Origin of the sequence: Halomonas sp. KM072 (genome assembly GCF_050710315.1) — a bacterium.
Classification (GTDB): Bacteria; Pseudomonadota; Gammaproteobacteria; order Pseudomonadales; family Halomonadaceae; genus Vreelandella; species Vreelandella hamiltonii.
In genome coordinates, this window is record NZ_CP136132.1 from 3,807,241 (window position 1) to 3,864,031 (window position 56,791).

Sequence of the window (56,791 nt, forward strand, 5' to 3'; positions counted from 1 at the left end):
CGATGGCGCACCCAGCTTCAAACTGGAGCATCTGACGGCGGCCAATGGCATTGCCCACGAAGGGGCCCACGATGCGGTGGCCGATGTGCGTGCCACCATTGCCTTGGCCAGGTTGCTCAAGACGCGCAATCCCAAGCTGTTCGACTACTTGCTGGGCCTGCGCGGCAAACGGGCGGTGGCCCAGCAGTTGGATTTGCCGAATGCCAAGCCGCTGCTGCATATCTCGCGCCGCTACCCGGCCAGTCGTGGCTGTAGCGCCCTGGTCATGCCCTTGGCCGAGCATCCCACCAACCCCAACGGGGTGATCGTTTATGACCTGAGCGTGGCACCGGACGACCTGCTCTCATTGAGTGCCGAGCAGATTCGTGAGCGGGTGTTCGTCAGCCAGCAGGATCTTTCTGAAGGCGAGGCGCGTATTCCCCTCAAGGTGATTCATATCAACCGCTGCCCGGTGGTCTTTCCAGCCACGGTGCTCAAGGATATCGAGGGTGAGCACAAGGGAGAGTACGGGGCGATTGCTGCCCGGCTGGGCGTCGATATTGCGGCCTGTCGAGGGCACTGGAAAACCCTGCGCGCTGCCGCCGGGGTGGCCCAGAAGGTCAGAGAGGTGTTTGATGCCAAGCATGACGCCTCTCCCCAGGACCCTGACCTGATGCTGTACGCCGGCAGCTTTTTCTCGGCGGCAGACCGCCAGCAGATGGAAAGCGTGCTGGCCATGGAGCCATGGGATCTGGTGGGCCAGCGCTTTGCCTTTCAGGACCCGCGTCTGGAAGAGATGCTGTTCCGTTTCCGCGCCCGTAGCTATCCGGAAACGCTGGAAGGCGATGAGCGTGAGCAGTGGGAAGCTTTTCGCTGGATGCGCATGAACGATCCGGCGTTATCCGGGTTTACCTTGAAAGCGTTTGCCCGAGAAATCGAGCGGTACAATCAGCAGTCGCTGAGTGACCATGAGCGGCAGATACTGGAAGAGCTGGTGATGTACGTGGAGGCCATGATGCCCGCCCAGGCGTTCGACGCCTGAGCGGGGTGGCAGGCTAGCGCTCGTTGAAGGAGGCGCGTGCGTTGCGGTAGGCAGTGATGTCGCTGGGCGCGTCACCTGGGTCGAAGCGGATGTCCAGACGATGGCCGAGCAGCTCGGGCCACAGTGTCTGCAGCGCTTCCGGGGTAACGTCCAGAGCCAGCTCGGCCAGCCGCTCGCGGCGGTCAAACCGAATCTCTTCCAGCGCCGTGGCCTGCCAGTAGCGGTTGGCCATGCCCTGCAGGCTGGTGTCCCGCTGGCGCAGCCGGTCGTGCACGGCCTGACGGTGCGCGGCCAGCTCCTCATCGCTCAGCGCTTCGAGGCGCGCTTGCGCCTGGTGCAAGAAGTCATCCATGCGCTCGGCGATCGTGGCGCTATCCACATCGGGCGACTGAACGATCAGCGCAACCCCCGGTGCTTCCAGTAGCGGCGAGTAGCCTGCATTGACGATATAGCCCAGCTGCTCTTCGGTACGCAGCTGCTGGTAGAACGGCGTATCCAGCCACTGCGCCAGAACGCTGAGTCGTGCCTGCTCTTCGAGGCTCTGATCGCGCCCTTGCAGGTAGCGGAGTACCAGCGACTCTTCACGGGTGCTGTGAGGCTGTAGCGTGGTGGCGTCATTGGCCACCCGCAGCGGCTGCAGGGTGGGAATGTCGTCACGGCTCAGACGTGGCGTCAGGGCGCCGCGGATCAGACTGGCCTGCTCCCGTGCCTGGTCGGCGGTCAGGTTACCCACGGCCATGGCATCGATGTACAGATTGCCCAGGAAGCGGCGCCGGAAGTTGTCCAGGTGCTGTTTCTCCAGGCGCTGGCTTGCTTCCAGCAGCTCGGCACTGGACCACTGCGGGGTCAGCAGGGCTTCGCCCAGCGCGCGGCTGGCCTGCCCGGTGAGCGATCCCTGCGGTGCATTACGCCACTCGCGTTGCAGCTGATAACGCACGCGCTCGAAGGCGCTTGCCGAAATGTCGGCCTGTTTGAGTTGCGCAATGGCCTGCTCGATCAGCGGCGTTTGCCCATCCCGCCAACCCGAAAACGACAGCGTGATGCCGCGTGCATGGGGGTAGGCGCTGAAGGCTTGCCCTGCCAGCCAGGCGGGGTAGAGCGATTCGTTGAGGCTGTCGTTCAGCCAGCTGGCCAGCAGGCGTGTCAGCACCGCTTCTTCGGCTGAGTAGCTGGCGCTGGGGTGCTGCAGGCTGACCCGCCATTCGACGCTGGGCGTGTTGAATCGACTATCCTGCATGTGCCAGGCGGCAAAGGTCTCTGTGTCGATGAGCGAGGAGGGGCGCTCGTCCTGGCCGGGCTGCAGCGTCAGGTCTTCGGCAATGAAGGGGTTGGGTTCTGCCAGCGCCAGGCCCTCCAGGGCCCGGCCCGGCTGTGCAGGCTTCTGCTCGCGCCACTGGGTATTGAACCAGGGCGAGACCTGTTCGCTTTCGATATCCGGGGCGGAGTAGAAACGCAGCATGTTCTGAGGTGTCAGCGCATCCAGATACTCCTGCTGACGCTCGCTATCCATGCCATCCATGCGATACGGCGCGTACTGCACGTCTTCCACGGGGTAGCGCGAAAGGCTCATGGCCAGGCGCGTGGCTTCCTGTTGGGGCGCGCCGTGCTGCTGGAAGCGGAAGGCCTGCTCGCTCAACCGCTGCTGTTCCTCATAGCGCCATTCGGCCAGGCCCTCTTCACGAATTTGCTCGATGGCGGCGAAGAGGGTGGCTTCGATGTCGTCCAGCCGCTCGGCCCCGGCGGGGGTCAGGCTGATGGAGACGGTGAACAGGGCGTCGTTGCCGTCACCGCGGCCCACGCCGGCTGACAGCCCATCGGCCAATCCTGCCTGGCGGAGCACGGCCAGTAAGCTGCCGTCGCTCTCGTCACCCAGCAGATGAGACATGAGCTGGGTAGGCTTGGTGCGGTATTCGTCCGTGGGGTCTGGGATCGGAAAATAAAAGCGCAGCTGGCGGCGATCCTGCAGTGACTGACGCTCGATATAGCGGGGGAGCGTGTCCGAATCCACCAGCGGTGCATCGATTACCGGCACGCTGAGACCGTGATCCGGGATCTCGGCAAAGCGCTCGACCACCAGGCTTTCCAGCTCGTCCAGCGGCTGGGGAGCGACCACGGCCAGGTTCATCACATTGGCATCGTAGTAGCGATGATAGAAGTCGATCACCCTTTCGCGCAGCGTGGCCTCGCCCTCTGGCGGATTGGCCAGGGTGTCACGGCTGCCCACGGCAAAGCCGGTGGTGGCGTTCGCTGGGTTGAGCAACTGGTTCAGGACGTCGTTCTCGCGCCGCGATTCATCACGTATGCGCGCCATGTACTCGGAGTGGACGATATTGCGTTCGCTCTCCAGCTGGTCGGCATTGAACAGCGGTGAGAGGAAGAATTCGCTGAAACGATCCAAGGCGCCGGGCAGTGCCGAGGGCGCGACATCGAAGAAGTAGTTGGTGTCCTGCTGGGCAGTGAAGGCGTTGTGGGAGCCCGCATTATCGGAAATGAAACGCTGGTAGGCATCCGACTGGGGGTAGGGTTCGGTGCCCAGAAACAGCATGTGTTCCAGGAAGTGCGCCAGCCCCTGCAGATCTTCCGGGTCTTGTGCACTGCCGACCCGCACGTTCATGGAGGCCGCCGCCTTGTCGGCGCTGGGGTCGCTGACCAGCAGCGCCTGCAGGCCATTTTCCAGCGTCAGTACCCGGTAGTCACGCTCGTCGAAGGGGCTGACGGTGGGGGTCACGATGTCGGCAATGGGGCTCTCTTCGGCCCAGGTGGCGGGCAGTGCCCCCCCAAGTAGCCCTGTAGACAGGCCAAGGACGATATGCCGCGTCGCAACGCGCGGCGGGTAAGCAGGGATGAGTCGCAGCATTACAGCTCCTGTGGCACGGTCCAGCGCAGCATGGGCCCAACGGGATGCGCGCAGGAGGGTGACTGAAAGGCAGGGTTGTTCACATGCCTTGATACCGGAAAAGCGCCCAACAGTTCCAGAGGGGCCGGCATCAATAGCGGTGTCAGTTGGCCGGGGTCGGTGTTCGGGTCCAGCCATGTCGTGACGTCTTCAGGTGCGATCACCACCGGCAGGCGGTCAGTCAGCGGTGACAGGCAGGCATTGGCCGGCACGCTGATCAAGGCCGTCGAGTCGGTAAAGGTTGTCAAGGTGGTGTGGTAGCGGCACCAGAGGGCGCCCAGCAGAAGGGGGGCGCGCTGCACGTGGGTCACCAGATAAGGCTGCTTGTTGCGCGCCTGGGGCTTCCAGACATAAAAGCCGCTCACCGGGATCACGCAGCGCCGGGCGTTGAACGCCTCCTGAAACATGGCGCGTTTGCTCAAGGTTTCGGCCCTGGCACAGTGAGGGGCGTGGTCGAGCACTTTCAGCCAAGGGGGGGTAAGGCCCCAGAACAGCGGTGCCAGCGTCATGCGACCCTGTGCCATGCGAATGGCAGAGACGGGCTGGCGCGGGGCCATGTTCGGCGACTCGATCAGCGGCGCCGCCGAGGCCAGCTCCGGCAATAGACGAGCGAGCGGTAAGCGCTGTACGTGTAGGCGTCCCGTCATGCGGTCTCCTCGAGTGCAACGCGGTCGCTTGATTGCCACTGGGCAAGTCAAAACGGGGGAAGCGGCGTGAATACGTTAAATGCCGTGTTTTAGTGTCGAAAACAGTGTTCGATGTAAGGTATCCTATCGTAGTCCTTGCTCTCGCTAAAGCGCGATGAGGCAATCTTTCCTGTTTGCCGTTGACCCTAAGAGATCGCCATGGCCCGTCCCAGACAGCATGCGCCCGACGCCCTCCATACGCAGGTCATGCACGCTTGTGATGAGTGGTTGGCTCAGCAGCCAGTTCATGGCCTATCACTGCGTGCCCTGGCCCGAGAAGTGGGCTGTGCGCCCAGTACCCTGCTCAAGTTATATGGCAGCTTCAATAACCTGTTGCAGCATGTCAACGTTGAAACCCTGGCCCGGTTGCAGCAGACCATTACCGGCTTGGCGGCCGATGACCCTGAACCCTGGCTGCGTGCCCTGGCGCATGCCTATTGGCGCTTTGCCGAGCAGGATTGTTACCGCTGGCAGCTGTTGTTCGACTATCCGCTGGCCCAGGAGGGTGAGCTGGATCAGCGCCAAAGCGATCTCATCGAGGCGCTGTTTACTCAGGTGGAAACCTCACTGAAACAGTACCAGCCCGCGCTGGACGATCTCGAAGCGCGCCGCCTGGGGCGCACGCTGTGGGGGAGTGTACATGGCCTGGTGCAGTTGGGGTTGAATGAACGGCTGGGCTACTGGCAGGGGCAGCAGCTGAAGGTCGATGAGTTGCTGGACCAGTTGATGAGCACGGTTCTGGCCGGATTGCGGCACCGGGAGGCGGTGACGTGACAGGAGGGGTGAAGGCGCTGCGCCGCCTGCTACGTCGATTGATCTATCTCGCCATGCGTGGCTGCTATCGGCTGACGGTGCATGGGCAAGGGCATGTGCCGAAACAAGGTGCTGCGCTGGTGGTGTGCAACCATGTCAGTTTCATGGACGCTCTGGTACTGGGAGGCGCCAGCCCCCGACCGCTGCGGTTCGTGATGGATCAGCCCATCTTCGAGTCCCGCTGGCTCAAGTGGTGGTTTCAACTGGTAGGTGCCATTCCCATCGAGTCGGAGCGCCATAGCCCCGGCGCGCTGCGGCGCACGCTGGACGAGGTCAGCAAGGCGCTGCGCGACGGTGACGTGGTCATGGTGTTTCCGGAAGGGCGCTTGACCCCCGATGGCGAGATTCACACCTTTCGCCGTGGGCTGGAGACCATTCTGGCTCGTGACAACGTGCCGGTGATCCCTGCCGGGCTGGCCGGGCTGTGGGGTTCCTGGACGTCACATCACGGCGGAAAAGCCTTGAAGAAGTGGCCGTCGCGGTTCAGAGCGCCGGTCAGCCTGCACTTTGGCCCGCCCATTGCCGTACAAGAGGTGGAGGGCGTTGCCCTGCGGCGCTACCTGGAGACCCGGGTAAGGGCGCTCAAGGCGGCGGCCGATAGCGACATCGCGCACCGTTAGCCGCATCAACGACGCGGCAGGCGGAGCTTCTGCCAACAGCGGGCGGAAGTGATCAGGTTGTCGCGAATCTCGAGAATTTCCATCCGCGTATTGCCTATCTGCAGGCAGGCCGGGCCGTCCGGGAAAGATTCCAGATGTTCGAGAATCAGCCCGTTGAGGGTTTTCGGGCCGTCAGTGGGCAGTTGCCAGCCCAGCATCTTGTTGATCTCGCGGATATTGGCCGTGCCTTCTATGACGTGGCTGCCATCGTCCTGCTGATGAATCTCTTCGTCTTCGGACACGTCGGTGGTGAACTCGCCGACGATCTCTTCCAGAATGTCTTCCAGAGTGACCAGTCCTTCCACATCGCCATACTCGTCGACGACGATGCCGATGCGCCGTTTCTGTTTCTGGAAGTTCAGCAGTTGGGTATGCAGCGGTGTCGACTCGGGAATGAAATAGGGCTCGCGTGCTTCCTGAACGATGGCGGCCTTGGTGACTTCATCGCGGGATAAAAAGCGCGCTGCGTTCCGCAGGTGCAGCATGCCGATGATATTGTTGATATCACCTTTGTAGACCGGCAAGCGAGTATGCTGGCTGGTGCGGATCTGGGTCAGGATCTCTTCCAGGGAATCATCCAGATCGATGCCCAGCACTTCATGCCGCGGCACCATGATGTCGTTCACCGTGACGTTTTCGAGATCCAGAATCGACAGCAGCATGGCCCGGTGGCGGTAAGGGATCAGGGTGCCCGCTTCATGTACCACGGTACGCAGCTCGTCACGAGTTAGGCTATCGCCGCCACTATCCACGCTTTTCACGCCAATCAGCCTTAGCAGACCGTTCGACATCACATTGACCAGCCATACCAAGGGGTAGAGTAGCTTTAGCAGCGGCTCCAGGGCGTAGGAGGTGGGGTAAGCAATGCGCTCAGGCTTGATGGCCGCGTAGGTTTTGGGTGTAACTTCCGCGAAAATCAGAATGGTGATGGTGAGCAACGCGGTGGAAATAGCCGGGCCGGACACATCGCCAAAAAAGTGGATAGCAATAATCGTGGCAATGGAGGCTGCCAAGTTATTGACGAAGTTATTGCCAATCAGAATAACGCCAATGAGTCGATCAGGGCGGGTGAGCAAGCGCATCACGCGCTTGGCGCTACGGTCGCCGCTGTTGGCTTGGTGGCTGAGTCGATAGCGGTTGATCGACATCATGCCCGTTTCGGAGCTGGAGAAGAAGGCAGACAGTAAAATCAGCAAGGCTAGCAGGCCGAACAGTAACCCCAGGGGGAAGTCGTCGCTCAAGTCGAATGTTCCTTTATGGCGTATCAGGCTCGATTTGTAGAGTCATGCGGGTAGCGTGTCAAGGAGCGCTTAGCGATTCAGCAGGATTTCCAGCACGAACTTGCTGCCGAAATACGCCAGCAGCAGCAGAGCGCAGCCCCCGAGGGTCCAGCGCACCGCGCGCATGCCACGCCAGCCGAAACGGTAGCGGCCCACCAGCAGCGTCGTGAAGATGATCCAGGCCCCCAGCGACAGCACGGTCTTGTGGGCCAGGTGTTGTGCAAACAGGTTGTCCAGGAAGATCAGGCCGCTGGCGATGGATACCGTGAGCAGCAGAATGCCCGCCCACACCAGCTCGAACAGCACCCGCTCCATGGTGGTCAGCGGTGGCAGTGACTGCACGATGCCGCGAATGTGGTGATGGCGCAGGGCCTGATTTTGCAGCCCCACCAGTACCGCCTGCACGGCAGCGATGGCCAGCACGGCGAAGGCCAGGGCCGAGCTGACCGCGTGCAGCAGAATGCCGGGGGTCAAGCCGCTGTCGCTACCCTGGCTGGGCAGCCAGGTGGCGACGATGAGCGCGATGCCCGCCAGCGGAAACAGCACGATACCGGCGTTCAAGACGGGCTTGAACAGGCTGGCCACCAGCACCACGTTGACCGCCACGGCCATCAGTAGCGTGGCGCTGGTGGTGAAGCCCGGCAGCAGGCCGGGGGCGGCGCCCACCAGTTTGACCACCACGGGGATATGCAGCAGCAAGCCAAGGGTGCCCAGCAGGCGCACCATGCCTTGGCGTGGCGGCACGCGGCGAAACAGCGTCATGCCCTGCCAGATGGCAGCAGCAACATAGAGTACAAAGGCAATCGTGGCGAAAGGTAGCGCCTGCATGATGCTATCCGTGCGCCTGGCAGCGCGTCATGGGGTAAACGTGGCGACCGGCCAAACGTTTCTGCAAAAACGCCGCAGGGCCCGGTCACTGCCGCTCTTTCCAGAGCAGTACTGCTACTATAACGAATCATGGCAGCGTCGCACAGTCATGGCTAGCCAACGCTTGCGGCCATGGAGACTCGCGGCGTGAGCGCGTATAATCGATGCCACATTCGTCCGGTGAAGACACCCGGCGACAGCGACGGAGGCAGAGGCCCCATGTTTCAGAATTTGAGTGAGCGTCTATCCCAGACGCTGAAGTCTATCAAGGGTCAGGCGCGTCTGACCGACGACAACATCAAGGACACGCTGCGAGAAGTGCGCAAGGCATTGCTCGAAGCCGACGTGGCGCTGCCCGTGGTCAAGGCGTTCATCGAGCGGGTGCGTGAACGTGCGGTAGGCCAGGAGGTCTCCAAGAGCCTGTCGCCGGGTCAGCAGTTCGTCAAGATCGTCCAGCAGGAGCTGGAAGCCATCATGGGCGAGGCCAATGAAGGTCTCTCCCTGAAAGGCTCTCCTGCCGTGGTGCTGATGGCTGGTTTGCAGGGCGCGGGCAAGACCACCTCGGTGGCCAAGCTGGCCCGTTACCTGCGCGAGCGCGAAAAGAAGAAAGTGCTGGTGGTTTCGGCAGACGTCTACCGCCCTGCGGCCATCGACCAGCTGGAAACCCTCGCCAAAGAGGTGCAGGTCGACTTCTATCCATCGCGCTCCGACGAGAAGCCGGTCGATATCGCCACGGCAGCCATCAAGCATGCCAAAATCCAGTTCCATGACGTCGTACTGGTAGATACCGCTGGCCGCCTGGCCATCGACGACGCCATGATGGCCGAAATTCAGGCGCTGCATAAAGCCATTGCTCCTCAGGAAACGCTGTTCGTCGTCGACGCCATGACCGGCCAGGATGCGGTGAATACCGCCAAGGCCTTCCATGAAGCGCTGCCGCTGACCGGCGTCATTCTGACCAAGGCCGACGGTGACGCCCGTGGCGGTGCCGCGCTGTCGGTGCGCCACGTGACCGGCAAGCCGATCAAGTTCATGGGGGTGGGTGAAAAGGTTGATGCCCTGGAGCCCTTCCATCCTGACCGGGTAGCCTCGCGCATTCTGGGCATGGGCGACATGCTGTCGCTGATCGAAGAAGCCGAACGCACCGTCGACAAGAACAAGGCCGCGAAGCTGGCCAGCAAGGTCAAGAAAGGCGATGGCTTCGACCTGGAGGACTTCCGCGACCAGCTCCAGCAGCTCAAGAAAATGGGCGGCATGGGCGGCCTGTTGGGCAAGCTGCCGGGCATGGGTCAGATGGCAGAGATGGCCCAGGGCCCCGGGCCAGAAAAGGAGCTGGGCAAGCTGGAGGCGCTGATCAACTCCATGACGCCCAAGGAGCGCCGCAAGCCCGATATCATCAACGGTTCGCGCAAGCGCCGTATCGCGGCAGGTGCCGGACTGCAGGTGCCGGACCTGAACCGGCTGCTGAAGCAGCACAAGCAGATGCAGAAAATGATGAAGAAAGCCGGGCAGAAGGGCGGCATGCAGAAGATGATGCGTGGCATGTCTGGCCTGATGGGCGGTAAAGGCCCAGGTGGCCCCGGCGGTATGGGAGGCATGGGCGGAATGGGTGGCCCGGGTGGGTTGCCCTGGCGCTGAGCCCGCCTGATGCTCCTTTGCAAGGTTGACGGCCTGTGAGTTTTCTGGCTGTCAGGCTTTCCAAGCAGGTCGCATTTGCGTAGAATGCGGCCTCTTCATGTTTGGGTGTTGCTGAAAAGTGCTCTGGCACTGGGCGATATTCCATGGATGAAGGTCCTGAAGGTGCCCTCTGCTGGGCCAGGCAAGCGTTTCGCAAGCCCTGGTGAGGCAGGAGCACCAAGAAAACAGTATGACGAGTGTTCTGATAGCGCATTGGCGCTATGCCCCACTCGCGTAACCTCAACCGAAGGATAGTTATCGTATGGTTACCATTCGTTTGGCACGTGGTGGCGCCAAGAAGCGTCCCTTTTATCACCTGACCGTGACCGACTCTCGCAACGCCCGTGACGGCCGTTTCATTGAGCGTATCGGTTTCTTCAACCCGGTTGCCCGTGGTCAGGAAGAGCGTCTGCGCGTTGATCTGGACCGTGTGACTCACTGGCAGAGCCAAGGCGCCCAGCTGTCTGGTCGCGTTGCCGAGCTGGTCAAGGAAGCACGCAAGCAGGCGTAAGCCTGAGCGTTGTGTGAGATATCGCCGTTCATCAATGCTGTTGTGGAGTGGTCGTCAATGACGCGTTTTGAAACCAGCCCGACTGACGACACGCACGTTGTGCTTGGTAAGCTGACCAGCCCTCACGGGATCAAAGGTTGGCTGAAGGTCTACTCCTATACCAATCCCATGGACAGCATTCTGGAATACCCTGAGTGGTGGGTGCGTCAAGGTAATACGTTGACCCCCATGCGCGTCGTTCAGGGCAGTCGGCAAGGCAAGGGACTGGTTGTGCAACTGAAAGGGGTCGATGACCGTACGGCGGCCGAAGCGCTGGCCCAGGCGGACATTCTGATGCCCAAGGACGCACTGCCCGAGCTTTCCGACGATGAGTATTACTGGCATGAGCTCGAGGGCCTCGCGGTCTTTACTCAGTCAGGCGAGCGGCTGGGACGGGTCAGCTACCTGTTCGAGACCGGCGCAAACGATGTCATGGTGGTACGTGGAGACGACGACGCAATCGACAAGCGAGAGCGATTGTTGCCTTTCCTGCCCGATGACGTGATCGTTGAGATCCACCTGGAAGAGGGCCGTATGGTCGTCGACTGGGACCCCGAGTTTTGATGAGCCAGAACGCTTTGACGGAACGAACGGAAACGGATGCGACGATGACTTCACCGGCACCCGTGGAAAGTGCGACAGACGCGCCCGCCATGTGGATTGGCGTGGTATCACTGTTCCCTGACATGTTCGATGCGATTACCCAGCAGGGTGTGATCGGTCGAGCCGTCGAGAAGCAGCAGATTGCCCTGGAGTTCTGGAATCCACGCGACTACGCCACCGACCGCCATCGCAGTGTCGATGATCGCCCTTACGGGGGTGGCCCCGGCATGCTGATGAAGGTCGATACCCTCAGGGCTGCGATTGCCGATGCCCGCCAGCGCGCGGAGCAGGCAACCGGTTTGACGCCCACCGTGATCTACTTGTCGCCCCAGGGGCGCAAGCTCGATCAGCAGGGAGTTCAGGCGCTGGCCGCCGCAGGACCCCTAGTGGTGGTTGCCGGGCGCTATGAAGGTATCGATGAGCGTGTGGTGGAGAGTGACATCGATGAAGAGTGGTCGATCGGTGACTATGTGCTCAGTGGCGGCGAACTGCCGGCCATGGTACTGATCGACGCAGCGGCAAGGCTGATACCCGGTGTACTGGGTCATCAGGACTCCGCTATCGAGGACTCGTTTAACGACGGCCTGCTGGACTGCCCGCACTATACTCGCCCGGAAGTGATCGACGGGCGCAAAGTGCCGGATGTGCTGTTGAGCGGTAACCATGCCGCCATCAAGCGCTGGCGGTTGAAGCAGTCTCTGGGACGTACCTGGCAGCGTCGACCCGACCTGCTGAGCGGACGTACCCTGGATGCCGAGCAGCAACGGCTGCTGGATGAGTTCATCGAGGAACACGCCTCGTCTGTGGTGTCGACAACGACACCCTAGAGGATGGCGGCGGTGCAGGGCGAAGGCGTTGGCCAGCGCACCTGTGTCACCCATAACGACTCCCGCGTGGCTCGCTTCGAGCGCCGGGATCACGGTTTGCCCCTTTCACAACTGCGCGGCAAGCCACTACGTTATTTAGGAGCATGAAGATGAGCAGCAAGAACAAGGTGATCCAGGCGATCGAAGCCGAGCAAATGAGCAAAGAGATTCCTGCTTTTGCACCGGGCGACACCGTTGTCGTTCAGGTTAAAGTAAAAGAAGGTACTCGCGAGCGTCTGCAGGCGTTTGAAGGTGTGGTCATCGGCAAGCGTAACCGTGGCCTGAACTCCGCTTTCACCGTGCGCAAGATTTCTCACGGTGTTGGCGTTGAGCGTACTTTCCAGACCTACAGCCCGCTGGTTGACTCCATCGAAGTCAAGCGTCGCGGTGACGTTCGTCAAGCCAAGCTTTACTACCTGCGTGAGCGTAGCGGTAAATCTGCACGTATCAAGGAAAAGCTGGTTTAATCACCACGCTTTCACGGGCGCCTGGCGCTCGGATACGGAAAACCCCGTTACCGCTTTGCGGAGCGGGGTTTTTGCTTATCGTTCTAGCATGAGACCGTTTGCGTATGAGTATGATCGATGCCTATCTGGATGCCCTTTGGCTGGAACAGGGTGCCAGTGACCATACGCTAGCGGCCTACCGGCGAGACTTGACGGCCTGGCAGCAGTGGCTGGCGGAAGAGGGCGAGACGCTGTTGACGGCCTCGCCGGACCGCCTGGGCGTGTGGCTCGACCAGCGCCGTGAGCAGGGGTATCAGCTGCGCAGCAATGCGCGCCTGGTGTCGTCGCTGCGCAGCTTCTATCGCTGGGCGCGGCTGTACGGGCATATCGATGCCGACCCGTTGGCCCGCGTGGCGCTGCCACGGGTGCGCCCCAGCCTGCCCAACACGCTGGAAGAGGACGAAGTGGAGCGGCTGCTGCTGGCGCCGGACATCGAAACGCCGCTGGGCGTGCGTGACCGCGCCATGCTGGAGTTGCTGTACGCCTGTGGGCTGCGGGTTTCCGAGCTGGTGGGTTTGACCGGCGATGCGGTGAACCTGCGCCAAGGGGTGGTGCGAGTGCGAGGCAAGGGCGACAAGGATCGCCTGGTGCCCATGGGAGAAGAGGCTGCCGAGTGGCTGGAGCGCTACCTGCGCACGGCGCGTCCTGCCTTGATGCAGGACCCGACGCGGCCTACACTGTTTCCCGGCCGGGGTGACCGTGCCATGACTCGCCAGACCTTTTGGCACCGTATCAAGGCCCACGCCATCACGGCCGGTATCTCGAGGCCACTGTCGCCGCATACGCTGCGTCATGCGTTTGCCACCCACTTATTGAATCATGGTGCCAATTTACGTGTCGTACAGCTGCTGCTGGGTCATAGCGATCTATCGACCACGCAAATTTATACGCACGTCGCCCAGGCGCGCCTGGAGCAACTGCATGCCGACCACCATCCAAGAGGTTGAGAAAACAATGCGTCAACGTATGCCTGAATGTGTAGCGTCCCGTGCCCCCTGGTGGGTGTTGGCAATCAGCCTGCTGCCCTCGCTGGCCCTGGCGGACGCCACGGCCGACCGCCTGGCCGAAAGCCTGAGCGTCAATGGCCAGCCGATGCCGGTAGAGCAGGTCAGTGTCACGCCGATGGAGGGCATCTACCATGTGCGCCTGGAGAGTGGTGAGTCGTTCTACTCCAATGCCGATGGCAGCCACTTTCTGGTGGGGGATCTGTTTGAAAACGCCGATAATGGGCTGGTCAACCTGACCGAGCAGTCGCGCAATCAGCAGCGGGCCGAAGCGCTGGCCGCCATCCCCGAGGACGAGCGTGTCATTTTTCGCGGCGTCGGTGAGCCCAAGGCAACGGTCATCGTGTTTACCGACCCTACCTGCCCCTACTGCGAGCGTCTTCACGAGACGATTCCAGAGCTCAACGAGCGCGGGATTGCGGTACACTATCTGGCCTTCCCGCGCGCGGGCATGAGCAGCGCTGCTGCAGAAACGCTTCAGCAGGTATGGTGCTCCGACAATCGCAGCGAAGCGATGAATCAGGCCAAGGAGCGGCTGGCCATTGGCGCCAGTGCGCGGTGCGACAACCCGGTGGCCGAGCAGTATGCGCTGGGCCAGGCGCTCGGGGTTCAAGGCACCCCTGCCATCGTGCTGCCCAGCGGTCAGATGGTGCCGGGTTTTGTGCCTGCCGAGCGGCTGGTGGCCATGTTAGGCTTGGAAGATGAATAACGTCACCCGAGTGACGAACATAGCGCTGAGACACTGAATCACGAGGCGGTGCCCAAGGGCGCCCAACACGAAAGGGGAAGTATTTTGAAACCGGTAAGAGTAGGCATTTGTGGGCTAGGTACGGTCGGTGGTGGCACGTTCAACGTGCTGACGCGTAATGCGGACGATATCAGTCGCCGCGCGGGCCGTCCCATCGTCATCGAACAGGTCGCTCACCGCAGTATTCATGCTGACTGCGATATTACCGGCATCAACGCCACTACCGACGTGTTTGAAGTGGCCAACAACCCCAACGTGGACGTGCTCGTCGAGCTGATCGGTGGCTACGACATCGCCCGTGAGCTGGTGCTGGCGGCCATTGCCAATGGCAAGCACGTGGTGACGGCCAACAAGGCGCTGATCGCGGTGCACGGCAACGAGATCTTCCGCGCGGCCCACGAAAAGGGCGTAATCGTGGCGTTCGAGGCGGCGGTGGCTGGCGGTATTCCCGTCATCAAGTCCCTGCGTGAGGGGCTGGGTGCCAACCGTATCGAGTGGGTGGCCGGTATCATCAACGGCACCGGCAACTTCATCCTGACCCACATGCGGGACGATGGCCGTGCCTTTGAAGACGTGTTGGCCGAAGCCCAGGCGCTGGGCTACGCGGAAGCCGACCCCACCTTCGACGTGGAAGGCATCGATGCGGCGCACAAGCTGACCATTCTGGCCTCCATTGCCTACGGCGTGCCGCTGCAGTTTGAAAAAGCCTTTACCGAAGGCATCTCGCGGATCACCGCCGAAGACGTGGAGCAAGCCGACAACCTTGGCTATGTGATCAAGCACCTGGGCATTTCCAAGCGTACCGATCAAGGGCTGGAGCTGCGGGTGCATCCCACGCTGATTCCAAAAGAGCGTTTGCTGGCCAATGTCCATGGGGTGAAAAACGCCATCGCGGTCATGGGCGATGCCGTGGGCCCGACGCTCTATTACGGCGCCGGTGCCGGTGCCGAGCCAACGGCTTCCGCCGTGGTGGCCGACCTGCTGGACGTGGCGCGTGATATCGCCACCGACCACCACTATCGAGTGCCTTACCTGGCGTTCAGCGGCATCGACGAAGACGTCAGCCAGCTGCCGATCATGCCCATGGAAGAGATCACCACGGCCTACTACCTGCGCTTGCTGGCAGTGGACCGTCCTGGTGTGCTGGCGCGGGTGGCGACGATTCTTGCCGAGCAGGGCATCTCCATCGAAGCGCTGATCCAGAAAGAGGCCACCGAAGGTGAGCTGGTACCGATCATTCTGCTGACCCATCGCACCAAAGAGCGCCAGATGAACGCAGCGATCCGCGAAATCGAGGCCATGGCCGATATCGCAGGCCCCGTCACCCGCATTCGTGTGGAAGCCCTGGACGAAGGAGAGTGAGCATGCGCTACGTCAGTACTCGCGGTCAGGCCCCCGCGCTTTCGTTCGAGGAAGTCGTGCTCACCGGCATGGCCAGCGACGGCGGCCTCTACGTGCCGGAAAGCGTCCCGACCTTCAGCCGTGAAGAGCTGGCCAGCATGGCCGGGCTCTCCTATGCCGAGATCGCCTTTCGGGTCATGAAGCCCTTCGTCAACGGCGAGATCGACGACGAGACGTTCCACGGCCTGGTCACCGATGCCTACGCCACGTTCAATCACGACGCGGTGCTGCCGCTGAAGCAGCTCGACGCCAACCACTTCCTGCTGGAGCAGTTCCACGGGCCCACGCTGGCGTTCAAGGACGTGGCACTGCAACTGCTGGGGCGGCTGTTGGATCACTTCCTGAAAAAGCGTGACGAGCGTGCGGTGATCATGGGCGCCACGTCCGGGGATACCGGCTCGGCGGCCATCGAAGGCTGCCGCCATTGCGACAACCTGGATATCTTCATTCTGCACCCCCACAACCGCGTGTCGGAAGTGCAGCGTCGTCAGATGACCACGGTACTGGCAGACAACGTGTTCAACGTGGCCATCGAGGGCAACTTCGACGATGCCCAGGCCATGGTCAAGGCCAGCTTTGCCAACCAGGGCTTCCTGAACGGCACCCGGCTGGTGGCGGTGAATTCGATCAACTGGGCGCGCATCATGGCCCAGATCGTCTACTACGTGGCCGCCGGGGTCGCACTGGGCGCACCGCAGCGGGAAGTGAGCTTCTGTGTGCCATCGGCCAACTTCGGCAACGTCTTTGCGGGCTACATGGCCTACAAGATGGGGCTGCCAGTGAAGCAGTTCATCATTGCCACCAATGCCAACGACATTCTGCATCGTACCCTGGCGGCCAACGACTTCTCCAAAAAGGAGCTGGCTGCCACGCTAGCGCCCTCCATGGATATCGTCGTGTCGTCCAACTTCGAACGTCTGCTGTTCGATGCCTACGAGCGTGATGGCGACGCCGTGGCCGCCCTGCTGGAGCGCTTCCAGCAGGAGCCCACGGCGCTGGCCGATGCGCCGCTGGCCAAGCTGCGGGAAAAATTCGCCAGCTACAGCGTGGATGACGCCACGATTCTGGAAGTCATTCGCGAAGCCCATCGTCGCACGGGTGAGATTCTCGACCCCCATACCGCCACCGGTTATCGCGCGGCGGAGCGGGCGCGTCAGGATACCACCACGCCAATGATCACCCTGGCCACGGCTCACCCGGCGAAATTTGCCGAAGCCGTGGTCAAGGCGGGCTTCCAGGGCGTGCCGCTACCCACGCACATGAACGACCTGCTGGAGCGTGAAGAGCGCTACACCGTGCTGCCGGCAGAGCTGGGTGCGGTGCAGCAGTTCGTTGCCGACAACCGTCGCTGAGGTGGCATGACGACAGTGTCACCCCTCTCAGCCAGTCACCCTCGCCTCGAGCCTCGTCCTCTGGACGAGGCTGTTTACATGCGCGCCCAGGCGCAAGGGCTAAGCGAGCTGCAGGCGCGCCTGTTGGCGTCGCGGCTGCCCGGCTATACCGGCGAACTGACACCGCTGGTGTCGCCCAGCCTGCGCTATCTGGTGCACCCTGAAAAGCTGGCCGATGGTCGGCGCGCCGCGGAGCGGATTGCCCAGGCGGTCGCCGAGGGCGAGTCCATTGGCATTCTGACCGACTACGATGTGGACGGCATCACCTCTCACGTGGTCATTCGGCGTGCGCTGGTCGAGCTATTTGGCGTGCCCGAGCACAAGCTACACAGCTTAATTGGTCACCGCATTCACGACGGCTACGGCATCAGCCTGCCGCTGGTGGAGCGAACGCTCGGCTTGAAGCCGCTGCCCACGCTGGTGATCACCGCCGACTGTGGCAGCTCCGACGAGCCGCGGATCGCGCGCTTGAAAGCGGCGGGGATCGACGTGGTGGTCAGCGACCACCATGCGCTGCCCTTGGAAGGCCCGCCGCCCTCGGCTTACGCCTGCGTCAACCCCACCCGCAGCGACTGTCGCTATCCGGATAAAACCATCGCAGGCTGCATGGTGGCGTGGCTACTGATGTCACTGGCCCGTAGCGTGCTGGTGGAGTGGGGCGCGCTGCCGGATGCCACCCCCAAGCTCTCGCCCTGGCTCTCCTACGTGGCCCTGGGCACGGTGGCCGACTGCGTCTCGTTGGGGGGCAGCCCTGCCAACCGAGCGGTGGTCAGCCATGGGTTGACCCTGATCAACCGTATGGATGCCGCCTGCTGGCGCGCCATGGCCGCGCGGTTAGGGGCCGACAGTGTCCCGTTCAACGCTGAAACCCTGGCGTTTCAGATGGGCCCGCGCATCAATGCCCGCTCGCGGCTGGACGACCCCTATGCGGCGCTGCACTTTATGCTGGCCGAGAGCGACGGTGTCGCCAATCGGCAGTTGGAGGTGCTGGATCAGGATAATCAGTCGCGCAAGGCCATCGAAGCCGACATGACCGAGGAAGCCAAGGCGCTGGCGGTCGCGGCTCTGGAGGCCAATGAGCCCGCTATCGTGGTGCTGCTGGAAGACGGCCACCCCGGCGTGCAAGGGATCGTCGCTTCCCGCCTGGTACAGGCCTATGGCCGTCCGGCGCTGATACTGACGCGGGCCGCTGCACCCAACATGCTGACCGGTTCTGGCCGCTCCATCGACGGCCTGCATCTGCGCGACGCGCTGCAAAGAACCTTCGAGCTGGCACCCGAGGCGCTGCCGCGCTTTGGTGGGCACCGCGGTGCCGCAGGGGTCGGTGTACCCAGGGAGCAGCTGGTGGCCTTCAAGGCGGCCTTTCTGCAGGCCGTTGGCGAGCAACTGGGCAACATGCCGCTCTACCCTCGCCTATGGACCGATGGCGAGCTGTCAACGGCCCAGCTTAGCCTGGCCACGCTGGAAGAGATCGAGACCCTGGGCCCCTATGGCCGGGAGTTCGAACCTCCGCTGTTCGAAGGACGCTTCATCGTGGAGGCGCTGCGCCCGGTGGGAGCCGAAGGCTCGCATCTGATGATGGAGCTTTCCATGGGAGCGGTGACCAGCAAGGCGATCTGGTTTCGCGCCCTGACGCCGGGCGAGCTGCCTTCGTTTGGGGTGGGCGACACCCTGCACTGTGCCTACAAGCTCAACCGCAACCGCTGGCGCGGTCGCGAGGCACTGCAGTTGATGGTGGAGCACGCTAGCCCCGTTTGACGCGCTCCGCTATCCTCGCGTCCTTGGCCGATGCCCCGGCCGCTCCAACAATCCTAAAAAGGACGCATCGATGCGTATGGAAGATCTTCCCAAGGACCCCCACAAGCCCTACGAGGACGTGATGGCGATGCTGCTGGGCACGCTGTTCGTGGCGCTGGGAGTCACCCTGTATACCCACGCGGTGCTGCTGACAGGCAGCACCGCCGGGATGGCGCTGCTGCTGAATTACCTGAGCGGATGGGGGTTCGGTGTGTGGTTCTTTGCCATCAACCTGCCGTTTTACTATCTGGCCATCAAGCGCATGGGCTGGAGCTTTACGCTACGTACCTTTGCCGCCATTGGCCTGGTCTCGCTATTTTCCGAGTTGACCCAGCGCTGGGTCAGTTTTGAAAGCGTCCCTTCGCTGTACGCCGCCGTGATGGGCGGCGCGCTGATGGGCATTGGCATGCTGATGCTGTTTCGCCACCGCACCAGCCTTGGCGGCATCAACATTCTTGCCCTCTACCTGCAAGACAAGCATGGCCTGCGGGCAGGCTATGTGCAGCTCGGCATCGACGCCGTGATCCTGCTGGTGGCACTCACCCAGCTACCCCTAGACCGCGTAGGCTACTCGGTGTTGGGGGCGCTGATGCTCAACTTGATTATCGCCCTGAACCACAAGCCAGGGCGTTATATCGGGGTTAGCTAAGCGGTTGCTAGTTAAGCCAAAACCACCAGACGATCAAGCCAATGACGGCGATACCCGCAAGATTGATCAGTAAACTCATACGGCCTCCTGCTGGGTGGGCTTCCATAACCGCAGGCGGTTGGCGTTGCTGACCACGGTGATGGAGGAGAGCGACATGGCCGCGCCCGCAATAATGGGTGACAGCAGCATGCCGGTCATGGGGTAGAGCACGCCAGCGGCAATCGGGATGCACAGCACGTTATAGCCAAACGCGCCGATCAGGTTCTGCTTGATGTTAGAGAGCGTGGCACGGCTCAGTTCAATCGCCGTGGCCACGCCGTGTAGTGAACCGCGCATCAGCGTAATACCGGCGCTCTCCATGGCGATATCGGTACCCTGGCCAATGGCAAAACCCACGTTGGCTCGGGCCAGCGCGGGGGCGTCGTTAATACCGTCGCCCACCATGCCGACCACTTCGCCCGCCGCTTGGCGGCGCTCAATTTCTGCGTGCTTGTCGTCAGGCGTCATACCTGCCTTGAACTCGCTAATGCCGACCTCGCGGGCCACCGCAGCAGCGGTATGCTCGTTATCGCCCGTCAACATCACCACGGTTAACCCATCATCCTGCAAGCGCTTCACGGCGGCGGCGGCATCTTTGCGCAGCGGGTCGCTAACGCCGAAGAGGGCGGCCAGCTTGCCATTCACCGCTAAATAAACCAGCGAGCGCGCCTTGGCTTCCAACTGGCGAATGCTCTCGTCTGCTGGGGAAAGATCAACGCCAGCCTCATCCAGTAGCCGCGCATTGCCTAGCAGCAGCGTGTCATTAGCTTGGCTGGTGCCTTTAACACCGCCGCCGGTCACGCTATCAAAGCTAGCCAGCGTATCGGGTCGGGCGCCTTGCTCTTCGGCGTAGGCCGTCAGCGCTTTGGCAAGGGGGTGCTCGGAGCGGCTCTCTAAGGCGGCCACCCAGGCCAGTACTTGGGTGCTATCATCGTGCAGCACCGTTGCCTCGGTGACGCGCGGTTTGCCTTCGGTCAGCGTTCCCGTTTTATCGACGACCAGCGTGTTCAGGCGGCTAGCGGTTTGCAGCGCTTCGCCGCTGCGCACCAGCACGCCATGCTCGGCGGCTTTGCCCACGCCAATCATGGTAGAGATCGGGGTGGCCAAGCCCAGCGCGCAGGGGCAGGCGATAATTAGCACGGTAGTAGCAGTAACCAGCATATGAATAGCCACCGGAGCGGGTCCGAGGTTGTACCAGGCAAGGGCCGTTAGCACCGCAATAATCATCACGGCGGGTACAAATATGCCTGAGATCGTATCGGCCAGCTCGCCAATCGGTGGGCGGGAGTTTTGTGCGCTGGCCACCTGCTCGGTAATGCGCCCCAAACGGGTATCGCGGCCGATGCGCGTGGCGCGGTACACCAAGCTACCGTTACCGTTCACCGTGCCCGCGCTTACGTCATCGTCCGCTGTTTTATGCACGGGCACCGGTTCGCCGGTAAGCATGGATTCATCGATATAGCTCTGGCCGTCGAGCACTACGCCATCCACCGGCAGCCGCTCACCGGGGCGCACGCGAATATGGTCATCCAGCGCTACATCGTCCACCGCGATTTCTTGTTCAACGCCGTCGCGTATCACCCGGGCGGTTTTCTCCTGCAGGTCGAGCAGCCGTTTAAGGGCGCTGCTGGTGCGACCGCGGGCTTTGAGCTCCAGTGCATTGCCCAACAAAATCAGGCCGATCACCATGGCAGAGGCTTCAAAATAGATGCCGTGAGCCACCTCAGGCAACCAGGGGGCAAAGAGCACCACCATCATGGAGTAGAGCCAGGCGGTGCCGGTACCCATGGCCACCAGGGTGTCCATGTTGGCTTGATGATGCTTGAGGTTCTTCCATGCATTCACAAAGAAGTGGCGGCCAGGAAAGACCAGAATGGCCAGGGTGAGCAGGCCAATCACCAGCCAGAACAAGCGCCCCATCCCCACCGGGTGTGGGTGATAGAAAAACATACTGAGCATGAGCGGTAGCGCCAAGGCGAGCGAGTAGGCACTACCCTTCAGGCGGATTTTATAGAGCCGCGCTTCTTGTTCTGCACGCGTCTCTTCGGCGGCGCGCATATCGACAATCGGTTCGGCGCGGTAGCCTGCGGCATCGACGGCGGCCAGCAGCGTTGCTACATCGACGTGGCCAAACACCTGGGCGGTATGGGTCGCGAAATTGACGCTGGCCGTATCCACGCCTTGTGCGCGTTCCAAGGCTTTCTGGACACTTTTGACACAGCTGGCGCAGGTCATGCCGGTGATGGCCAGGCGTATTCGCTGGCTGCCCTGGTGGGAGCGTGGCGTGTCAGCCGTGTGGGCCGCTGCCGTTGAGTCGTTACCTTCGGCCTCGGTTTTGGTGTCGTCAACAGCTGGCGGGGCCAGCTCGCTGGGAGGGTAGCCTGCCTTTGCCAGGGCGTCATCCAGAGCCGTCATGCTCAGGGTGGTGGTGACCTCCAGGCGTTTGTCGGCTGGGAAGCCGGTCACCTCGGCAGTGGCGTCCTCGGCGAGAATTGCTTCCCGCATGCGCTTGACGCAGCCCTGGCAGTTCATGCCGGGCACGGTGCGGGTCAGCGTTGTGGGCGGTGCGGGCGGTGCGGGGCGTTGGGGCATGCTGCCTCCTCGGGAAAACTTTCGATCAAGCGGCACAGGCTGTGGCCATCGGGGGTGCCGTCGGGCATGGCCTGCCAGCTCTCCAGCGCCTGCTCCATGCGGTGCGCCAGCGCTTCCAGCTCGGCAATGCGCGCCCTGATTTGCGGCAGGCGATGGGCCAGCAGGTCGCGTACCAGCGGGCAGGGCGAGTCGCCCTGGTCGGCATGGGCCAGAATGTCGCGTATTTCGGCCACGCTAAAACCCAGTTTGCGGGCGCGCTGAATGAAGTGCAGGCGCTCTAGGTCCCCAGCGGTGTAGAGCTGATAGCCGTTGTCTGGATGCCTGCTCGGCGTCAAGAGGCCTTCACGGGTGTAGTGACGCACCGTTTCCGCCGTGACGCCACCGCGTTTGGCCAGTTCACCGACTTTGATGGCGCTCACGAAGCCTCCTTTTTGACATCGCTTTCGAAAAAGATAGTGTAAAACCCTTGGGTAACCCATAGGTCAAGGGCCGCCCTCATCTCCATCGAAATGACTAAAACACTGATTTCAAACGACCGTGCGACTAATGTATAAGTAAAAAACAAAATAAAACGCTCGTTTGCCCTTGAACCAAACCCTACATTGGGCGAAAACTTAGGTGTCAGAACAATGCGGATGGAACGCACCGTCCGACGGATCATCGGGAGAGAGGCCCACCATGAATAATAACTTCAAGAAGCTGACCCTTGCGGCTGCCATCGCAGCGGTGGCCTTCACTGGCCAGGCGCAGGCGGGCGGGTACCAGATCAACGAACAGAGCGTCAGTGGCCAGGGCTATGGCCATGCTGGGCGTAGCTCGAACGTCAACGACGCCACCATCGTGTTCGGTAACCCTGCGGGTATGTCGTTCCTGGACCGTGCCCAGGTGACGGCGGGCGGCACTTACCTTAATGTAAATACTGATATAAATAATGCAGAGGCAACACGCTCTAGTGCTTTGACGGGTGGAATTGAACAACCTGTGGCTGGCTCATCAGAAGGTGATATTGTTCCGGGCACTTTGGTTCCGTTTGCATTCTATGCTCAGCCGGTCAATGAGCGCTTGGCATTTGGCTTCGGTGTTTATGCTCCCTTTGGTTCCAAAACTGATTATGAAAGTACCTTCCTCGGGCGTAACCAGGGGAATTACACGGAGGTTACCGTGGTAAGTGCTCAGCCTACGGTGTCGTACCGCTTTAACGACCAGTGGTCGGTGGGGGCAGGGTTAACTTACAACCGAGTAGAGGGCGAGCTGCATCGGCAGGTGCCCCATGCTCTAGGTGGTGAACTTGATTCTCGCGTGGAAGGTGATGATGACGCATGGGGCTATAATCTTGGCGTGATTTATCAGCCTGTGCCTGAGACCACTCTTGGTCTGACCTATCGATCGAAGGTTAGTTATACTTTGACTGGTGATTTCCGGGCCACGGCGAGTGACGGTAGTCTAGCTGTTGCTGGTGTGAGCGAGGGAGATGTGGTTAGCCGAGATAGCGCCAGTCTCGAACTGACGACGCCGGAAACAGTTAACTTCTCTGTGACACAGCAGATGTCTGATCGTCTGAAACTCATGGCGGGTGCGTCCTGGACTCGCTGGAGTCGTTTCGATGAAATTCGGGTGATTGGTAGCGATGGTCGTGCAGATGATCCAATTACCTTAGAAGAGCAAAACTATTCCAATGCTTGGGCATTTGCTACGGGTGGCGAGTACCAACTGACGCCTCAGTTGGCGCTGCGTGCTGGGGTAACTCTGGATTTTACGCCTACCAATGATGCGACACGTAGCGTACGTATTCCTTCCGATGACCGTCGTATTTTCTCCATTGGTGCCGGTTGGACACCCTCAGAAAATCTGACGTTAGATTTCGCGTATTCATATTTGACAGAGCGCGGTACTCATGTCCATCAAGAGAAAGAGGATCCATTAGAGGATTTGCCTCTTCCTCCGGTGACATCAACATATACTGCTGATTACAAAAACGAAGCCCACGGCTTTGGTGCGCAGTTGACCTATCGTTTCTAATGCTCGCGCATGAAGCGACCCTGAACCCGGCTTCGGCCGGGTTTCTTGCGTCTTGGCACTCTGTTTAAGCCCGCGCGGATGCGCCTGCTGCGCAAGTTGGCTATAATATCGCTCTTTTCCCCAAGCGATTCAGGCGAGTGAGCCCATGCTGGAAACCAACCCGATTCACAACCAGATCAAGGACCTGTCTGAGCGGACAGACGTTCTTAGGGGGTATCTTTGACTATGCCGAGCGTAAAGATCGGCTAGAAGAAGTCTCCCGCGAGCTCGAAGACCCCAACGTCTGGAACGACCCGGAATACGCCCAGAAACTGGGTAAGGAACGGGCCTCCCTGGAAGCCATCGTGGCCACCATCGACGAGCTGGAACAGGGCCTGGCGGATAGCCGCGACCTGTTGGAACTGGCCGAGATGGAAGAGGACGAGGCCACGGTAGAGGAAGTCCGCAAGGAGCTGTCCGGGCTGCAAGACGCGTTGGAAAAACTCGAGTTTCGCCGCATGTTCTCGGGAGAAATGGACGAGAACAACGCTTATCTGGATATTCAGTCAGGATCGGGCGGCACTGAAGCTCAGGATTGGGCCAACATTCTGCTGCGCATGTACCTGCGTTGGGCCGAAAGCCACGGCTTCAAGACCGAGATCATCGAAATCTCTGCCGGTGAAGTCGCGGGTATCAAGTCGGCGTCGCTGCATATTCAGGGTGACTATGCCTTTGGCTGGCTGCGTACCGAAACCGGCGTCCATCGTCTGGTGCGCAAGAGCCCCTTCGACTCGGGTGGCCGTCGCCACACCTCGTTTGCCTCCGTCTTTCTGTCGCCAGAAATCGACGACAGCTTCGAGGTCGAGATCAACCCGTCGGACCTGCGCGTGGACACTTACCGCTCCAGTGGTGCGGGTGGCCAGCACGTCAACACCACCGACTCGGCGGTGCGGATCACCCACGAGCCCACCGGCATCGTGGTGGCCTGTCAAAACCAGCGTAGCCAGCATGCCAACCGCGACTTCGCCATGAAGCAGTTGAAAGCGAAGCTGTGGGAATTCGAAATGCAAAAGCGCAACGCTGCCAAGCAGGAAGCGGAAGACTCCAAAGCCGATATCGGTTGGGGCAGCCAGATTCGCTCTTACGTACTGGATGATCAGCGCATTAAAGATCTGCGTACCGGCGTTCAGTCCAGCAACTGCGACAAGGTGCTCGACGGGGATTTAGATCAGTTTATCGTCGCCAGCCTGAAGCAGGGTTTGTAATCTTTTTAGCGTTTGAACATGAATAGGGTGCCCGATGGCCAACCAAGACGCGTCTTCTTTCGACAATGAAAATCACCTGATCGCCGAGCGCCGTGCCAAGCTCGCCGCCCGCCGTGAGCGGGCGGCCGAGCAGGGCAAAAGCGCTTTCCCGAACGATTTCCGCCGCGACAGCCTCACCGTTGAGCTACATAACCTGCTGGGCGAGAAAGACAAAGCCGAGCTGGAAGCGCTGGACCACCAAGCGTCGGTGGCCGGGCGCGTGATGCGCAAGCGCGGCCCTTTTATCGTGATTCAGGACGTGGCGGGCCAGATTCAGCTCTACGTGGACAAGAAAGGGCTGCCGGAAGACGTGCTGGAGGACATCAAGGGCTGGGACATCGGCGATATCGTCGCGGCCCGCGGCCCGGTGCACAAATCCGGCAAGGGCGACCTTTACGTCATGATGGTGGAAGCGCAGCTGCTCACCAAGAGCCTGCGCCCCCTGCCGGACAAGTTCCATGGCCTGACCGACCAGGAAGCGCGCTATCGTCAGCGTTATGTCGACCTGATCATGAACCCGCAGTCGCGCAAGGTATTCGAAACCCGTGCGGCGGTGATCAGCTCCATGCGGCGCTTCTTCGAAGCGCGCGGCTTCATGGAAGTGGAAACGCCCATGCTGCAGCCGATCCCCGGTGGAGCCGCGGCGCGCCCTTTCATTACTCACCACAATGCGCTGGACATCGACATGTACCTGCGCATCGCGCCCGAGCTGTACCTCAAGCGTCTGGTGGTCGGCGGTTTCGAGAAGGTCTTCGAGATCAACCGTAACTTCCGCAACGAAGGGCTCTCCACGCGCCACAACCCCGAGTTCACCATGGTGGAGTTCTACTGGGCCTACGCGGATTACCGCGACCTGCTGGACATGACCGAAGCCATGCTGCGCACGGCGGCTCAGGAAGTGCTGGGCACCACCACGCTTACCTACCAAGGGGCCAGCTACGACTTCGGCCAGCCCTTCAAACGCCTGACCCTGCGCCAGGCGATTCTGGATCACGGCGACGGCATTACCGAGGCCGACCTGGCGACGCTGGAAGCGGCCCGTGCGGCTGCCGAGAAGCTCGGTATCAAGGTGAAAGAGAGCTGGGGCCTGGGTAAGCTGCAGACCGAGATCTTCGAGGAAGTGGCCGAGCACAAGCTCGACCAGCCCACGTTCATTACCGAATACCCCGCCGAGGTGAGCCCCTTGGCGCGCCGCAACGACGCCGACCCGTTCGTCACCGACCGCTTTGAGTTCTTTGTCGGTGGGCGTGAAATCGCCAATGGTTTCTCGGAGCTGAACGACGCCGAAGACCAGGCGGAGCGTTTCCGTGAGCAGGCAGCCGAAAAAGACGCCGGGGACCTGGAAGCCATGTACTACGATGCCGACTACGTTCGCGCCCTGGAGTACGGCATGCCGCCCACGGCAGGCGAAGGCATCGGGATCGACCGGCTGGTGATGCTGTTTACCGACAGTCCCTCCATTCGAGACGTGTTGTTGTTCCCGGCGATGCGCCCCGAGGTTGATTAACGTTAAACGTCGCAGGGGCGGACGAAAAGTTGGTAAGGGCGCGTTTTAGCGCCCATAATGGTCAACGTTTCGACGGCGAGGAGAATCCCATGAAACTGCTAAATCGCTCTGCCTTGAGCGTCAGGCCGACCCAGACCTTCGTGGACTGGATCAATGCGCTCGAACCCACCATGGGAGACGACGACCTGACCCTGGCCGACGTCGAGCGTGAAAGCACGGTGTATCTGATTCCCGAAATGGATACCCCGGAGGCGCTGGAGACGTTTGTCCGCGACCGGCACGTGGAGATTCTGGAAACCGAGCTGCGCGCCTGGGAAGAGGATGAGCGCCAGTGGCCCGAAAAACTCGACTGGGCGCTGTTCGAAGATTTCCTGCGCGTCGAGCACAGCTATCTGGCCATCGACCTGGATGACGAGACGGCCCTCGAGATCTCTGACGTTGACGATGCCCTGCTGCTCGACAACGAACAAGATTAGCGTGCTATTATTTTTAGCGTAAGCGCACTGTGAAACCGGCTTCGGCCGGTTTCGCCGTTTCAGAGGGGGTTGTTCAGGAAGTGATGACCATGCGACTGTTCGAAACTCGCCCCGGTGACGACGGCCTGCCCGGGCCAGAGCGACGGCTGGCCGTGCTGGCCTTGGTGACCGGTACCTTGATGGCGGTCATGGATACCACCATGATCAATCTGGCGTTACCGACGATTTCCGCCGACCTGGATATCCCGGCGTCTCGGGCCGTCTGGATCACCAACCTGTTTCAAGTGGTATGCGCCGCCTTTTTGCTGGTGTTTGCCGGTATCAGCGAGCTGGTCACACGGCGGCGACTGTATCTGTTCGGCATTGGCCTGTTCATGGCCGCCTCGCTGGGGGCAGCGTTATCCCGCCAGTGGGAGTCATTGCTGGTGTTTCGCGCCTTGCAAGGGCTGGGCGCTGCCGCCACTCTCTCCATAGGGCCATCGCTCTATCGAGCCATCTTCCCGTCGCGGCTGTTGGGCAGCGCGCTCGGTTTGAGTGCGCTGGTGGTGGCCGGGGGCTACGCGGCAGGCCCGACCTTGAGTGGCGTCATCCTGTCGTTCGCCGATTGGCCTTGGCTGTTTGCACTGAACGTGCCCCTGGGGCTCTGCTCGCTCTGGCTGGCGGGCCGGGCTTTGCCACGCGACATTCCCCGGCAGGGTGCCTTCGATACCCTGGGTGCGCTCTACTCCATGCTGATGCTGGCCAGCTTCTTCGTGGCCATGGACGCCGTCGGGCATGCTGCGCCCCTGTGGCAAAGTGGGGGCTGGGCATTGCTGGCCGTACTGGCTTGCGGGCTGTTTATCCGCCGTCAGCGGCACGCTCCTTACCCGCTGCTGCCGCTGAGCGTCTTTGCCGAAAAGCGTTTTACCCTGGCCGTGTCGGCTTCTGGACTGGCGTTTATCGGCCAAGGGCTGACCTTCGTGGCGCTGTCGTTTTTCTATCAGGAGCAGATGGGCTTTTCACCGCTGGAAACGGCCTGGCTGTTCACCCCGTGGCCGCTGGCCATCATGCTGGTGGGGCCGCTGGCGGGCAGGTTGGCAGACCGTATCAATCCTAGCCTGCTGTCGAGCACGGGCCTGGTGCTGCTGATCATCGGGCTGGTGGCGCTGGCGCAGGTCGATGAAGGCACTGGCGTGGCGGGAAGCCTGTGGCGCACGGCGCTGTGCGGCATCGGTTTTGGCCTGTTTCAGCCCCCCAACAACCGTGAAATGATGGGCAGCCTGCCGCCGGAGCGTAGCGCCAATGTGTCGGGGGTCATGAGCACCATGCGCACGGTCGGGCAGTCTTTCGGGGTGGCCCTGGTGGGGGCTGCCCTGGCGCTAGGGGCGCCCGTTCAGCTGACCCTTTGGCTGGGAGCGGCCACCACGCTTCTGGCGCTGCTGGCCAGCCTGTCGCGTATTCGCGTGGCGCAGCAGGCGTTATTGGCGCGGCGGGCATCGTCGGCTGGCAAGTAAGGGCGTACAATGGTGGCGTTGCGGACAGAAGGAGAACGCCCCATGGCGATACAGACACAGATCGAGCAGAAGTTGGCGGCGCTGACCCCTGAACTGCTCCAGGTCGAAAACGAAAGCCACATGCACAACGTGCCGGCCAACTCTGAAACGCATTTCAAGGTCACGCTGGTCAGCGACAGCTTCGAAGCCATGATGCCGGTGAAACGCCACCAGCAGATCTATGCGCTGCTGGCCGATGAGCTGTCGGGGCCGGTGCACGCCCTGGCGCTGCACCTCTACACGCCCACCGAGTGGCAGGCACGGGGCGGTGCGCGCCCCGATTCGCCCAACTGTCGTGGCGGCGAAAAGTGACACCGGAGGCCGCGCGAAGGCACTATCTGGAGGCCATGGGCATTACCGCCTGGGCCTCCCGCTATCAACTGCCCAACGCACTCCCCACGCAAGCCTGTGAATGGGAAGACGCCCCTGCCAAGGCGCCGCCGCGCGAGCGCCTGCACGCCCTGCTGGACGATGCTCCGCCCCCGCGCCCACGGCCCGCTGCGGCAGAGGCCAGCGCTCCCGCGCCTGCCAGTTCCCATGCCGCCCCCCAGGCGGTGCGCGCGCTGCTGGGTGGCCAACCGGTCGAAGCGCCCGCGCCTCAAGCGTCAGACGATGCCGTACCCGAGACCCCCAAGGCAGTGGCCAAACCGCTGGAGTTCAGCCTGTCCTGCGTCTGTCTCGGTGGCCGCTGGCTCAGCCTGTGCGAAGGCGACATGTCGCCTCCCGAGCAGCAGCTGTTGGCCAATATGCTGCGTGCGGCGGGCCTTTTGAAAGGCGAGCTGCCATCGGTGGTCACTTTCAAATGGCCGCCGATGGCCACCGCATTTACCCCAGAGGACCCGTTGGAAGAAGCCCAGGAGGGGCTGGCTGCCTTCGTCTCCGGCGCGGCCAGCCGTCAGGGCTGGGCGTTGGAAAACGTGCTCTGGTGGGGCGCGAGCGATGCCGCCGAGGCATCGGCCATGGCGCAGGTGATGGCCCTGACCGCTGGGCGTAGCCGCAGCTTGTCCTTGCCGGTATGGGAGGCGCCAGGGTTGTCGGCACTGATGCAGCAGGCCGGGGCCAAACGTGCCCTGTGGCCACGGTTGGTGGCATTGGGGCAGCAGTGGAGCCCGCATGATCACTCGGCTTGACGGCCAGCACGCCGAAGGAGTGTGCTCGCTCGAAGCGCAGGCGCGCAGCGGAGCAAGTCGCGCTCAGTTGCTGGCAGCGCTGCAGGGCGAGCAAGCCTGGGTAGCAGGGTATTGGCAAGAGGACGTTCTGCTGGGCTATGCGCTGCTGGTCAGGCTGCCCTTCGATGCCGAGTTGCAGGCCATTGGCGTAAGCCCTGAGGCACAGGGGCAAGGAGTGGGGAGGCAGCTGCTGGACGCCTGCGTGGCCGTTGCCAGGCAGTGGTCATCCGAGCGGCTATTGCTGGAAGTGCGCGCTGGCAACCAGCGGGCCATCGCGCTTTATCGTCGGGCGGGGTTCGCACAGGATGGGTGCCGTAAAGGCTACTACCCGGCCGCTGAAGGGGCGACCGGGCGAGAAGATGCGCTGCTGATGTCGCGGTCGTTGCTTTAAGAGGCGCTGCCCCCTTCGATACCGTCGAACTTGCTGAGGACACCCTGCAGGCGACGTTCCCACTCTTCGCGCTCCTGCTTCAGCTGGCTGTTTTCATTGCGAAGCTCTTCGTTTTCCAACTTCATCATCTCCAACGCCTCGACGGTGTCGGTGACTTTCTGCTCCAACTGATTGAAAAGCTCCAGGCTCATGCCTACCTCCGGTGACGATCGGCAGGCAGCGGCCTGCCGACATGGGAATGAAGAACGATGTCGATGCACCGAGCGTAACGCTGCAGCGAGTCGTCGGCAAGCGCTTTACGCAGGCCCGCGACGATAGAGTCGGGCAACGCTTTCACCCGCTCGGGTTTCTCTATGCAACTGCCAGTTGGCCGGGACTTCCGGGGTCAGCGTGTGCTCGGTTTCGAGATAGATCATGGCGTCGTCGGCCAGCCAGCCGCCTGCCTCCAGTTGGGCGCAGCAAGGTGCTGCCAGCCCCTGGTGGAAGGGGGGGTCGAGAAACACCAACGCCATGGGGTCGCCGGGCTGGGCGAGAAATGCCTGCGCCTCCTGGGTCACCACGTGGCCCTTGAGGGTGCCCAGAGTGGCCAGATTGTTGCCGATGAGTGACGCCACCGCCGGGGTGCGCTCGACGAAGGTCACGGCAGCCGCCCCCCTGGAGAGCGCTTCGATACCCAGCGCACCGGTGCCTGCGAACAGGTCGAGGACGCGCTGGCCGTAAAGCGCCTGGCCCAGCCAGTTGAACAGGGTTTCACGCACCCGGTCCGGCGTGGGGCGCAGCCCCGGCTGGTCGAGTACCGGCAGCAAACGGCGGCGGTAGTCACCACCAATGATGCGCAATTTTCCCGGTGGCCGAGTCGTGCCACGGGATGCAGAGGCGCCGCGAGGCGTTGAGCGAGAGGAGCGTTGTCGTTTCATGACGCGGATTGTAGCGGGCAACTTATCCAAAGTCTTGGCCTGCGGTGGTAGGATAATCGCAATGTTCACCTATTCAGTCGGATGACCCTTATGTTCGGTTTTTTCAAACGCAAGAAAAAGCACGACTCCCAGCAGGAGCCGCAGGAAAGTCAGGATCCGTCGCTAGGCGCTGAGCCCCCCGTCAGCGCGCGTGACACACCGGCTCCCGCGGCGGAAGAGGCCGCGCCAGAGGTGCCGCCTGCCAGTGCCAAGGCGCTGAATGAGCCGCTATCTCCGCCAGCCACCGAAGAAGAGGCGCCGCTGCCCCAGGACGAAGAGCCGGTGCACAGTGAGCTTGTGGAACATACTCTGCCAGAGCCAGAGCCAGAGCCAGAGCCAGAGCCAGAGCCAGAGCCAGAGCCAGAGCCAGAGCCAGAGCCAGAGCCAGAGCCAGAGCCAGAGCCAGAGCCAGAGCCAGAGCCAGAGCCAGTCAAGCCCGCGCTACAAGAGAAGCCGGTGGCCGAGCAGGGCGAGAAAAAGGGCTGGTTTGCACGCATCAAGTCGGGGCTGGGCAAGACCCGCGCCAACCTGACCGATGGCTTGGCCGATCTGTTTCTGGGCAAGAAGCATATCGATGACGAGCTGCTGGAAGACCTGGAAACCCAGCTGTTGATGGCCGATGTGGGCATCGAAGCCACCAGCGAGATCATCGAGCGCCTGGAAGCGCGGGTGTCCCGCAAGGAGCTGAACAACCCGGAGGCGTTGTATCGCGGCTTGCAGGAAGAGCTGGCAGCGCTGCTGGGGCCGGTCTCCACGCCGCTGGATGTCCAGAGCGCCAATGGAGGTCCCTTCGTCATTCTGGTGGTGGGGGTCAACGGCGTGGGTAAAACCACCACCATCGGCAAGCTCACCCAGCGTTTTCAGCGCGAAGGCAAGAGCGTCATGCTGGCGGCGGGGGATACCTTCCGAGCGGCCGCCGTGGAGCAGTTGAAGGTCTGGGGCGAGCGCAACAGCGTTCCGGTGATTGCTCAACACACTGGCGCGGACAGCGCATCGGTGATTTACGATGCGGTGGCGGCGGCCAAGGCCCGAGGGGTGGACGTGCTGATTGCCGACACGGCCGGGCGGCTGCATAACAAGAGCCACCTGATGGAAGAGCTCAAGAAGGTGCACCGTGTCATGCAGAAGCTGGATGACACTGCACCCCACGAGGTCATGCTGGTGCTGGATGCGGGCACGGGCCAGAACGCCATCTCCCAGGCCAGCACGTTCAATGAAGCGGTGCCGATCAGTGGCATCACGCTGACCAAGCTGGACGGTACCGCCAAGGGCGGCATCATCTTCGCGCTGGCCAAACAGCTGGAGACGCCCATCCGGTTCATTGGCGTGGGTGAAGGTCTGGATGACCTGCGCCCCTTCGATGCCCACGATTTCGTCAACGCACTGTTTGACCGCCAGGGAGACGATGGCCGCGCATGATTGCCTTCGAGCATGTGGGTAAGCGCTATGGAGGGCGCTTTGATGCGCTGGCGCACCTGAACTTCCGCGTGGCCAGAGGCGAAATGGTCTTTTTGACCGGCCACTCGGGGGCGGGCAAAAGTTCGCTGCTGCGGCTCATCATGCGTCTTGAAACTCCTAGCCGGGGCCGGGTGGTGGTGGCGGGGCACGATATTGCCCAGCTGCACCCCAGTCAGGTGCCGTTCTACCGCCGCCAGATTGGCGTGGTGTTTCAGGACCACCAGCTGCTGTTCGACCGCAGCGTGTTCCACAACGTGTCGCTGCCGCTGGAAATCCAGGGCGTCGAGCCACGAGAGGCCGCCCGGCGGGTGCGTGCCGCCCTCGACAAGGTAGGCCTCTTGCATCGCGAAAAAGCGCTGCCCATCGAACTTTCTGGTGGTGAGCAGCAGCGGGTGGGCATTGCGCGGGCTGTGGTCAACAAGCCAGCCTTGCTGCTGGCGGATGAGCCCACCGGTAACCTCGACCCACAGCTGTCGGCGGATATCATGGGGCTCTTCGAGGATTTCAATCGGATTGGCACGACCATCATGATCGCCAGCCACGACCTGGCATTGATTGACCGGTTGCGTCACCGCATTCTGCGTTTGCAGGATGGTCGTCTGGTGGGTGACGAGGGAGCCTTATGAAGCGTTCGACACCTCGCCATCCTGCCACGCCGCGCCAAGGTGGCGCTGCCCCGCGAGCCAAACGCGCTGCACCCACCCCGCCTTCACCGAGCGAAGCGCCAGCACGCAAGGGCGCGCGTTCGCAGCAGACGCGTTTCAGCAGTCGCCTGCGCGCCTGGGGCAGGCACCATCGTGCCATGGCCATCGACAGCCTTTACCGGCTGGTGCGCCAGCCGCTGGGCAACCTGCTGACCATGCTGGCCATTGCGATTGCGCTGGTACTCCCGGCCGCGCTCTGGCTGACGCTGGATAGCGCTCGCCTGCTGAATACCGAGCTGGATGAAAGCGCGACGCTGACGGTCTACCTCGACGTTGCCGTGGACGAAGCGCAGGCGGCGCGCATAGAAGAGGCGGTCGTGGCAGACGAAGGCGTGGCGCAGACACGCATGATCAGCCCGGAAGAGGGCATGGCCGAATTCCAGCAGTCGCTGGGTATCGATGACACTTTGGCGGGGCTGGATGACAACCCGTTGCCCACCAGCATCGTGATCGCACCGCAAAGCGTCGACCCCGATGCCATGGCGGAGCTGGCCCATCGGCTCGAAACCCTCACTGGCGTAGACGAAGTTCGTGTCGATCTGGCCTGGGTGGAGCGGCTGCGCCATTTGGCCGAGCTGGGGCGCCGGGTGGCGCTGGCGCTGGGCGTTCTGTTCGGCTTTGGCGTCTTGCTGGTGGTGGGCAACACCATACGCCTGGCGGTGGAAAGTCGTCGCCGCGAGATCGAGGTGGTGATGCTCATGGGGGCCACCCATGCCTTTGTCAGGCGGCCATTTCTCTACAGTGGTGCCTGGTACGGCATTGGGGGAGGCGTGATTGCACTCGGGTTGCTGGGGTTGGGAAATCACTGGCTATCGCTGCCAGTGGCGGCCCTGGCAGCCAGCTATGGCGCCAGCTTCACTTTGCCGCAGCTGGATGTGACGGGCTCTACAATTCTGCTATCTTGCAGTACACTATTGGGCTGGTTAGGAGCATGGCTGGCAGTGACCCGCCACCTTTCCAGTATCCGCCCGCGCTAGGTTCGCAGCGCAGGACATCGGGCAGTCACGGTCATGTCATCTCAGGTTAATGGACCAGTGACAAGCTTGAAAGAGGTGCTACCGCTGATGAACTGGCCTAGTGAACCTTGACGGTTGGCCAGGGTCTTATCAGTCAATTCCAGACGCGCTGGCCGAGTATCGCTTGCGCGTCGACCACGAAAGGTTTTAAGGGAGGCCATCTGCACATGAGCACTAGTCTTCTACCGGTGGGACAGCTGTCGCCAGGCAACGACCTGGGCGGCTACATTCAAGCGGTGAATGGCATCGCGGTGCTGAGCGTCGAAGAGGAGCGCGAGCTGGCGTTTCGCCTTTATGACGAAGGCGACCTGGAAGCGGCGCGTCGTCTGGTGTTGTCGCATCTGCGCTTCGTTGTCCACATCGCTCGCAGTTATTCGGGGTACGGCCTGCCCCAGGCCGACCTGATCCAGGAAGGCAACGTTGGCCTGATGAAGGCCGTCAAGCGCTTCGATCCTAACCAGGGCGTGCGCCTCGTATCCTTTGCGGTGCATTGGATCAAGGCAGAAATCCACGAGTTCGTGCTGCGCAACTGGCGTATCGTCAAGATTGCCACCACCAAGGCACAGCGCAAACTGTTCTTCAATCTGCGCAGCGCCAAGAAGCGTCTGGCCTGGTTGAACAACGACGAAGTCAACGCCATCGCCAAGGACCTGGACGTCAAGCCGGAAATTGTGCGTGACATGGAAGGCCGCTTGTCGGCGTTCGACGCTGGCTACGACGCAGCGCCCGGCGATGACGACGAGAGCGCTTATCAGGCACCTGCCTACTTCCTCGACGACGCTTCGGCAGACCCGGCGACGCAGCTGGAAGATAGCGACTTCGAAGAGGATTCGACGCGCCGCCTTCAGCTGGCCTTGCAGGCACTGGATGACCGCTCTCGGGATATCCTCCAGCGCCGCTGGCTGACCGATGACAAAGCCACGTTACATGACCTGGCCGATGTCTACGGGGTGAGCGCCGAGCGTATTCGCCAGCTCGAAAAGAACGCCATGAAAAAGCTTCGTCAGAAAATGGGTGATACCGCTATCGCTGCATGATGAAAGGTGCTCGGGTGGCGCTGCTGCCTAATGTCACTGTCCTATGCTGAAAAGCCCATGCTGAAAAGCCCGAGCCCGAAAGGGGTCGGGCTTTTTTGCTTGGTGCAGGTTGCCTGATACGGCAACGCCCGCGACTATTTCTGCACCTTTGCTGTTTTTCTGTCGGGTTTTCCTGCTAGATTCCCCTTTGGGCATCGGGCCCCGAAGGCGGAGAGACAAGGATGGGCAAGGTTCATTTCATTGGTGGTGAAAAGGGCGGTGTAGGCAAGTCAATGACGGCGCGGGTATTGGCGCAGTACTACATCGATCATCAGTGGCCCTTTCTGGGCTTTGACTGTGATGCCTCCCACGGGACGTTTTCACGCTTTTATCAGGACTACGCCTCTGCCGTCGTGGTGGGTGACGATGACAGCCTGGACGGCATGCTCTCTGCCGTGGAAGAGCACCCCGAGCGTGACCTGATCATCGACCTGGCGGCTCAGTCGGCGCAGTCGATCAATCGCTGGGTCGAGGAGACCGATGTCTTTGGTCTGCTCAATGAGCTCGGCATGCAAGTGGTCTGGTGGCATGTGATGGACGATGGCGCAGACTCGGTGACACTGCTGGAGCAGGTGCTGGACCGCTATCAGGGGCAGCCGGTCAGTATCGTCGTGGTGCAGAACCTGGGACGCGGCGACAGCTTCGAGCGCTTCCAGCAGTCCAAGGTGTATCAGCAGGCCGTGGCACAAGAAGCTGCGGTGATCGAATTGCCACGGCTGCATACCAAGCTGACCCAAAAGATCGACTTCAACAACAGCAGCTTTTGGGCGGTGGCCAATGACCGCAGCCTGATGAACATCGCCGAACGCCAGCGCATGAAGGTGTGGTTGCGCAAGTCCTACGAGCAGCTCGAGAAGCTGAAGTCGCAGCTTGAAACCATTGACAACGGCTAGCAAGCACGCTTGACGCGTGATAGACTACGCCATCCTCTCAGACAAGACCCGTGAACGGGCAGCGAAATGACTGCTCGTTACACTATTTGGCAGAATTGAAAGTGCTGCCAAATCAATCGGTTGTTGTGGAAAGATCCGTACGGAAATGTCGTGCCGAGGCAATTGCCAGCCGACAGACACATAGTTAATCCGTTGCCGTTGATGGGCAACCTTTATTCTCCAAGGAGATACCTGTGGCGAACAGCAAGCAAGCACGCAAGCGCGCCCGCCAGGCCGAGACTCGTCGCGTCCTGAAATCCAGCCAGCGCAGCATGGTCCGCACTTACATCAAGCGCGTGATCAAGGCGATCAACACTGGCGATCATGGCAAGGCCATGGAAGAGTTCAAGGTCATGCAGCCGGTCGTCGACCGCATTGCTGACAAGGACGTGCTTTCCAAGAAGAAAGCAGCGCGCCTGAAAAGCCGCTTGAACAAGCGCATCAAGGCTCTGGCGGCGTAAGCCGGCAGTCGCCCTAAAAACCGGCTGCGGCCGGTTTTTTTGTGTCCAAACGTTGCCCGTGCTGCTTGAGTCCCCCCCTTTTCTCAGTATGGAACCAGTGATGAGTGCGAAGACACCGCCGCAAGCCAATATGTCACCGCCGCGCCGAGGGCTGATGCGCTCTGGGTTGGTGGTGAGCGCCATGACCATGATCTCGCGGGTCATGGGGCTGGTGCGCGATGTGGTGGTTGCCACCTTTCTGGGGGCGGGCAACGGGTCCGACGCCTTCTTCGTGGCGTTCAAGATTCCCAATTTCATGCGCCGACTGTTCGCCGAAGGGGCCTTCAATCAGGCCTTCGTGCCGGTGTTGTCGGAGTACTCGACCCAGCGCAGCAAGCAGGAAATTCGTGAGCTGCTCAATGCGGTGGCGGGCAGCCTGACCGCCATCCTGGCGCTGATCACGGCGTTTGCCATGCTCGGTGCGCCCTGGCTGGTATGGCTGTTTGCGCCAGGCTTTGGGCGTGACCCCGACAAGCTGGCCATGACCGCCGACATGCTGCGCTTGACCTTTCCCTACCTGCTGCTGATTTCCTTGACGGCCTTTTCCGGCAGTGTTCTGAACACCTGGAACCGTTTTGCCGTTCCTGCGTTTACGCCAGTGTTGCTCAATCTTTCGTTGATCGGGGCGGCGCTGTTTTTAATGCCCCTGATGGAAGAGCCAGCCATGGCGCTGGCCTGGGGGGTGCTGATTGCCGGTGCTGCCCAGCTCGCCTTTCAGGTGCCGTTTTTGCTGCGCCTGGGGCTATTGCCAACGCCATGGCCCAACTTCGCCCATGATGGCGTCAAGCGTATTCTCAAGCTGATGGCCCCGGCGCTGTTTGGTGTATCGGTGTCGCAGATCAACCTGTTGCTGGATACGATATTGGCGTCGCTGCTGGTGGCCGGTAGTGTCTCCTGGCTCTATTACTCGGACCGTTTGGTGGAGCTGCCGCTGGGCGTGTTTGGGGTGGCGATTGGTACCATCATCCTGCCCGCACTTTCCAAGCGCCACGCTGAGCAGTCCAGCGAGCATTTCGCTGCCATGCTGGACTGGGCCATTCGCGTGGTGCTGTTGCTGGGTGTGCCTGCTGCGCTGGCGCTGGCGGTGCTGGCCGAGCCTTTCCTGATCACGCTGTTCCACTATGGAGCGATGACCGAGGTAGACATTCAGATGGCGGCCATGAGTCTGCGCGCCTATGCGTTCGGTCTGGTAGCCTTCATGCTGATCAAGGTGCTGGCCCCGGGCTTCTTTGCCCGCCAGGACACCAAAACCCCCGTGAAGGTCGGGATTGTCGCCATGGTCGCCAACATGCTGCTCAATTTGCTGCTGATCTGGCCGCTGGCGCACGCAGGGCTGGCGCTGGCCACGGCGCTGTCGGCGTTCCTGAACGCGGGGTTGCTGGGCTATCTGTTGTATCGTCAGGGCGTGCTGGTGTTTCAGCACGGCTGGGGTCGTTACGCGGTGCAGCTGGGAGGGGGCAGCCTGCTGATGGGGGCGGCGCTCTATTTTGTGTCGCCCCACTGGCAGGTGTGGCTGGAGTTCGACATGTGGCAGCGGATTCGCTGGGTGTCCGGACTGGTCGTGCTTGGCGGTGGACTCTACTTCCTGTGGCTGACGGCGCTGGGGCTGCGCCCACGGCATTTCAGGATGAATAGCTAACGGCTGCGGCAGGGCGCTTTTGGCAGGGGCGTTGGGCAAGATGGCCCGATGGCAATCTTGACCTGCACCAGGCCAGCACGTTCGTTATAATCAAACGCTTTCAAGACGGCAGAGGTGCCATGCACGTCATTCGAGGTCTGCACAATCTGACACCCTCTCAGCGTGGCTGCGTGGCGACCATCGGTAATTTTGATGGCGTGCATCGCGGCCATCAGGCGATCCTGCAGCAGTGCCGAGAGCACGCGGCCCGCCTGGGAGTGCCCTTGACCGTGGTGGTCTTCGAACCGCAGCCACGGGAGTTCTTTGCGGGTGATCAGGCGCCGCCTCGGCTGACGCGGCTGCGGGAAAAAGTGCGCTTGCTGCGCGACCACGGCGCGGAACAGGTGCTTTGCCTGCCGTTCAACGACGCCTTGCGCAGCCTGACCGGCCGCCAGTTCATCGACCAGGTGTTGATCCAGGGGTTGAACGTCCGCCATCTGGTGGTGGGGGATGATTTCCGGTTTGGCTGTGATCGCCAGGGCGATTTCGAGCTGCTGGAAGCCGTGGGCAGTCACCATGGGTTTGGCGTCGAAAATACCCACACCTTCACGGTGGCAGGGGAGCGTGTGTCGAGCACCCGGGTGCGTACCTTGCTGGCCAGCGGCAATTTCGAGGTGGCGGCGCGCCTGCTGGGCAGGGCCTATTCGCTGCATGGCCGCGTGGTGCGCGATCAGCAGTTGGGGCGCACCATCGGTGTGCCCACGGCCAATTTGCCGCTGCTGCCCCAGCCGCTGACGCTGCGTGGCGTGTTTGCCGTGGTGGCCGAGCTGCCGAACGGTGCTCGCCTGCCCGCCGTGGCCAACGTCGGTTTTCGGCCCACCGTGGGGGCCAAACGGCCCACCCTCGAAGTGCATCTGCTGGACTTTTCCGGCGACCTGTATGGTCAGCGGCTGACGGTTTACCCCTGTGCTCGGCTGCGCGGGGAAGTGAAGTTCGACGATTTCGACGCGCTGAAGGCGCAGATTCAACATGACCAGGCCAGGGCACGTCGCTATTTTGCGGCGGCTGAGGCTGGCGTAGCACTTACTCTTCCGCTGGCCTCGGCCCCGCTTGGGCGTGAGACCGCTTCTTCTGATTTCACTTCGGCGGATGACGCCGCCGATACTAACGACGGCTGACCGGACTATGGACTATAAGCACACGCTAAACCTGCCAGAAACCGACTTTCCTATGCGCGGCATGCTGCCGAAGCAGGAGCCAGGGCGTGTTTCCCAGTGGCAGGATATGAACCTGTACCAGCGCCTGCGCGAAGCCCGTGCGGGTGCGCCGCTGTTTGTACTGCACGATGGCCCTCCCTACGCCAACGGCAGTATCCATATCGGTCACGCCGTCAACAAGATTCTCAAGGACATCATCGTCAAGTCCAAGAACCTGGCGGGCTTCGATGCACCCTACGTGCCCGGCTGGGACTGCCACGGCCTGCCTATCGAGCACAAGGTCGAGACCACCCATGGCAAGCACCTGGCGGCAGACAAGGCCCGTGAGCTGTGCCGTGAGTACGCTGGTGCCCAGATCGAAACCCAACTGGTGGACTTTGTGCGCCTGGGTGTCATCGGGGACTGGGATCACCCCTACCGCTCCATGGATTACGCCAACGAGGCGGGCGAGATCCGCGCCCTGGCCGATATGGTCGACGCGGGCTACGTTTTCAAAGGGCTGAAACCGGTGAACTGGTGCTTCGACTGCGGCTCGGCGCTGGCCGAAGCGGAAGTCGAGTACGCTGACAAGAAGTCCGATGCCATCGACGTGGCCTTCCCCGTGGAAGATGCCGACAAGCTGGCAGCGGCGTTCGGTCTGAGCGAGCTGGCCAAGCCTGCGGCGGTGGTCATCTGGACCACCACGCCCTGGACCATTCCCGCCAACCAGGCGCTGAACGTTCACCCCGACTTCACCTACGCGCTGGTGGATACCGGCGAGCGGTTGCTGCTGCTGGCCGAAGAGCTGGTCGAGAGCTGCCTGGAGCGTTTTGGCTTGCAAGGTGAAGTGGTGGCGACGACCCAGGGCAAAACCCTGGATCTGATCAATTTCCGCCATCCGTTCTACGAGCGTCTCTCGCCGGTCTATCTGGCGGACTATGTGGAGTCCGAAGTCGGCAGCACCGGTATCGTTCACTCGGCTCCCTCCTACGGGGTGGACGACTTCAACACCTGCCGCGCTTACGGCATGAGCTTTGACGACATGCTCAACCCGGTTCAGGGTAACGGTGTCTATATCGACGACCTGCCTTTCTTTGGCGGTCAGATGATCTGGAAAGCCAACCCGAACATCATCGACAAGCTGCGTGACGTGAACGCGCTGATGGCCCACACGCCTATTAAGCACAGCTACATGCACTGCTGGCGTCATAAAACGCCGGTCATCTACCGCGCCACGGCCCAGTGGTTCGTCGGCATGGATATCAAAGGCAAGGATGGCAAGACCCTGCGCGAGCGGGCGCTGGCCGGTATCGAGGCCACCGAGTTCACCCCTGCCTGGGGGCAGGCGCGCCTGCACAGCATGATCGCCCACCGTCCGGACTGGTGTATCTCCCGCCAGCGTAACTGGGGCGTGCCGATTCCGTTCTTCCTGCATAAGCAAACCGGTGAGCTGCACCCCAACACCGTGTCGCTGATGGAAGAGGCCGCCAAGCGCGTGGAGCAAGAGGGCATCGAGGCGTGGTTCAAGCTGGAACCCTCCGAGTTGCTGGGCGCGGAAGCCGCCGACTACGAGAAAGTCACCGACACGCTGGACGTGTGGTTCGACTCGGGCACCACCCACCGCCACGTGCTGCGCGGCTCGCACCCCCATGGCCATGAGAGTGGCCCACGGGCAGACCTTTACCTGGAAGGCTCGGACCAGCACCGGGGTTGGTTCCACTCCTCGCTGCTGACCGGCGCGGCCATCGATGGGCATGCGCCTTACCGGCAGCTGCTGACCCACGGCTTCACCGTCGATGCCCAGGGGCGCAAGATGTCCAAGTCCATCGGTAACGTGGTGGCCCCGCAAAGCGTGATGGACAAGCTGGGGGCGGACATTCTGCGCTTGTGGGTCGCCTCGACGGACTACTCCGGCGAGATGGCCGTCTCCGACGAAATCCTCAAGCGTACGGCCGACGTCTACCGCCGTATTCGCAACACGGCCCGCTTCCTGCTGTCCAACCTGAGCGGTTTTGACCCTGCTCGGGATCAGGTGGCGTTCGGCGATATGCTGGCGCTGGACCAGTGGGTAGTGGACCGCGCTGCTCAGCTGCAGGGCCGTATCGAAAAAGCCTATGAAGAGTACCGCTTCCTGGATGTCTACCAGCAGGTACACGGTTTCTGCGCACGGGAGCTGGGTGGTTTCTACCTGGATGTCATCAAGGACCGCCAGTACACCACGCAAACCGACTCGCTGGCCCGTCGCAGTGCGCAAACCGCGCTGTATCACGTGGTGGAAGCGTTGAGCCGCTGGGTGGCCCCGATTCTGTCGTTCACCGCCGAAGAGATTTTCGAGCATATCCCCGGCCAGCGTGGCGACAGCGTGCTGCTGGAGACCTACTACACAGGCCTCTCCACGCTGGATGAGGGTGCCGAGATGGGTCGGGCGTTCTGGGAGCAGGTGCTGGAAGTGAAGCACTCGGTGAACAAGTGCCTGGAAGATGCCCGTAACGCCAAAGTGATCAAGGGCAGCCTGGCGGCGGAAGTCACGCTTTACGTGAACGACGAACTGCACACGGCGCTGGCCAAGCTGGGCGACGAGCTGCGTTTTGTGATGCTCACCAGTGAAGTGCATCTGGCACCGCTGGCTGATGCGGCCGGTGCCGAAAGTACCGAGCTTGAGGGTTTGAAGGTAGCCGTCAACGCCAGTGAGCATGCCAAGTGCGAGCGCTGCTGGCACCACCGCGCCGATGTGGGCAGTTTTGCCGCCCATCCGGACCTGTGTGGCCGCTGTGTGAGCAACTTGCCCGAAGGCAGTGGAGAGGTTCGTTACTATGCCTAACACCGTGAGCGGCACGGAAGCGTCGACCCACCAGCGTCCGCCCATGCGGCGGCCGCTGCGCTGGCTATGGCTGGCGGTGGCGGTGATCGTGCTGGATTTGCTGACCAAATACGCCGCCAGCCATTTTTTGAGTTATGCACAGCCGGTTGAAGTGCTGCCGTTTTTCAACCTGACCCTGCTGCACAATACTGGCGCGGCCTTCAGCCTCCTGGCTGACCATCCTGGCTGGCAGCGCTGGTTCTTTGCCACGGTGGCCATTGGCGCCAGCATAGGGCTGACCGTGTGGCTGTCGCGCATTCGTGCAGATGAGAAGCTGCTCGCTATCGCCTTGCCGCTCATTATCGGTGGGGCGCTGGGTAACCTATACGACCGCTTAATTCATGGCTATGTGGTGGATTTTCTCTCTTTCCATGCGGCGGGCTGGTATTACCCTGCCTTTAACGTGGCGGATATCGGCATTACCCTAGGGGCCGTGGGCTTAATTTGGGAGTCGATTATGGGCGAGCGTCGCCGCCAAAAAGCCGCGCACTCTTCATCTTCTTAACATGCCAATGAGTGAGGCATCATGGATTACCTAATTGACGACGGGATGGAAATTACCCTGCATTTCACGCTGAAGCTGGAAGATGGCACGGTGGTGGATTCCACCAAAGAGAAATCGGCTGCCACGTTTCAATATGGCGATGGCAACTTGCCGCCGGGTTTCGAGCACCCCATCAAGGGCATGGCCGTCGGCCAGAGCGGGTCATTCCAGATTACCCCGGAGCATGCCTTCGGTCAGCATAATCCGCAGAATATCCAGACCTTGAAGCGAGCAGATTTTGGTGACGACGAGCCCGAGGTGGGCATGGTCATGTCGTTTGCCGACAAGGCGGGAACGGAACTGCCGGGCGTGGTCAAAACAGTAGAAGGTGACCGCGTGGAGGTCGATTTCAACCACCCGCTGGCTGGGCGCACGCTGACGTTCGAGGTCGAAGTGCTCAATGTCACGCCGATCACCAAACACTAATTTCCCGAGCGATGCAGGTTGCATCAAGGCGCATTTATGCAGTCATCAGAGTCATCTCAGCCCATTCAGATCAAGCTGGCTAACCCGCGCGGATTCTGCGCCGGGGTCGACCGTGCGATCGATATCGTCAATCGCGCGCTGGATGTCTTCGGCCCGCCGATTTATGTGCGCCATGAAGTCGTGCACAACCGCTTCGTGGTGGAAACGCTGCGCGAGCGCGGGGCCGTCTTCGTGGAAGAGCTCCATGAAGTGCCCGACGATGTGATCGTCATCTTCTCGGCCCACGGCGTTTCCCGAGCGGTGCAGCAAGATGCCGAGCAGCGTGGCCTGAAAGTGTTCGATGCCACTTGCCCGCTGGTCACCAAGGTGCACATGGAAGTTCTGCGCTACGCCAAGCGCGGCCAGGAGTGCATTCTCATCGGGCATGAAGGCCACCCCGAAGTCGAAGGCACCATGGGGCGCTACGACACTTCCCATGGGGGCAAGATCTATCTGGTGGAAGACGAACAGGACGTTGCCAATCTGGTCGTCAACGACCCGGCGGCGCTGGCGTTCGTCACCCAGACCACGCTCTCCATGGATGACACTGCCAAGGTGATCGACGCGCTGCGGGAAAAGTTTCCCGAGATCCAGGGGCCGCGCAAGGACGATATCTGCTACGCCACCCAAAACCGCCAGGATGCCGTGCGCGAGCTGGCAGCGGACAGCGATCTGGTACTGGTCGTGGGCAGTCCCAACAGCTCGAACTCCAACCGCCTGCGGGAGCTTTCCGAGCGCATGGGGACCCCCGCCTATCTGATCGACAATGCCGAGCAGATCGAGGCTGCCTGGCTCGAAGGCGTCAAGCGCATTGGCGTCACTGCCGGTGCCAGCGCCCCGGAAGTGCTGGTGAAAGGCGTCATCGACCAATTGCAGGCACTGGGTGCAGAAGCACCCGTGGAACTGCAAGGTCGTGAGGAGAACATCACGTTCTCCATGCCCAAAGAGCTACGCGAGCGTGTGATCGTTAGTGAATAGTCACCAGTGAGATAGCGTTAACACCAGGTCTATTCTAGTGGGTGCAAAGCGTATCGGTTTGGGACATACTCCAAGTATGAGTAAACCGATATGGGAGCATCGCTTAGTGACTTATGGTTTTAATCGCCGCGCAGGGGATTATGGTAAGCACCAGCGCGGCTTTACCCTCATCGAGTTAATGATTGCGGTGGCCATTATTGGGATCATCGCCAGCATCGCCTACCCCAGCTACACCCGCTACGTCGAACGCTCCGTTCGCTCTGATGGCCAAACGGCACTCTTGCAAGCGGCTTCAGAAATGGAGCGCTGCTATTCCCGTGACTACACCTATGAAGAGTGTGATTTGGAGATGACCATCTCTCCGAGCGGCCATTACGACATCTCAAACATCCCTGGTAGCCAAAGCGACGGCGGCTACGTATTAACCGCGACGACCCAACGCTCAGACGGCTGTGATGAAGATCTCACCTTAAATGCAAAAGGGGTACGTGCCCCAGAGGCGTGCTGGTAATGAAGCATCAGCAAGGGTTTTCACTCATTGAGGTGCTGATCGCGCTGGTAGTGCTTGCCTTTGGCCTGATGGGGGTGGCCGCCATGCAGATGAAAGCCCTGCAAAGCGCGACCGAAGGGTATCAGCGCTCGGTGGTAACACTTGCCGCTGTGGATGCGCAGGAGAGGCTTTGGGCGCAGCTAGCCCAAGAAACTAGCTGTGACGACATGGTTGACAATATATTAAGTGATTGGCAATCAAGCTGGTTTGCAGATAGCGACACACCAATACGCCACTTCTCAGGAGATATTGAGCTTGGTACGGCAGAGTGTGAATTCAATATTTTAATTACACTTAATGACAATGATTCAGCCAGTACTGATGAAACGTTTACTTACACCTTTCGTCTCCCTGGTCTTCTAGGTAACTGATGATGCTCTACCAACGCCAATCAGGTTTTACCCTTGTCGAGCTAATGGTTGCTATGGCAATTGGCACCCTGATTACTCTAGGCGCCGGACAGCTTTTTTTGACCACATTTCAAACCTTTAAAAAAGTAGACGAGCTAAGCCGAAAGCAGGAGTCGCTTGTTTTTATTACAGGCGTAATGATCCAAGATATCCGGTCTGCAATAAATGTTGACGTTGAGTCGGATGCAGCAGCTATTGGACTTTTAGTTTCTTCTGCGGGTAGTCGATGCGATGAAGATGAGAATTTAGAGAAAAGGTACTTTTTGTCAGAAAAAAACGGGAAATTTTCTTTAAGTGTTAGCAGAAAGTGTGATGGCGAAAGCAGGTGGCACACTGAGCCACTTGTTGAAGGCTTTTACGACGATAGTGAAGAGTCGTTTTCTTTTGAAGACTTAGACGATGGTCTTTACCAGATGACAATACGGCTAGCTACCCAGAACGGGGAAAGCTATGAAAAGCATATGCTTCGCATACAAAATCGGGCAGAAGCATTTCCATAGGTGCTGATTATGCAAAAACAACAAGGCGCTGCCCTTATTATCGTACTGGTACTACTGAGCGTATCCTTGGTGATTGGTATGTCTGGGATGAGCGCCGCACTAGTTGATGAGCGGCTGGCGGGGAATTATAGTGCGGCTGTGCTAGCTCAAATGAATGCAGAGAGAGCGGCGTCTGAGAGTATGATGAATGATATTTTGATAGGTAATGGTAGTGGGCAAGGTCAGGAGTTCTGGAGCGATGAGCCTGGCAAAAATCTATTGAAAAATAATTTACAAGAAATAATAAATAGCGATGATAATATAAATGATTGGAAAGATTTTGTTAGAAATTTTAGATATGAGGATGTGAAGGAGGAGTTTAGTGTCGTAAGCCAATATGACGATAGTATTTGTGATGATGAAGGTTATAGCCAGTGTCTATATTTTCCTGTGTATATAGATATAGAGTCCGAAGGGCCTGAACGGTACATAGTTGCTTTTGGCGCCATTAAAAATAAGCAAAATGACATCATTGCTCAAAGCCCACCTATTTTCATAGAGTTGTCTCTTAAAGATGGAGATACTCCTCCTTTTGATCCAGATACGGTTGAAGATGCCATTAGTGTGTTTGATAGTATCGGTATGTTAGCAGGAGAGAAGATAGATATAGATAATGACGGAAGATTTGATTTTGTAGGGTTGTTGCAAGCCGGTGTTGAATTTGAAGCTGATAAAAACTTTGATTTCGAGGGTGATGGATCTGGAGAGGTTAGCCAAGCTGATAAGATGGATTTTCCCTTTGTTGATGTTGATATGATTATTGAAGAGGTTAAGCATTCAATTGACCCTATTAATGATGATGAGGAGGACTGCATTCTAACGCTCGCCGGTGATCAAGAAGGAAGAGTTATATTTTGCGATGGGGATGTAGAGTTAAGCGGTAATTTTGCTAATGCTTTTATAGTTGCGGATGGCGATGTCAAAATAATAGACGATGTTGCTTTAGAGGATGTTTTTATTATTGCAGGAAAAGATATTGAGAATGCAAGTGACAAGAATGATTTCTCAATTAAAAATTCATTTTTTTTCTCTAAGGAAGAGGTTGATCTTGAATTGAAGGGGAATAACACTATAGATGGCTTTTGGATTTACTCCGGTGATGATATCGATATTGATATTAAAGGTGGAGGGAATAAAGAGTGGGTTGGGGGATTAATAGCAAGAAGCGATATTGATTTTGATACTAATGGGCGTTACAACTTTCGTCATGCTTCAGCAAGCACAGCATTTTCTCAGCTAGCTGGTGGAGCAGGTAGTAGCAGTAATTCAGGATTGATGGTAGCTTCTTGGGAAAGCTAATTAATGCGTAGTAAGATGAGCGACTATTTTAGTTATTTTCTCCAAGCGGCATGGTTGAGTCCATTAGTATGAGTAAACTCTGTAAAACCCGCGTCCTTACCGGCATCACCACAACCGGCACCCCGCACCTCGGCAATTATGTCGGGGCAATTAAGCCTGCCATTGAGGCCAGCCAAGACCCCAACGTGCAGTCGTTCTACTTTCTTGCCGACTACCACGCGCTGATCAAGTGCCAAGACCCCAAGCGTGTGCAGGCTTCCCGCCTGGAGATCGCCGCGACGTGGCTGGCGCTTGGCCTGGATACCGACAACGCGATCTTCTACCGCCAGTCGGATATTATCGAGATCCCCGAGCTGATGTGGATGCTCTCCTGCGTGTGTGCCAAGGGGCTAATGAACCGTGCCCATGCTTATAAAGCCGCCGTGGCAGAGAATGAAGAGGCCGGTAATCAAGACCCTGATAAAGGCGTCACCATGGGGCTGTTTGGCTATCCGGTACTGATGGCCGCTGATATTTTGATGTTCAATGCGAATAAAGTGCCGGTTGGCCGCGACCAGATTCAGCATATCGAAATGGCCCGGGATATGGCTGGCCGCTTTAACCACCTGTTTAAAGGCCAGTACTTTGTACAGCCTGAAGCCGTCGTGGATGAAAAAGTGGAAGTGTTGAAAGGGTTGGATGGACGCAAGATGTCCAAAAGCTACAACAATACGATTCCGCTGTTTGTGAGCGAGAAAAAGCTGCAGAAGCTGGTGCGTAAAATCAAAACCAACTCGCTGGAACCCGGCGAGCCGAAAGACCCGGATACCTGCACCCTGTTCCAGATTTTCTCAGCCTTCGCGAGTGAATCCGAAGCGTTGGCTATGCGCCAGCAGTACGCAGAGGGCATTGGCTGGGGCGAAGCGAAAGACCGCGTATTTGAGTACGTCAACGCCCACCTAAGCGCCCCTCGTGAGCGTTATAACGCGCTGATGGAAGACCCGGCTCATATTGAAGCAGTCCTGCAAAAAGGCGCTGAGCGTGCCCGTGAGGAAGCCGCCGTGACCATGGATCGGCTGCGTGCTGCGGTAGGGCTTGGACGGTTTGTTTGATTGGTTGATAACCCTTATCTAAATTAGCTAAGCGCTTGATTTCTGTCGGCGCTTTTAGCATTACTTAAAGGTGAACTATGGCGACGACCTCTACGGTGGCACCGGTTAACTATCGAGTGCCTCTATTGGCAACTGCGGCCATTGTGCTGGGTGCCTTGGTGATTGGTGTGCTGTTTAGCGCCAATATCGGCTTGCTTATGATCGTAGGTGGCCTGCTGGGTATGGTGCTGTACCACGCAGCGTTTGGCTTTACGGCGGCCTGGCGGGTGTTCATTACCGAGCGTCGTGGGCGTGGCTTGCGGGCGCAAATGGTCATGCTGGCGATTGCCGTAGTGCTGTTTTTCCCGGCGCTGGGGGCGGGGTCGCTGTTTGGTACGTCGGTAAGTGGCTTCGTCTCGCCGATCGGCATTTCGGTGCTGTTCGGTGCGTTCATCTTCGGTATCGGCATGCAGTTGGGGGGCGGCTGTGCCTCGGGCACGCTGTTTACCGCTGGCGGTGGTAATGCCCGTATGCTGATTACCCTGGTGTTCTTTATCGTGGGCTCGGTCATCGGGTCTGCGCATTTCACCTGGTGGCAAAGTTTGCCCGCCTTCCAGCCGGTGTCGTTGGTCAACGTGGCTGGCGTGGGGGGCGGTATCGGCATCAGCCTGGTGCTGTTCGCTGCCATCGCCGCCTTTACGGTGATCATGGAGAAGCGCCGTCATGGCCAGCTGGAGCAGGTGCCCACGGTCGATAAGCCCGGTGTGGAGCGCTGGCTCACGGGCCCTTGGCCGCTGGTGGCGGGGGCCGTTGCCCTGGCGCTGCTCAACTTTGCCACCCTGGCATTGGCGGGTCGCCCTTGGGGCATTACCTCGGCCTTTGCGCTGTGGGGCGCCAAGGCGTATGAGCTGGTGGGCGGCGATGTGAGTCAGTGGGGTTATTGGCAAGCACCGGCTAACGCGGCCGCGCTGGAAGCCAGCGTGTGGAGCGATATCACGACGGTCATGAACGTGGGCATCATGCTGGGGGCACTGGCTGCCGCCCATCTGGCCGGGCGTTTCGCACCGAATTTCCGGATTCCGCTGCGCTCGGTGCTGGCCGCTGTGATCGGTGGTCTGCTGCTGGGGTATGGTGCGCGCTTGGCGTTTGGTTGCAATATCGGTGCTTACTTCAGCGGCATTGCGTCGGGTAGCCTGCATGGCTGGGTTTGGATGGCGGCGGCCTTTGCGGGCAACCTGATTGGCGTGAAGTTGCGGCCGTTTTTCTTTGCTGGCGAAGAGGGGCGCCGTCCCACCGCCAAGAGCTGCTGATCGCTAGCGTTTTGGTTTCTTCGATGAACGCCTCGGCCATGGCCGGGGTGTTTTTTTATGGCCACTCTCTACCCTGTTTCTACCTTTGTCGCACGACCATGTTACATTACGCACAAACGCCGCCAACGCCCAGCGTTGCTGCATTGCAACAGCAATTGACATAAAAAGAGAGTGCCTATGTCCACGACGAGTAAACGCCCCCTGTACATTCCTTACGCCGGTCCTTCGCTGCTTGAAATGCCGCTATTGAACAAAGGCAGCGCGTTTACTCAGGAGGAGCGGCTAGCGTTTAACCTGATAGGCTTGTTGCCACAAAAAGTCGAAACCATTGATGATCAGCTTGAGCGTGTTTACCGCCAGTACCAGCAGTGCCATAGCGATTTAGAGCGCCATATTCACCTTCGCGCCATTCAGGATGACAACGAAACGCTCTATTTCCGTCTTGTCTCTGAGCATCTGGAAGAGATGCTGCCAATTATCTACACGCCAACGGTTGGCCAGGCGTGCCAGGAGTTCTCCAATATCTACCGCAACCACCGGGGGCTGTTTATCAGTTACCCGGACCGCGAGCATATGGACGATATCCTGCGTAGCGCCACCAAAGATAACGTGAAAGTGATCGTGGTGACCGATGGCGAGCGGATTCTCGGCCTTGGCGACCAGGGTATCGGCGGCATGGGCATTCCTATCGGTAAGCTGGCGCTCTATACCGCTTGCGGCGGGATTAGCCCAGCCTATACGCTGCCGATCATGATCGACGTAGGCACCAATAACCAAGCGCTGCTGGATGACCCGATGTACATGGGCTGGCGCCATGAACGGGTAGGCCAGGAAGAGTACGATGCCTTTATGGCGGAGTTTATTGCTGCCGTGAAGCGCCGCTGGCCGAACGTGCTGCTGCAGTTTGAAGATTTTGCCCAGGCCAACGCCGTGCCGCTGTTGGAGCGCTACCGTAACGAACTGTGCTGCTTCAACGATGACGTGCAGGGAACGGCCTCTGTGGTGGTGGGTACGCTGATGGCTGCCTGCCAGGCGCGGGGCGAAACCATTGCGCAGCAGCGAGTGGTGTTCGTGGGTGGTGGTTCGGCGGGGTGTGGCATCGCCGAGCAGGTCGTGGTCGCCATGGAGGCGGAAGGCCTGACCGAAGCCGAAGCGCGGGCGCGCATCTTCATCGTCGACCGGGATGGCTTGATGACCACGGATCAAACGTGGCAGCGAGATTTCCAGCGCCGTCTGGCCCATGATCCTGTGCTGGTAGCCAACTGGAACGGTCAGGGGCTGGAAGAGACCATTGCCCAGATCAAACCCACCATCCTGATTGGGGTCTGTGGCCAGCGGGGCATCTTTACCGAACAGGTCGTGCGTACCATGCATGCAGGCTGTGAGCACCCGGTCATCATGCCGCTCTCCAACCCCACCTCCCAGGCAGAAGCCGTGCCTGAGGACGTGATTCGCTGGACCGACGGCCAGGCCTTGGTGGCCACGGGTAGCCCGTTCGCGCCGGTGGTCTACAACGGGCGGACCTACCCCATTGCCCAGTGCAACAACGCCTATATTTTCCCCGGCATTGGTTTGGGTGTGATTGCCGCGAACGCTAACCGCGTTACCGATGAGATGCTGATGAGCGCCTCGCGTGCCCTGGCCCGTGAAGCGCCGCTGGTCAAGGAGGGGCAGGGGGCGCTGCTGCCACCGCTGTCGCGCATTCGTGAAATCAGTAAGTCGATTGCTTTCGAAGTGGCTGCTCAGGCGCAGCAAAACGGCGTGGCGCTGAAAACCAGCGGCTCCGAGCTGCGTGAGCGTATCGAAAAGTCCTGCTGGTCGCCGGAGTATCGCTTCTACCGCCGTCGCGCTTTCTAAGGCGCGGTGCAAAAAAAAGCCCCCACCGAGGTGGGGGCGATGCAAGCATTGGCGGTTTTTACCGTTAGGCTGCGCCGATCATTTTGCGCAGCACGTAGTGAAGGATACCACCGTGGCGGTAGTAAGCCAGCTCATTGGCGGTATCAATTCTGCATTTGGCATCAACGGTACGCTCCTGGTCGCCCTGTTTGATGACCACTTTGACCGTGCCGCCTGGGCTCAAGTCGTTTAATCCCGCAATCGAAATCTCTTCGTCACCGGTGAGCCCAAGGCTCGTGCGACTCTCGCCTTCGGGGAACTGCAGCGGTACGACGCCCATGCCAATCAGGTTGGAACGGTGGATCCGCTCGTAGGATTCGGCAATCACCGCCCGTACGCCCAGCAGTCGGGTTCCCTTGGCTGCCCAGTCGCGGGAAGAGCCGGTGCCGTACTCCTTGCCTGCCACCACCACCAGCGGCGTACCTTCTTCCTTGTACTTCATGGCGGCGTCATAGATCGACATCTGCTCACCACTGGGCACATGGCGCGTTTCACCCCCGACCACGCCGTCCAGCATTTCGTTCTTGATCCGCACGTTGGCAAAAGTGCCGCGCATCATGACTTCATGGTTGCCTCGGCGTGAGCCGTAGGAGTTGAAGTCCACGGGTTTGACGCCGTGCTCCTGCAGGTAGCGGCCAGCAGGGCTGTCGGGCTTGATGGAGCCTGCGGGGGAAATGTGGTCGGTGGTGACGGAGTCACCCAGTATCGCCAGTATGCGGGCGTTCTTCACGTCCTCGATGGCGTCTGGCTCCCGCTGCATCCCTTCAAAGAAGGGCGGGTGCTGAATGTAGGTGGAGGAGGGCCACTCGTAGACGTTGCTTTCCGGCACCTTGATCGACTGCCACGTTTCGTCGCCTTCGAAAACGGCGCCGTACTCCTTGCGGAACATCTCGGTGTTGACCTTCTGTACGGCGTTGGCGATATCCGCCTGCGAGGGCCAGATGTCTTTCAGGTACACCGGGTTGCCATCGCTGTCTTCCCCGAGCGGCTCGGTGGACAGGTTGCATTGAACGTTGCCTGCCAGTGCATAGGCCACCACCAGCGGCGGTGAGGCCAGCCAGTTGGTTTTGACCAGCGGATGCACGCGGCCTTCGAAGTTGCGGTTACCCGACAGCACGGAGGCAACGGCAAGGTCCCCCTGCTGAATGGCTTTTTCGATGGCGTCGGGCAGCGGGCCGGAGTTGCCGATACAGGTGGTGCAGCCGTAGCCCACCAGGTTGAAGCCCAGGGCATCCAGGTCATCGTTCAGTTCGGCAGCGGCCAGGTAGTCGGTGACCACCTTGGAGCCCGGCGCCAGAGACGTCTTGACCCAGGGCTTGGTGGCCAGCCCCTTCTGACGCGCGTTACGTGCCAACAGGCCCGCCGCCATCATGACGCTGGGGTTGGAGGTGTTGGTGCACGAAGTAATGGCGGCGATGACTACCGCGCCGGGGTCAAGGCTGAAGTCCTGCTCGCCCATGGTGACGGACTGGCTGTCACTGTGTTTGAAGTCGTGCTCGTAGCTACGCTCAATACCCACCGCTGTTTGGCCACCTTCCGAAGCAAGTTTGCTCTTCTCGGTGGTGGGGCGTGCTTTGCCGTCCTCTTCCATGACTTTGTTAAAGGCGCTGGCCATATCTTTCAGGGCAACGCGGTCCTGCGGGCGTTTGGGGCCTGCAAGGCTTGCTTCTACCTCGTTCATATCCAAGCTGAATGTGTCAGTGAACACAGGCTCGTCACCCGGCTCACGCCACAGGCCTTGGGCTTTGCTGTAAGCCTCAACCAACGCGATCTGGCTATCTTCGCGACCGGTTAAGCGCAGGTAGTTGAGCGTTTCGTCATCCACCGGGAAGAAGCCGCAGGTGGCGCCGTATTCCGGGGCCATGTTGGCAATGGTGGCGCGGTCCGCCAGCGGCAGGTCTTTCAGGCCATCGCCGTAAAACTCGACGAACTTACCTACCACGCCTTTTTTGCGCAGCATTTCGGTGACGGTCAGCACGAGGTCGGTGGCGGTAATGCCTTCCTGCAGCTTGCCGGTCAGCTTGAAGCCGATGACCTCGGGAATCAGCATCGAGACCGGCTGGCCCAGCATGGCCGCCTCGGCCTCGATGCCGCCTACCCCCCAGCCCAGTACCCCCAGGCCGTTGATCATGGTGGTGTGGGAGTCGGTGCCTACCAGCGTGTCCGGGTAGGCGAAGGTTTTGCCGTCTTCTTGTTTGGTCCAGACGGTGCGGCCCAGGTACTCCAGGTTGACCTGATGGCAAATGCCGGTGCCGGGCGGCACGACACTGAAGTTGTCGAACGCTTTCTGGCCCCAGCGCAGGAATTCGTAGCGTTCGCCGTTGCGCTGCATTTCGATATCGACGTTTTCTTGGAACGCCGTCGGATGACCGAACTTATCGACCATCACCGAGTGGTCGATCACCAAGTCCACTGGAGAGAGCGGGTTGATACGGGCGGGATCCTCGCCCAGTTTTTCCACCGCCGCGCGCATGGAGGCGAGGTCGACCACGCCAGGCACACCGGTAAAGTCTTGCATCAATACCCGCGCCGGCCGGTAGCCTATTTCACGGCTTGATTTACCCTCTTTCTGCCAATCTACCAGGGCCTGCATGTCTTCCTGGTCGACGCTTTCATCGTCAGCGAAGCGCAGCTGGTTTTCGAGCAGAATCTTGAGCGTCTTGGGTAGCCGGTCGATATTGCCAAGGGCTTCAGCGGCTTTGGGCAGGCTGTAATAGTGGTACGTCTGGTTGCCTACCTCTAACGTATGCTGCGTATCGGGTATTTTGCTCATGGCTTTCTCCTCTGATTGCTTGGCGTTACGCGACGGTCACTCTTTTCTTGGTATGGCGAATCAATAGTATGGCTTATTAATAGCACATGGGTGTTTCACCATAGAGTTTCAAGGCATCTTTGCCTAATAGCGTAGACTAACCCTTGTAATAGCTTGTACTTGGCGCCATTTCAGGCAGACTCTCTTGCAACGTTATTTGCTCAATATTGTGACAAAGGTGGTGTCATGGAAACGCGTCATGAACGTTTGATCATTCTAGGCTCTGGCCCGGCGGGGTACACGGCAGCGGTTTATGCCGCTCGGGCAAACCTGAAGCCGCTGCTGATTACCGGCATGCAGGCGGGTGGCCAATTGACCACGACGACCGATGTGGACAACTGGCCTGGTGATGCCGAGGGCGTACAAGGGCCTGAGTTGATGGAACGCATGAAGCAGCATGCCGAACGTTTCAACACCGAAGTGCTGTTCGATCATATCCACGAGGTGAGCCTGGGCGAGAAGCCCTTCACCTTGAAGGGCGATAGCGGCGTCTATACCTGCGACGCCCTGATCGTGGCTACCGGCGCCAGCGCTCGCTATCTGGGGTTGCCGTCAGAGCAGCAGTTCATGGGCCAGGGGGTCTCTGCCTGTGCTACCTGCGACGGTTTCTTCTACCGCAATCAGGAAGTGATCGTGGTCGGCGGTGGCAACACGGCGGTCGAAGAAGCGCTCTACCTGTCGAACATTGCCTCCAAGGTCACGTTGGTGCATCGCCGCGATACGCTTCGCGCCGAAAAGATCCTGCAAGACAAGCTGTTCGAGAAGGCGGAGGCAGGCAAGATCGCCTTGGAGTGGTTTTACGAGGTGGAAGAAGTGCTGGGCGACAACACCGGCGTCACCGGCGTGCGGGTGAAGTCGACGCAGGACGGCAGCACCAAGGATATCCACGCGCCTGGGCTGTTTATTGCCATCGGCCATAGCCCCAACACCGGCATCTTTGAAGGCCAGCTGGAAATGAACGGCGGCTATATCAAAGTGAAATCGGGCAGTGAAGGTAACGCAACGGCGACCAGCGTGCCGGGTGTGTTCGCCTGTGGCGACGTGATGGATCATATCTATCGCCAGGCGATTACCTCAGCGGGTAGCGGCTGCATGGCCGCGCTGGATGCTGAACGCTATTTAGACGGTATTTCGTAATTAGGCGCCTGTTTGCTTTAGAGGGAGCCCATTAGTTAGAACAGCTAATGGGATCTCAATCTATCCGTGCTCTGCCTGCTGGGCTAAGCACAAGGCTCTGACAGGATGCTTGAGCTTGGTCATTGGTGGGGCAAACAGTATACGTACCTTGAGAACCTTTAATGCTGCCTAAAGAGGTATATCTCACTGTTGGCGCACCGCTTTTAGTTACGATAGTACCTGCTGTGGGCGCGAACACTCTAATAACTTCATTGACTTCATCTTCTAGCCTTTTATCTCCCTTTACGACCATGATGGGGCCATTCCAGTCACCGGTACAGGCCGTTCTGCCTTCATTGGCAGGGCAAACCGTCACGTCACTGCGCTGTGTAATCGCCGTATTGCGCGCCAGCGTTAGCGCTGTTTGTAAGCGATTTACTTCGCTGGCGACCGCCGAACGCTCTCCCAATGCTTGAAAGCTGGGAAGCCCCCAGGCCGCCAGTATGCCCATTAAGGCGAGTGCCACCAGCAACTCAAGCAGTGTAAAGCCCGTGTTGTTTCGCCTAGCGATGTGGTGAGGCTGTGCCATAGTCTCTCTCAGTAGCTTGACCTGTTGAAACGCATCACTATGCTCATTCTCTTTATGCCGCCAATGCGCTGGTACTCTGTTAGCGGCTCTTTTAGCGACTCTATTAGCAATAGTGGGCAATATTTGTGAGCGATTTCTTAATTATAGGCGGTGGTGTTATTGGCATGATGACCGCGCTGCAACTGGCAGATGCAGGTCAGAATATCACGCTGGTAGAGCGTGGGGTATGCGGGAAAGAGGCTTCCTGGGCGGGTGGGGGTATCGTCTCGCCGCTCTACCCCTGGCGTTACGGTGAGCCGGTGTCGCGGCTCTCGCGCTGGTCGGAAGGGGTGTACCCCACGCTGGCGCTGCGGCTGCTGGAAGAAACGGGCATCGACCCCGAGTATCGCCAGAAAGGCCTGCTCTACCTGAACGTGGAAGATGACGAGCAGGCGCTGGCGTGGGCTCGGCAAATGGGCAAGCCGCTCGAACGGGT

Annotated in this window: 54 protein-coding genes (2 of these 54 running past the window's edge); 44 read left to right on the forward strand and 10 right to left on the reverse strand. The window is 60.2% G+C overall.

Annotation, left to right across the window (positions count from 1 at the left end):
* A protein-coding gene (sbcB, locus tag RVM26_RS18125) for an exodeoxyribonuclease I (protein ID WP_498940007.1) crosses the window boundary here: on the forward strand, positions 1-1,021 show its 3' portion. 473 nt of this gene lie to the left of the window's left edge; 1,021 of the gene's 1,494 nt are visible here — the last part of the coding sequence; the start codon falls outside the window, past its left edge; it ends in the stop codon at positions 1,019-1,021.
* Between the two features lie 13 nt (positions 1,022-1,034).
* Here the strand turns inward: sbcB and RVM26_RS18130 are convergent, their stop codons facing one another.
* The gene (locus tag RVM26_RS18130; RefSeq protein WP_498940009.1) at positions 1,035-3,878 is read right to left on the reverse strand and encodes a M16 family metallopeptidase; all 2,844 of its coding nucleotides are present in this window, start codon (positions 3,876-3,878) and stop codon (positions 1,035-1,037) included.
* Positions 3,878-4,564 carry an SOS response-associated peptidase gene (locus RVM26_RS18135; protein ID WP_498940010.1) on the reverse strand — a complete coding sequence of 229 codons (687 nt, stop codon included), beginning with the start codon at positions 4,562-4,564 and terminating at the stop codon, positions 3,878-3,880. Before RVM26_RS18135 ends, RVM26_RS18130 begins: the two co-directional genes overlap by 1 nt.
* Positions 4,565-4,762: 198 nt before the next feature.
* On the opposite strand from RVM26_RS18135, the gene RVM26_RS18140 reads away from it, so the two are divergent.
* Entirely contained in the window at positions 4,763-5,377 is a 615-nt protein-coding gene (locus tag RVM26_RS18140) for a TetR/AcrR family transcriptional regulator (RefSeq protein WP_039183407.1), read from the forward strand.
* A complete protein-coding gene (locus RVM26_RS18145) occupies positions 5,374-6,036 on the forward strand; it encodes a 1-acyl-sn-glycerol-3-phosphate acyltransferase (protein ID WP_039183404.1) in 663 nt (220 codons plus the stop codon). The genes RVM26_RS18140 and RVM26_RS18145 overlap by 4 nt, the downstream gene beginning before the upstream one ends.
* A gap of 5 nt (positions 6,037-6,041) precedes the next feature.
* Here RVM26_RS18145 and RVM26_RS18150 read toward each other — a convergent pair whose 3' ends face one another.
* Both RVM26_RS18150 and RVM26_RS18155 read right to left on the reverse strand, forming a co-directional pair.
* Entirely contained in the window at positions 6,042-7,316 is a 1,275-nt protein-coding gene (locus RVM26_RS18150; RefSeq protein WP_498940012.1) for an HlyC/CorC family transporter, read from the reverse strand.
* 69 nt (positions 7,317-7,385) lie between these two features.
* Entirely contained in the window at positions 7,386-8,183 is a 798-nt protein-coding gene (locus tag RVM26_RS18155) for a cytochrome C assembly family protein (protein ID WP_498940014.1), read from the reverse strand.
* A gap of 258 nt (positions 8,184-8,441) precedes the next feature.
* Here RVM26_RS18155 and ffh point away from each other — a divergent pair, with 258 nt between their 5' ends.
* The 12 genes from ffh (at position 8,442) to RVM26_RS18215 (ending at position 19,414) form a co-directional block, all read left to right on the forward strand.
* Positions 8,442-9,860, forward strand: coding sequence for a signal recognition particle protein (gene ffh / locus RVM26_RS18160; protein WP_498940016.1), 1,419 nt, complete (start codon positions 8,442-8,444; stop codon positions 9,858-9,860).
* A 301-nt stretch (positions 9,861-10,161) separates the two neighbouring features.
* Positions 10,162-10,410, forward strand: a complete 249-nt coding sequence (gene rpsP / locus RVM26_RS18165; RefSeq protein ID WP_009098555.1) for a 30S ribosomal protein S16 — start codon at positions 10,162-10,164, stop codon at positions 10,408-10,410.
* Positions 10,411-10,467: 57 nt separating this feature from the next.
* A complete protein-coding gene (gene rimM, locus RVM26_RS18170) occupies positions 10,468-11,013 on the forward strand; it encodes a ribosome maturation factor RimM (protein ID WP_016915997.1) in 546 nt (181 codons plus the stop codon).
* An 89-nt stretch (positions 11,014-11,102) separates the two neighbouring features.
* A complete protein-coding gene (trmD, locus tag RVM26_RS18175; RefSeq protein WP_039183457.1) occupies positions 11,103-11,879 on the forward strand; it encodes a tRNA (guanosine(37)-N1)-methyltransferase TrmD in 777 nt (258 codons plus the stop codon).
* 3 nt (positions 11,880-11,882) lie between these two features.
* Positions 11,883-12,026 carry a hypothetical protein gene (locus RVM26_RS18180; protein WP_498940018.1) on the forward strand — a complete coding sequence of 48 codons (144 nt, stop codon included), beginning with the start codon at positions 11,883-11,885 and terminating at the stop codon, positions 12,024-12,026.
* A 2-nt stretch (positions 12,027-12,028) separates the two neighbouring features.
* Positions 12,029-12,385, forward strand: a complete 357-nt coding sequence (rplS, locus tag RVM26_RS18185) for a 50S ribosomal protein L19 (RefSeq protein WP_016915999.1) — start codon at positions 12,029-12,031, stop codon at positions 12,383-12,385.
* A 104-nt stretch (positions 12,386-12,489) separates the two neighbouring features.
* The gene (gene xerD / locus RVM26_RS18190) at positions 12,490-13,371 is read left to right on the forward strand and encodes a site-specific tyrosine recombinase XerD (RefSeq protein ID WP_498274759.1); all 882 of its coding nucleotides are present in this window, start codon (positions 12,490-12,492) and stop codon (positions 13,369-13,371) included.
* On the forward strand, positions 13,346-14,137 hold the full coding sequence (locus tag RVM26_RS18195) for a DsbC family protein (protein WP_498940020.1): 792 nt from the start codon (positions 13,346-13,348) through the stop codon (positions 14,135-14,137). Before xerD ends, RVM26_RS18195 begins: the two co-directional genes overlap by 26 nt.
* Positions 14,138-14,221: 84 nt before the next feature.
* Entirely contained in the window at positions 14,222-15,538 is a 1,317-nt protein-coding gene (locus tag RVM26_RS18200) for a homoserine dehydrogenase (protein ID WP_287808030.1), read from the forward strand.
* Between the two features lie 2 nt (positions 15,539-15,540).
* Entirely contained in the window at positions 15,541-16,929 is a 1,389-nt protein-coding gene (gene thrC, locus RVM26_RS18205) for a threonine synthase (protein WP_016916003.1), read from the forward strand.
* A 6-nt stretch (positions 16,930-16,935) separates the two neighbouring features.
* The gene (locus RVM26_RS18210; RefSeq protein ID WP_498940023.1) at positions 16,936-18,726 is read left to right on the forward strand and encodes a single-stranded-DNA-specific exonuclease RecJ; all 1,791 of its coding nucleotides are present in this window, start codon (positions 16,936-16,938) and stop codon (positions 18,724-18,726) included.
* 70 nt (positions 18,727-18,796) lie between these two features.
* Positions 18,797-19,414, forward strand: coding sequence for a YitT family protein (locus RVM26_RS18215; protein WP_498940025.1), 618 nt, complete (start codon positions 18,797-18,799; stop codon positions 19,412-19,414).
* Positions 19,415-19,489: 75 nt separating this feature from the next.
* Here the strand turns inward: RVM26_RS18215 and RVM26_RS18220 are convergent, their stop codons facing one another.
* Together RVM26_RS18220 and RVM26_RS18225 are read right to left on the reverse strand one after the other, a co-directional pair.
* Complete coding sequence (locus RVM26_RS18220) at positions 19,490-22,045, reverse strand: heavy metal translocating P-type ATPase (protein ID WP_498940027.1); 2,556 nt, start codon at positions 22,043-22,045, stop codon at positions 19,490-19,492.
* Positions 22,003-22,455 carry a MerR family transcriptional regulator gene (locus tag RVM26_RS18225; protein ID WP_081194006.1) on the reverse strand — a complete coding sequence of 151 codons (453 nt, stop codon included), beginning with the start codon at positions 22,453-22,455 and terminating at the stop codon, positions 22,003-22,005. The genes RVM26_RS18220 and RVM26_RS18225 overlap by 43 nt, the downstream gene beginning before the upstream one ends.
* A 268-nt stretch (positions 22,456-22,723) precedes the next feature.
* Here RVM26_RS18225 and RVM26_RS18230 point away from each other — a divergent pair, with 268 nt between their 5' ends.
* From RVM26_RS18230 to rimI, 8 genes are all read left to right on the forward strand, one after another.
* Positions 22,724-24,064, forward strand: coding sequence for an OmpP1/FadL family transporter (locus RVM26_RS18230; protein ID WP_498940028.1), 1,341 nt, complete (start codon positions 22,724-22,726; stop codon positions 24,062-24,064).
* Between the two features lie 145 nt (positions 24,065-24,209).
* A protein-coding gene (prfB, locus tag RVM26_RS18235) for a peptide chain release factor 2 (protein WP_498274736.1) occupies positions 24,210-25,308 on the forward strand; the annotation gives its coding sequence in 2 pieces (ribosomal slippage) (positions 24,210-24,284 and positions 24,286-25,308; 1,098 coding nt in all).
* Positions 25,309-25,342: 34 nt separating this feature from the next.
* A complete protein-coding gene (gene lysS / locus RVM26_RS18240; protein WP_498940031.1) occupies positions 25,343-26,854 on the forward strand; it encodes a lysine--tRNA ligase in 1,512 nt (503 codons plus the stop codon).
* An 89-nt stretch (positions 26,855-26,943) separates the two neighbouring features.
* Complete coding sequence (locus tag RVM26_RS18245; RefSeq protein ID WP_016916012.1) at positions 26,944-27,330, forward strand: hypothetical protein; 387 nt, start codon at positions 26,944-26,946, stop codon at positions 27,328-27,330.
* 89 nt (positions 27,331-27,419) lie between these two features.
* The gene (locus tag RVM26_RS18250) at positions 27,420-28,823 is read left to right on the forward strand and encodes an MFS transporter (protein WP_498940033.1); all 1,404 of its coding nucleotides are present in this window, start codon (positions 27,420-27,422) and stop codon (positions 28,821-28,823) included.
* Between the two features lie 42 nt (positions 28,824-28,865).
* Positions 28,866-29,174: a BolA family protein gene (locus RVM26_RS18255; RefSeq protein WP_039183366.1), complete on the forward strand. Its 309-nt coding sequence runs from the start codon at positions 28,866-28,868 to the stop codon at positions 29,172-29,174.
* Positions 29,171-29,992, forward strand: a complete 822-nt coding sequence (locus RVM26_RS18260) for a hypothetical protein (RefSeq protein ID WP_498940035.1) — start codon at positions 29,171-29,173, stop codon at positions 29,990-29,992. Before RVM26_RS18255 ends, RVM26_RS18260 begins: the two co-directional genes overlap by 4 nt.
* Entirely contained in the window at positions 29,976-30,422 is a 447-nt protein-coding gene (gene rimI, locus RVM26_RS18265; RefSeq protein WP_287808014.1) for a ribosomal protein S18-alanine N-acetyltransferase, read from the forward strand. Before RVM26_RS18260 ends, rimI begins: the two co-directional genes overlap by 17 nt.
* Here rimI and RVM26_RS18270 read toward each other — a convergent pair.
* Together RVM26_RS18270 and rsmD are read right to left on the reverse strand one after the other, a co-directional pair.
* Positions 30,419-30,613, reverse strand: coding sequence for a cell division protein ZapB (locus tag RVM26_RS18270; protein WP_016916017.1), 195 nt, complete (start codon positions 30,611-30,613; stop codon positions 30,419-30,421). The genes rimI and RVM26_RS18270 overlap by 4 nt on opposite strands.
* 105 nt (positions 30,614-30,718) lie before the next feature.
* Positions 30,719-31,339, reverse strand: coding sequence for a 16S rRNA (guanine(966)-N(2))-methyltransferase RsmD (gene rsmD, locus RVM26_RS18275; RefSeq protein WP_287808010.1), 621 nt, complete (start codon positions 31,337-31,339; stop codon positions 30,719-30,721).
* A gap of 90 nt (positions 31,340-31,429) precedes the next feature.
* On the opposite strand from rsmD, the gene ftsY reads away from it, so the two are divergent.
* From ftsY to RVM26_RS18370, 19 genes are all read left to right on the forward strand, one after another.
* Positions 31,430-32,797 (forward strand): signal recognition particle-docking protein FtsY, encoded by a 1,368-nt coding sequence (gene ftsY / locus RVM26_RS18280; protein ID WP_498940038.1) that lies wholly within the window; start codon positions 31,430-31,432, stop codon positions 32,795-32,797.
* Positions 32,794-33,462: a cell division ATP-binding protein FtsE gene (gene ftsE / locus RVM26_RS18285; RefSeq protein WP_498940040.1), complete on the forward strand. Its 669-nt coding sequence runs from the start codon at positions 32,794-32,796 to the stop codon at positions 33,460-33,462. The genes ftsY and ftsE overlap by 4 nt, the downstream gene beginning before the upstream one ends.
* Positions 33,459-34,517 carry a permease-like cell division protein FtsX gene (ftsX, locus tag RVM26_RS18290; RefSeq protein ID WP_039182312.1) on the forward strand — a complete coding sequence of 353 codons (1,059 nt, stop codon included), beginning with the start codon at positions 33,459-33,461 and terminating at the stop codon, positions 34,515-34,517. The genes ftsE and ftsX overlap by 4 nt, the downstream gene beginning before the upstream one ends.
* A 206-nt stretch (positions 34,518-34,723) precedes the next feature.
* The gene (gene rpoH / locus RVM26_RS18295) at positions 34,724-35,593 is read left to right on the forward strand and encodes an RNA polymerase sigma factor RpoH (RefSeq protein ID WP_039182315.1); all 870 of its coding nucleotides are present in this window, start codon (positions 34,724-34,726) and stop codon (positions 35,591-35,593) included.
* Between the two features lie 221 nt (positions 35,594-35,814).
* A complete protein-coding gene (locus RVM26_RS18300) occupies positions 35,815-36,525 on the forward strand; it encodes a P-loop NTPase family protein (RefSeq protein ID WP_498940043.1) in 711 nt (236 codons plus the stop codon).
* A 233-nt stretch (positions 36,526-36,758) separates the two neighbouring features.
* Positions 36,759-37,025: a 30S ribosomal protein S20 gene (gene rpsT / locus RVM26_RS18305; protein WP_016916025.1), complete on the forward strand. Its 267-nt coding sequence runs from the start codon at positions 36,759-36,761 to the stop codon at positions 37,023-37,025.
* Between the two features lie 100 nt (positions 37,026-37,125).
* Positions 37,126-38,703: a murein biosynthesis integral membrane protein MurJ gene (gene murJ / locus RVM26_RS18310; protein ID WP_287808003.1), complete on the forward strand. Its 1,578-nt coding sequence runs from the start codon at positions 37,126-37,128 to the stop codon at positions 38,701-38,703.
* 119 nt (positions 38,704-38,822) lie between these two features.
* On the forward strand, positions 38,823-39,860 hold the full coding sequence (gene ribF / locus RVM26_RS18315; RefSeq protein WP_498940046.1) for a bifunctional riboflavin kinase/FMN adenylyltransferase: 1,038 nt from the start codon (positions 38,823-38,825) through the stop codon (positions 39,858-39,860).
* 7 nt (positions 39,861-39,867) lie between these two features.
* Positions 39,868-42,699 (forward strand): isoleucine--tRNA ligase, encoded by a 2,832-nt coding sequence (gene ileS / locus RVM26_RS18320; RefSeq protein WP_498940048.1) that lies wholly within the window; start codon positions 39,868-39,870, stop codon positions 42,697-42,699.
* A complete protein-coding gene (lspA, locus tag RVM26_RS18325) occupies positions 42,692-43,243 on the forward strand; it encodes a signal peptidase II (RefSeq protein ID WP_498940049.1) in 552 nt (183 codons plus the stop codon). The genes ileS and lspA overlap by 8 nt, the downstream gene beginning before the upstream one ends.
* Before the next feature lie 21 nt (positions 43,244-43,264).
* The gene (gene fkpB / locus RVM26_RS18330; protein ID WP_498940050.1) at positions 43,265-43,708 is read left to right on the forward strand and encodes an FKBP-type peptidyl-prolyl cis-trans isomerase; all 444 of its coding nucleotides are present in this window, start codon (positions 43,265-43,267) and stop codon (positions 43,706-43,708) included.
* A gap of 36 nt (positions 43,709-43,744) precedes the next feature.
* Positions 43,745-44,725, forward strand: coding sequence for a 4-hydroxy-3-methylbut-2-enyl diphosphate reductase (gene ispH / locus RVM26_RS18335; protein ID WP_039182336.1), 981 nt, complete (start codon positions 43,745-43,747; stop codon positions 44,723-44,725).
* Positions 44,726-44,831: 106 nt separating this feature from the next.
* On the forward strand, positions 44,832-45,236 hold the full coding sequence (locus tag RVM26_RS18340; RefSeq protein WP_498940051.1) for a type IV pilin protein: 405 nt from the start codon (positions 44,832-44,834) through the stop codon (positions 45,234-45,236).
* The gene (gene pilV, locus RVM26_RS18345; RefSeq protein ID WP_287807993.1) at positions 45,236-45,646 is read left to right on the forward strand and encodes a type IV pilus modification protein PilV; all 411 of its coding nucleotides are present in this window, start codon (positions 45,236-45,238) and stop codon (positions 45,644-45,646) included. Before RVM26_RS18340 ends, pilV begins: the two co-directional genes overlap by 1 nt.
* Entirely contained in the window at positions 45,646-46,185 is a 540-nt protein-coding gene (locus RVM26_RS18350; protein ID WP_143058146.1) for a PilW family protein, read from the forward strand. Before pilV ends, RVM26_RS18350 begins: the two co-directional genes overlap by 1 nt.
* 9 nt (positions 46,186-46,194) lie before the next feature.
* The gene (locus tag RVM26_RS18355; RefSeq protein WP_287807989.1) at positions 46,195-47,523 is read left to right on the forward strand and encodes a hypothetical protein; all 1,329 of its coding nucleotides are present in this window, start codon (positions 46,195-46,197) and stop codon (positions 47,521-47,523) included.
* A gap of 68 nt (positions 47,524-47,591) precedes the next feature.
* Positions 47,592-48,614, forward strand: a complete 1,023-nt coding sequence (locus RVM26_RS18360) for a tryptophan--tRNA ligase (RefSeq protein ID WP_062363056.1) — start codon at positions 47,592-47,594, stop codon at positions 48,612-48,614.
* A 77-nt stretch (positions 48,615-48,691) separates the two neighbouring features.
* Positions 48,692-49,903: a YeeE/YedE family protein gene (locus tag RVM26_RS18365; RefSeq protein ID WP_498940054.1), complete on the forward strand. Its 1,212-nt coding sequence runs from the start codon at positions 48,692-48,694 to the stop codon at positions 49,901-49,903.
* A gap of 177 nt (positions 49,904-50,080) precedes the next feature.
* Entirely contained in the window at positions 50,081-51,760 is a 1,680-nt protein-coding gene (locus RVM26_RS18370) for an NAD-dependent malic enzyme (RefSeq protein ID WP_498940056.1), read from the forward strand.
* A gap of 64 nt (positions 51,761-51,824) precedes the next feature.
* On the opposite strand, the gene acnA is transcribed toward RVM26_RS18370, so the two are convergent.
* Positions 51,825-54,572, reverse strand: a complete 2,748-nt coding sequence (gene acnA / locus RVM26_RS18375; RefSeq protein WP_287807979.1) for an aconitate hydratase AcnA — start codon at positions 54,570-54,572, stop codon at positions 51,825-51,827.
* A 225-nt stretch (positions 54,573-54,797) separates the two neighbouring features.
* Between acnA and trxB the strand changes: the two genes are divergently transcribed.
* The gene (gene trxB / locus RVM26_RS18380; protein ID WP_287807977.1) at positions 54,798-55,748 is read left to right on the forward strand and encodes a thioredoxin-disulfide reductase; all 951 of its coding nucleotides are present in this window, start codon (positions 54,798-54,800) and stop codon (positions 55,746-55,748) included.
* A 55-nt stretch (positions 55,749-55,803) separates the two neighbouring features.
* On the opposite strand, the gene RVM26_RS18385 is transcribed toward trxB, so the two are convergent.
* Complete coding sequence (locus RVM26_RS18385; protein WP_287807975.1) at positions 55,804-56,316, reverse strand: GspH/FimT family pseudopilin; 513 nt, start codon at positions 56,314-56,316, stop codon at positions 55,804-55,806.
* Positions 56,317-56,441: 125 nt separating this feature from the next.
* Between RVM26_RS18385 and thiO the strand changes: the two genes are divergently transcribed.
* Positions 56,442-56,791, forward strand: partial view of a glycine oxidase ThiO gene (gene thiO / locus RVM26_RS18390; RefSeq protein ID WP_287807973.1) — the 5' portion only. The gene runs 748 nt beyond the window's last position; the window shows 350 of its 1,098 coding nt (coding positions 1-350); its start codon is at positions 56,442-56,444; its stop codon lies off the right edge, out of view.

Excerpts from the sequence above, each read along its gene's own strand:
- RVM26_RS18130 (WP_498940009.1), bottom strand. The coding sequence starts at position 3,878 with ATGCTGCGACTCATCCCTGCTTACCCGCCGCGCGTTGCGACGCGGCAT.
- RVM26_RS18135 (WP_498940010.1), bottom strand. The coding sequence starts at position 4,564 with ATGACGGGACGCCTACACGTACAGCGCTTACCGCTCGCTCGTCTATTG.
- RVM26_RS18140 (WP_039183407.1), top strand. The coding sequence starts at position 4,763 with ATGGCCCGTCCCAGACAGCATGCGCCCGACGCCCTCCATACGCAGGTC.
- RVM26_RS18155 (WP_498940014.1), bottom strand. The coding sequence starts at position 8,183 with ATGCAGGCGCTACCTTTCGCCACGATTGCCTTTGTACTCTATGTTGCT.
- ffh (WP_498940016.1), top strand. The coding sequence starts at position 8,442 with ATGTTTCAGAATTTGAGTGAGCGTCTATCCCAGACGCTGAAGTCTATC.
- rpsP (WP_009098555.1), top strand. The coding sequence starts at position 10,162 with ATGGTTACCATTCGTTTGGCACGTGGTGGCGCCAAGAAGCGTCCCTTT.
- rimM (WP_016915997.1), top strand. The coding sequence starts at position 10,468 with ATGACGCGTTTTGAAACCAGCCCGACTGACGACACGCACGTTGTGCTT.
- trmD (WP_039183457.1), top strand. The coding sequence starts at position 11,103 with ATGTGGATTGGCGTGGTATCACTGTTCCCTGACATGTTCGATGCGATT.
- RVM26_RS18180 (WP_498940018.1), top strand. The coding sequence starts at position 11,883 with ATGGCGGCGGTGCAGGGCGAAGGCGTTGGCCAGCGCACCTGTGTCACC.
- rplS (WP_016915999.1), top strand. The coding sequence starts at position 12,029 with ATGAGCAGCAAGAACAAGGTGATCCAGGCGATCGAAGCCGAGCAAATG.
- xerD (WP_498274759.1), top strand. The coding sequence starts at position 12,490 with ATGAGTATGATCGATGCCTATCTGGATGCCCTTTGGCTGGAACAGGGT.
- RVM26_RS18195 (WP_498940020.1), top strand. The coding sequence starts at position 13,346 with ATGCCGACCACCATCCAAGAGGTTGAGAAAACAATGCGTCAACGTATG.
- thrC (WP_016916003.1), top strand. The coding sequence starts at position 15,541 with ATGCGCTACGTCAGTACTCGCGGTCAGGCCCCCGCGCTTTCGTTCGAG.
- RVM26_RS18210 (WP_498940023.1), top strand. The coding sequence starts at position 16,936 with ATGACGACAGTGTCACCCCTCTCAGCCAGTCACCCTCGCCTCGAGCCT.
- RVM26_RS18215 (WP_498940025.1), top strand. The coding sequence starts at position 18,797 with ATGCGTATGGAAGATCTTCCCAAGGACCCCCACAAGCCCTACGAGGAC.
- RVM26_RS18220 (WP_498940027.1), bottom strand. The coding sequence starts at position 22,045 with ATGCCCCAACGCCCCGCACCGCCCGCACCGCCCACAACGCTGACCCGC.
- RVM26_RS18230 (WP_498940028.1), top strand. The coding sequence starts at position 22,724 with ATGAATAATAACTTCAAGAAGCTGACCCTTGCGGCTGCCATCGCAGCG.
- lysS (WP_498940031.1), top strand. The coding sequence starts at position 25,343 with ATGGCCAACCAAGACGCGTCTTCTTTCGACAATGAAAATCACCTGATC.
- RVM26_RS18245 (WP_016916012.1), top strand. The coding sequence starts at position 26,944 with ATGAAACTGCTAAATCGCTCTGCCTTGAGCGTCAGGCCGACCCAGACC.
- RVM26_RS18250 (WP_498940033.1), top strand. The coding sequence starts at position 27,420 with ATGCGACTGTTCGAAACTCGCCCCGGTGACGACGGCCTGCCCGGGCCA.
- RVM26_RS18255 (WP_039183366.1), top strand. The coding sequence starts at position 28,866 with ATGGCGATACAGACACAGATCGAGCAGAAGTTGGCGGCGCTGACCCCT.
- rimI (WP_287808014.1), top strand. The coding sequence starts at position 29,976 with ATGATCACTCGGCTTGACGGCCAGCACGCCGAAGGAGTGTGCTCGCTC.
- RVM26_RS18270 (WP_016916017.1), bottom strand. The coding sequence starts at position 30,613 with ATGAGCCTGGAGCTTTTCAATCAGTTGGAGCAGAAAGTCACCGACACC.
- rsmD (WP_287808010.1), bottom strand. The coding sequence starts at position 31,339 with ATGAAACGACAACGCTCCTCTCGCTCAACGCCTCGCGGCGCCTCTGCA.
- ftsY (WP_498940038.1), top strand. The coding sequence starts at position 31,430 with ATGTTCGGTTTTTTCAAACGCAAGAAAAAGCACGACTCCCAGCAGGAG.
- ftsE (WP_498940040.1), top strand. The coding sequence starts at position 32,794 with ATGATTGCCTTCGAGCATGTGGGTAAGCGCTATGGAGGGCGCTTTGAT.
- ftsX (WP_039182312.1), top strand. The coding sequence starts at position 33,459 with ATGAAGCGTTCGACACCTCGCCATCCTGCCACGCCGCGCCAAGGTGGC.
- rpoH (WP_039182315.1), top strand. The coding sequence starts at position 34,724 with ATGAGCACTAGTCTTCTACCGGTGGGACAGCTGTCGCCAGGCAACGAC.
- RVM26_RS18300 (WP_498940043.1), top strand. The coding sequence starts at position 35,815 with ATGGGCAAGGTTCATTTCATTGGTGGTGAAAAGGGCGGTGTAGGCAAG.
- murJ (WP_287808003.1), top strand. The coding sequence starts at position 37,126 with ATGAGTGCGAAGACACCGCCGCAAGCCAATATGTCACCGCCGCGCCGA.
- ribF (WP_498940046.1), top strand. The coding sequence starts at position 38,823 with ATGCACGTCATTCGAGGTCTGCACAATCTGACACCCTCTCAGCGTGGC.
- ileS (WP_498940048.1), top strand. The coding sequence starts at position 39,868 with ATGGACTATAAGCACACGCTAAACCTGCCAGAAACCGACTTTCCTATG.
- lspA (WP_498940049.1), top strand. The coding sequence starts at position 42,692 with ATGCCTAACACCGTGAGCGGCACGGAAGCGTCGACCCACCAGCGTCCG.
- fkpB (WP_498940050.1), top strand. The coding sequence starts at position 43,265 with ATGGATTACCTAATTGACGACGGGATGGAAATTACCCTGCATTTCACG.
- ispH (WP_039182336.1), top strand. The coding sequence starts at position 43,745 with ATGCAGTCATCAGAGTCATCTCAGCCCATTCAGATCAAGCTGGCTAAC.
- pilV (WP_287807993.1), top strand. The coding sequence starts at position 45,236 with ATGAAGCATCAGCAAGGGTTTTCACTCATTGAGGTGCTGATCGCGCTG.
- RVM26_RS18350 (WP_143058146.1), top strand. The coding sequence starts at position 45,646 with ATGATGCTCTACCAACGCCAATCAGGTTTTACCCTTGTCGAGCTAATG.
- RVM26_RS18355 (WP_287807989.1), top strand. The coding sequence starts at position 46,195 with ATGCAAAAACAACAAGGCGCTGCCCTTATTATCGTACTGGTACTACTG.
- RVM26_RS18360 (WP_062363056.1), top strand. The coding sequence starts at position 47,592 with ATGAGTAAACTCTGTAAAACCCGCGTCCTTACCGGCATCACCACAACC.
- RVM26_RS18365 (WP_498940054.1), top strand. The coding sequence starts at position 48,692 with ATGGCGACGACCTCTACGGTGGCACCGGTTAACTATCGAGTGCCTCTA.
- RVM26_RS18370 (WP_498940056.1), top strand. The coding sequence starts at position 50,081 with ATGTCCACGACGAGTAAACGCCCCCTGTACATTCCTTACGCCGGTCCT.
- acnA (WP_287807979.1), bottom strand. The coding sequence starts at position 54,572 with ATGAGCAAAATACCCGATACGCAGCATACGTTAGAGGTAGGCAACCAG.
- trxB (WP_287807977.1), top strand. The coding sequence starts at position 54,798 with ATGGAAACGCGTCATGAACGTTTGATCATTCTAGGCTCTGGCCCGGCG.
- RVM26_RS18385 (WP_287807975.1), bottom strand. The coding sequence starts at position 56,316 with ATGGCACAGCCTCACCACATCGCTAGGCGAAACAACACGGGCTTTACA.